Here is a 57671-nt window from a genome sequence, read left to right on the forward strand (position 1 = left end):
AGCGACGAAAGATAATTCCATCACTGCACAGCAACATACTTTCATCACGACGAAGGCAAGTGAGGCGGTCGCAGTGGTGGGCGGTATTGGGCGCGAATTTGGTGCTCGGTTTCGAGAAGGGTCATTACTGGATTGCGCTAAAGCCTTGGAGGAATATCTTCAAACGGGGCACATTACTCTCTCGCGAGGTACGAAAGGTGGCCAAGCGCGGGTCATTCCAGTAGAAAGGCAAGCACAGGTTGATGTGCTCGAAAGGGGGCAACGACTACAACGTAAGACGGGACATGATAATGCGGTGCCCAAACATGAAAGTTTTAAAGCGTTTCAAAGCCGAGCTTGGCGAGAGCACAAAACTATCGATCCGGCGTACCGATCTCATGGTGAACGTAAGTTTTTTGCTTGTCACTATTACGCTCAACAAATGGGAGTCAATCCACCGGTGGTTGCGGGGATAAACATGGTCGGGATCATCATGACTATATTGCGAAAACGTTGTCCATTCCGCTGAAAGAAGCAAAGGATTTAGACAAAGAAGTACGACTGAGACTGTCTAAATTACTCGGTCATCATCCCTGATTGCTGACTGATTGAATGCTGTTTAAAGATATAAGACCAATTACCATTCAGCGGTAATTGGTCTCATTGTTTCCTTTCTTCATCTGTCCTAGCCATTGGTGACTGATACTCATGGCACTATCGAGTGTTATTTCTCGCTGATTACTAATCCATTTATATATTAATAACTTGAACCTAAGGGAACGGATGTTGGTTATATTTTTGTTGGTTTAGCTGGGAAGTTTTTCTGGGGTTCTACTCTGGTGTTGAGTGGTATGTATATGCTCTGAATCATGCAGTACAGATGAGAGAACTTACTGATGGTCGATATCAGCCTGAGATAGGTTTACGGGTTCTGTGGTGATTAGGTGGAGTGTTTCAGTGGTGCTAATGGAATGGTGCTTACAGGAAGTAATCGAAGACCGGATATGGAAAGGACTAGAAAAGATAAAGGCCCATGAATTTCTTCATGAGCCTTATCGGAATTTGGTGGCCCCTCCCAGATTTGAACTGGGGACCGAACGATTATGAGTCGTGCGCTCTAACCACTGAGCTAAGGGGCCGTAGGGCATAGATTATAGGGGAAGCATTCAGTGGTGTCTAGACACTATAAGGGGCAATTCCGCTTACATCTTAGCCACTTAAATCACATAGGTAAAAAAAAGGTGAGCCAACGCTCACCTTTTCTTATTTATGCTTAAAAGCTAACCACACTAAAGCGCGTGATTACTCGTCTAGGAAGCTACGCAGAGTTTCTGAGCGGCTTGGGTGACGAAGTTTACGTAGTGCTTTTGCTTCGATCTGACGGATACGCTCACGAGTTACGTCGAACTGCTTACCAACCTCTTCAAGAGTGTGGTCAGTGTTCATGTCGATACCGAAACGCATACGCAGTACTTTAGCTTCACGAGGTGTTAGGCCAGCAAGAACGTCTTTAGTAGCACCGCGCAGGCTTGTTGCCGTTGCTGAGTCTAAAGGTAGCTCTAGCGTTGTATCCTCGATGAAATCACCTAGATGCGAATCTTCGTCGTCACCGATTGGTGTCTCCATTGAGATTGGCTCTTTAGCGATTTTCAGTACTTTACGGATCTTGTCTTCAGGCATTTGCATGCGCTCAGCCAGCTCTTCCGGAAGTGGCTCACGACCCATCTCTTGCAGCATTTGACGAGAGATACGGTTTAGTTTGTTGATCGTTTCGATCATGTGAACCGGAATACGGATAGTACGAGCTTGGTCGGCAATCGAACGAGTGATTGCTTGACGGATCCACCAAGTAGCGTAAGTAGAGAACTTGTAACCACGACGGTATTCAAACTTATCTACGGCTTTCATCAGGCCGATGTTACCTTCTTGGATTAGATCCAGGAATTGTAGACCGCGGTTTGTGTACTTCTTAGCAATCGAGATTACTAGACGTAAGTTCGCTTCAACCATCTCTTTCTTCGCACGACGAGCTTTCGCTTCACCGATAGACATGCGACGGCTGATATCTTTGATGCTTTGAACAGTAAGAGACGTTTCACGTTCGATCATATCCAGTTTTTGGATAGAGCGACGGATGTCGTGCTCGTTACGTTTGATCTTTTCTGCGTATGGCTTGTCTGAAGCAAGAACTTCATCCAACCATGCTTCGCTAGATTCGTTGCCAGTAAATAGAGCAATGAAAGATTTCTTCGGCATTTTGCCGTACTCAACCGTTTGACGCATGATTAGGCGTTCTTGAGTACGTACACGATCCATAGAGTTACGCAGTTCGTTTACTAGGTAATCAAACTGTTTTGGTGTTAGACGGAACTCTTTGAATACGTCTTGCATCATTGTCGTTGCAAGCGTTGCTTTCGGGCTTTCATGGCCGTACTCGTTGATCGCTAGCTGACGGTTCTGGTAGCTAGTACGAAGCGCTGTGAACTTCTCAAGAGCAAGCTCAGGATCGATACCTGTATCTTCTTCTTCCTCTTCCTCGTCGTCTTCAGCGTCTTCTTTGTCTTCGTCTTCCAGATCAGTTTCAGCAAGTTCTGAACCGATGTGAGTCGCCGTTGGCGCAGCTGTGCCATCGTCGTCAGGGTCAACAAAGCCATTGATTAGGTCTGTTAAGCGAATCTCTTCTGCTTGTACGCGGTCAAACTGTTCCAAGATGTATGGAATAGTGCCAGGGTACTCAGCAACCGATAGTTGAACAGTATTGATACCATCTTCAATACGTTTCGCAATGTCGATTTCGCCTTCACGAGTCAGTAGTTCAACCGTACCCATTTCACGCATGTACATGCGAACTGGGTCAGTTGTACGGCCAATCTCGCTTTCTACGCTTGAAAGCGCAGCAGCTGCAGCTTCGGCTGCATCTTCATCTATATTGGCATCGTCATCATTAAGTGCTAGATCATCAGCATCAGGTGCAGTTTCAACTACCTTGATACCCATGTCGTTGATCATTTGAATGATGTCTTCTACCTGTTCAGAATCCACGATTTCTGCAGGTAGGTGGTCGTTTACTTCGGCGTAGGTCAGATAGCCTTGTTCCTTGCCTTTAATAACAAGTAATTTAAGCTGTGACTGCGGATTTTGATCCATAGATGATATCCAACTTCAGGTCTGGTGAAGGACGTTGCATTCTCAAATGCAAACCAATTATGTTAACAAATTTATTAAATGCTGACTAATCAAACAGGGTTACGCTTTTAGATCTAGCATTAAAGCTAGTAGCTCCCTTTTTTCTTCGGCTGATAAACCGACGCTTCTTGCTTTGGCCTGCAGGTTTTCAATTTGTTTTTCAACGCACTGGGCAAGTATGTTGTCCAATGAGTCTAAAAATATGTCTTCTTGATTGTCTTCGTCGAGGGGGATTTCCCAGCTCGCGAGACGAGACAGAAGAGCCTCATGTTTATTGTGTCGCCAATGCTCTAATAATTGGCCTGTGTTGATATGGGGATGCGCGTGGCATTTATCAAGTACTTCGACGAATAAACTTAGTCCAGGCAGCTGTAAGCCTTTGACACTTGATAAATCCGGTACCATATCAGCATAGCTCGGATTTTGGATAAGCAAAGCGATAACTTCACGCATTGGAGTGCGCTTTAGCTCTTTATGCGGTTGAGGTGTCGGGTTCTGTGTGTGAACACGCGCTCGTCGCAATTGGTTATCAAATCCAGTCCGCTCATCGAGCAGTTTTTCGAGCAGTTCTTGGAAGTAACTATCAGGAATCTTGTTAATCAAGGCGCTAGCGTGTGCACGCAGTGCTGACTTCCCTTCGGTTGTTCCCAAGTTTAACTTGTGTATTTCAATCAGGTTATCGAACAAATAGGTCGAAAGTGGTGTCGCATTTTGAACAAGCTGTTCGAAAGCGGCCTTACCATGTTCTCTAATATAGCTGTCTGGGTCTTCACCGTCTGGCAAGAACAGAAACTTAAGCGTGTTGCCGGTTTTTAGGTACTCAAGCGCGTTTTCTAGTGCGCGCCATGCGGCTTCTTTACCTGCTCGGTCACCATCGTAGCAACAAACCACGGTGCTGGTTTGACGGAACAACATTTGAACGTGGTCGCCAGTTGTCGAGGTGCCCAGTGATGCTACTGAGTAGTCGACACCATATTGCGCTAGTGCCACGACATCCATGTAACCTTCAACCACGAGTATTTGCGGCGGTTCACGGTAGGCTTGTAACACTTCATAAAGGCCGTAAAGCTCTTTACCTTTATGAAAGATAGGCGTTTCCGGCGAGTTCAGATATTTTGGTGTGCCGTCTTCTAGTACACGACCACCAAAACCAATCACACGGCCACGACGATCGCGAATCGGGAACATGACACGTCCACGGAATCGGTCGTATCGGTTGCCTTTATCGTTCTCGATTAACATACCGCCAGTCACGAGCATGTCTTGGGCTTCTTTCTGTTGGCCAAAGTTCTTGCGAACTAAGTCCCACTCATCGGCCACATAACCAATGCCAAACTTCTGGACGATTTCACCAGAAAGACCGCGATTCTTCAGATAATCAATCGCAGGCTTGTTGGCTGATATTTTCAGTTGAGAACGGTAAAAATTACTGATGCCGCCCATCAAGTCGTAGAGGTTACGTTTTTGTTCGCTGTTGGCTCTTGGTGTTGTTGATATCTCGCCGCTGCGCTGTTCTCTAGGAACATCAAGCCCTAAGAAAGAGGCAAGCTCTTCAATGGCTTCGACAAAATCGAGACGTTCGAACTCCATAATGAAGTCGATAGCATTACCGTGTACGCCACAACCAAAGCAGTGATAAAACTGTTTTTCTTGGCTTACGCTAAAAGAAGGGGTCTTTTCGTTGTGGAATGGGCAACAAGCACCATAGTTTTTGCCTTTTTTCTTAAGTTTCACGCGTGCGTCCACAATGTCGACAATGTCGAGACGCGCTAGGAGATCATCGATGAAACTACGCGGGATGTGTCCTGCCATAAAACCTTAGAAAAATGCACTAACTGAAAGTGTGGATAATAATAGTTTGAATAGGTTACAGATACAAACAAGCCGTGCGTTCCGAAGGATTGCACGGCTTGTTGCAATTTGATTTGGGATTAAGCGAGTTTAGAACGAACTAAACCACTAACTTTACCCATATCTGCACGCCCTTGAATTTGTGGTTTCAAGATAGCCATTACTTTACCCATGTCTTGCATGCCCGCAGGTTGAGCTTCGGCGATTGCGCTATCAAGTAGTGCAATAACTTCTTCATCAGTTAGCGGTTGAGGCATAAAGCCTTCAAGTACCGTAATTTCTGCTTTTTCCACGTCAGCAAGATCTTGACGATTTGCCGATTCATATTGAGCAACAGAATCGCGACGTTGCTTAACCATTTTAACTAATACAGCAAGAATGTCGTCGTCGTTCAGAGTGATCCGTTCGTCAACTTCACGTTGCTTAATTGCTGAAAGAGCTAAGCGGATAGTGCCAAGGCGCGGTTTGTCCTTGGCTTTCATCGCTAATTTTTGCTCTTCTTTGAGTTGTTCAATAAGAGCCATAACTCAGTCCTTATGGATTAAGTTATTAGTACAGGCGAACGCGACGTGCGTTTTCGCGAGCTAGCTTCTTAGCGTGACGCTTTTGAGCTGCTGCTTTAGCGCGTTTGCGAACTGTAGTTGGCTTTTCGTAGTGCTCGCGACGGCGAACTTCAGAAAGGATACCTGCTTTTTCACAAGAGCGCTTGAAACGACGTAGTGCAACGTCGAACGGTTCGTTTTCACGTACTTTAACTATTGGCATATGCCTTTCACCTCAGGGGTTATTCATTATCGCTGACTACTCAGTACCAAATCAGAGAAGTTACCCATTGAGCTAACTCTCTATTTGCGTTTGGCCATTAACCAGCTTGATCAAAAATGGTGCGGAATTTTAATCCGATCACAGTGGCTTTGTAAAGCACTTTGTCGATTATAGTCTGTACAATATTTGTTTGAAGAGCTTAGGCAGGGTAATATTGCGCTAATTTCCCATTTTAGACGAAAGCGTGCCGAGAAAATTATGCGCATTATTGGTATTGAAACCTCTTGTGATGAAACAGGAATCGCGATTTATGATGATGAGCAAGGGCTGCTTTCTCATCAATTATATAGCCAAGTAAAGCTGCACGCCGATTACGGTGGTGTGGTGCCTGAGCTAGCTTCGCGTGACCACGTGAAAAAAACAATTCCTCTTATTAAAGCGGCATTAGCAGAAGCAAACCTAACGTCGAAAGATATTGATGGTGTGGCTTACACAGCTGGCCCTGGCTTGGTTGGCGCACTGCTTGTAGGTGCAACAATTGGCCGAAGCATTGCTTACGCGTGGGGCGTGCCTGCTGTGCCTGTTCACCATATGGAAGGTCACCTTCTTGCGCCAATGCTAGAAGATAACCCCCCACCATTCCCATTTGTGGCTCTGCTCGTTTCTGGTGGTCACACTATGATGGTAGAAGTGAAAGGCATCGGTGAATACCGAATCCTGGGTGAATCTATTGATGATGCGGCAGGTGAAGCGTTTGATAAAACCGCGAAACTGATGGGCTTAGATTACCCTGGTGGTCCACTGCTATCTCGCTTGGCGGAAAAAGGCACTCCGGGTCGTTTTAAGTTCCCGCGCCCTATGACTGATCGTCCGGGTCTGGATATGAGCTTTTCTGGCCTTAAGACGTTCGCAGCGAATACTATTCGTGATAACGAGAATGATGACCAGACTCGTGCTGATATCGCCTACGCGTTCCAAGAAGCTGTTTGTGCAACCTTAGTCATTAAGTGTAAGCGTGCTTTGGTAGAAACTGGCATGAAACGTATAGTGATTGCAGGCGGTGTAAGTGCCAACAAACAACTGCGCGTAGAGCTTGAGGCTCTTGCTAAGAAAATCGGTGGTGAGGTGTATTACCCACGCACTGAGTTCTGTACCGATAACGGTGCGATGATCGCTTATGCGGGCATGCAACGCCTGAAGAATGGCGAAACGGCTGATTTGTCTGTTCATGCCACACCACGTTGGCCAATTGACCAATTAGAGCCAATTGCGTAATACATCAAAATGTTTCGATAAACGGTCGCCGAGTGCGGCCGTTTTTATATCCTAGCTTACCGACTGTATGTCGATAAATAATTGCTGATAGATATTAGGGAAGAAAATGAACAAGTTCACAGTAGAAAGTCAATCGATGGCGTACCTAGATGAAGGTCAAGGCCCTGTTGTTGTACTAGGCCACAGCTACCTTTGGGATAGTGCAATGTGGAAGCCGCAGATCGAAGCTCTAAAAGCTCAATATCGCTGTATTGTTCCAGAGCTTTGGGCTCATGGTGAGTCTCAAGCTGCACCAACTTCAATGCGTAACCTGAAAGATTACGCTCAGCACGTTTTGGCTCTGCTTGATCATTTAGACATTGAAGAATTTTCAGTGGTTGGCTTATCGGTTGGCGGTATGTGGGGTACTGAGTTAGCGGAACTTGCACCTGCACGTATCAAGTCTTTGGTACTGATGGATACCTTCGTGGGCTTAGAGCCAGAAGTCGCGCACGCTAAATACTTCAATATGCTAGATACCATCACTCAAACTAAGATGGTTCCTCAACCGATTGTTGAAGCGGTTGTTCCACTGTTCTTTGCTAATGATGCTCAAACCAACACACCAGCTTTAGTGGAAGGTTTTACTCAGCAGTTATCAGCTCTTGAAGGCGAAAACGCGGAAGAAGTAGCACGAATTGGTCGAATGGTGTTTGGGCGTCGCGATATGATTGAATCGGTAGAGAACTTCGCACTGCCTGTTTTGATTGCTGTAGGTCAAGAAGACAAGCCGCGTCCGGTACTTGAGTCATACTTAATGCACGATTGTATTACGGGCAGTGAATTAGTGGTGATTCCTGGTGCAGGTCATATTAGCTCGCTAGAGCAACCAGAGTTTGTGAACACAATGTTGAAGACGTTTTTAGATAAACATCTGCTGTAAGCTTTAAAATACGGAATATTATGATTCGGCTTAGACGCGACAGTTTAAGCCGATTTTTTTTGTCCGAGTTTTGGTTCGCTGCCATCGAGTAGGCGTCGAATATTCTGATGGTGACGTAGCACAATCAAACAGCACAACATGGCCACAGGCAGTGTGTATTGAGGTTTGACTAACCAAGCGTAGAAAGGCGCAAGTAGCACGGTGACCAGTGCCGCCAAAGAAGAGTAACGAAACAAAAATGCGACCACTAACCATGTCGCCATAATCATGCCTGTTAGATCGAATCCGATTGGGGCGATAGCTCCGAGCGCGGTTGCGACGCCTTTACCTCCTTTAAAGTGGAAGAAAATCGGATACATATGACCAAGACACGCCGCAATTGCGACAACCCCTAATATTATGGGATCGATTTTGAGGTAATAGCCAAGCCAGACGGGGATGGTGCCTTTAAGCATGTCACACAGGAGGACGGCTGCTGCTGCGCCTTTACCACCAACGCGCAGTACATTGGTGGCTCCCGGGTTATTGGAGCCCACCGTTCTAGGATCAGGAAGTCTTAAGACTCGGCATATCAAGACCGCACTAGAGATTGAACCTAACAAATAGGCTGCAATGATCATGATTAGTGCCAATGGGGTCATGTCTTTCCTTAAACGGTTATAAGCCTAACGATGGGAAAATAATGCTCAATCCAAGAGTAATTGATATCATATCTCGAATTACGCAAATAATACGTTTTTTTCCCCAATATGGGTATCCGACCTCTAAAAGGACAAGTCATGGCACTGGATAAAGTTTTCATTGAACAGTTAGAAGTAATTACAACGATCGGTGTTTACGATTGGGAACAAGAGATCAAACAAAAACTTGTGCTTGATATTGAGATGGCTCATGACAACCGTCCAGCTGGTAAGAGTGATGATGTGGTTGATGCTTTGGATTACTCGACAGTGAGTACAGCCGTGCTTGACCACATTGCGAATGGCCGATTTTTGTTGGTGGAGCGTGTGGCTGAAGAAGTCGCTGAATTGATCATGACTCAATTCTCTGTGCCTTGGATTAAAATCCGCTTGGCTAAACCTGGCGCTGTGCCTCAAGCAAAAGCCGTTGGCGTGATCATCGAACGAGGTCAAGCATGACAGTAGCCTATGTTGGTGTTGGCACGAACATAGACCGCGACAAGCATGCAAGGGTGGCATGGACAGAGCTTCAATCGTTAGGAACTAACCTTAAATGCTCTAAAATCTATCACTGTGAGCCTGTGGGTTTTAATAGCCATCCGTTTTATAACTTTGTGATAGAGCTCGACACGTCACTCCCATTGACTGATTTTTCACAGCAGTTGCGTAAAATTGAGTTTAAATGGGGTCGCTCTCAAGATGCGCACAAACTACAAGATCGAAAGCTCGATCTTGATATTGTGCTGTTTGGAGAGATGGTTTCTGATAGCGATCCAGAACTACCACGCAGTGATATCTATAAATATCCTTTTGTAACACAACCGCTTTATGATCTTTGTCCTGCGAGAGTGATCCCGCAAGACGGAAGAACCGTTAGTGAAATATGGCAGAAGATGCAGCAATTAGATTCGCTCTCTGTCGTAGATATAAAACTATAATTTTTAAGGTAAGTAATGAGTTATTTTGAAGCGTTTATATTGGCGTTGGTGCAAGGCTTTACTGAGTTTTTACCTATTTCCAGTTCTGCACACCTAATCCTTCCTTCTGCTGTTTTAGGTTGGGAAGATCAAGGCTTGGCATTTGATGTTGCTGTTCACGTCGGTACGTTGGCTGCCGTGGTTATCTATTTCCGTAAAGAAGTGGTATCTCTATTGAGCGCATTCTTTGGTTCAGTGTTTAAAGGGGATCGCAGTAAAGAAGCGAAGTTAGCGTGGATGATTATTCTCGCGACGATTCCTGCGTGTATCTTTGGTTTGTTGATGAAGGATATTGTTGAGCTTTACCTACGTAGTGCGTGGGTGATTGCGACAACCACAATTATCTTTGGTCTGTTGCTATGGTGGGTGGATAAAAACTCAAGCCTACGTGATGATGAGTACCAAGCGGGTTGGAAAAAGGCACTATTTATTGGTCTTGCTCAAGCAATGGCGATCATCCCGGGTACGTCTCGTTCTGGCGCAACCATTACCGCAGCACTGTACCTTGGCTTTACTCGTGAAGCCGCAGCTCGATTCTCTTTCTTGATGTCTATCCCAATCATCACTCTGGCTGGTGGTTACTTGGGTCTGAAGTTAGTGACTAGCGGTGACCCAATCCATGTTGGTACTTTGCTAACGGGTATCGTGGTTTCTTTCATTAGTGCTTATATCTGTATCCACTTCTTCTTGAAGCTTATCTCTCGTATGGGTATGACACCATTCGTTATCTACCGCCTGATTTTAGGTTGTGGCCTGTTTGCCTTCTTAATGATGCAGTAGAAAGTGCTTATCTAGCACACGACAGGTTGAAACGAAAAACCCGCTTAGTCGCGGGTTTTTTTATGTGTTTTAGTTAGCGCGGTAACAATTAACTAGTCGCGAGTTCTGCTAAGGCGCTCTCAATTGCGGCAGCTCTGCGTTTTTCTTGCTCTTCTCGAATGTCTTTGCCTTTGAAGCCATCGGCAATGATTGCTTTCACTTCGACTTGAAGAGCTGCTTGGTAAGCGACTTCAAAACGCGCTTTTTGAGGATATGGCTGATCTTCTAATCCTTTGCGACCAGCGTGATCGGCTTGGCAGCAAAGTAGAATGTCGTTGAGCCTATCTGGTTTACGCCAAACATCGAATTTGTTGAGAACCTTAAGAAAGGTGGTTGGCTTTAGTTCACCTGCACGATGAATGTTTGAGTGCTGCTCACACACCAGTAGCGCCAAGTCGCGAAACTCATTAGGCACTCTTACTCGCTCACACAGTTTCTTAATGATCTTAACACCTGTGTGGCAATGCATTTTGTGGCTTGGCCACTCACTCTCTGGCGTGACACCTTTGCCTAAGTCATGCACTTGAGCGGCAAAACGCACCGGCAGTGATGAGCTTAATAGCGCAGCTTGCTGAGCAACCATTAGAGTATGAATGCCCGTGTCGATTTCTGGGTGCCATTTCTCGGGTTGAGGGACGCCAAATAGGGCGTTAATCTCGGGCAAAACAACGGTTAATGCACCGCACTCTTTTAATACAGAAAGGAAGATTTCAGGGTGCGGTGTACTAAGAGACTTGTGCCACTCTTGCCAAACTCGTTCGGCAGTAAGATGAGCAAGTTCTCCTGATTCAACGATTGTAGCCATCATGCTCATAGTTTCAGGTGCAACGCTAAAACCGAGGTGATGAAGTTTGGCGGCGAAGCGAGCCACACGCAGCACACGCAGTGGATCTTCAACAAAGGCATCAGAGACATGTCTAAGAATACGATCTGAGAGATCTTGTTGGCCGTGGTAAGGATCGTGAAGATTGCCTTCGTCATCTTGTGCGATGGCGTTGATCGTTAGATCGCGGCGCATCAGATCTTCTTCCAAACTCACGTCTGGAGCGAAGTAACATTCGAAGCCTGTATAGCCAGAGCCTGATTTTCTCTCGGTGCGAGCTAGTGCGTGCTCTTCCTTGGTTTTTGGATGCAAGAATACAGGGAAGTCTTTCCCCACCGCAGTGAAGCCAAGGCTTTCCATCTCTTGAGGGGTACTGCCGACCACGACCCAATCTCTATCATAGCTATCAATGTTGAGTAGCTTATCGCGCACTGCCCCACCGACTAGAAAGCGCTGTAGCCCATTCTCTTTTGGTAGGCTATCGTATATTTGCAACTTATCACCTCGAAATGTTTTATCACTGCTGGACTTTACAGCAAGCAATGGTACTTTCCATTAATCGTAATTATAGGGCAGCACATGTATAAGGAATATTTTGGCTTCGTTGAGATGCCATTTTCGATTGTACCAAATTCTCGCTACTTGTTTTTGAGTCAGCGCCACCAAGAAGCGATGCAGAACCTACAAGCCGGTTTAGGCGAGGGTGGGGGCTTTGCGATGCTTACTGGTGAGGTTGGTACGGGGAAAACAACGGTTGCTAAGGCGATGTTGTCTTCACTGGATAGCCATACTCAGGCTGGCCTTATACTTAACCCTACGTTTTCCAATACGGATTTACTCGAAGCTATCTGCGATGAGTTTGAGGTCGATTACCCTGAGCAAGCATCGCTCAAGCAGCTGAGCCAAGCTATTCATCATTTTCTGCTGGATAGCCATGCCGAAGGCATTCAAACCTTATTGGTGATCGATGAAGCCCAACATCTCGCAGCTGATGTATTGGAGCAGCTACGCCTTTTAACAAACTTGGAAACCGACAGTCGTAAGTTGTTAAAAGTACTGTTGGTTGGCCAACCTGAACTACAACAGCACTTGCAGACTACACAACTGCGTCAACTCGCTCAGCGCATCACTGGTCGCTATCACTTACTGCCTCTTAATACAGAAGAAACGGGCAAGTACATCGCATTTCGTTTGGAGACGGCGGGTGGAGAGCAGATGTTGTTTTCGAACCGTTCAATCAAGCTGATCGCTCAATATACTCATGGTATTCCAAGGCTCATTAACTTGGTGTGTGATAAAGCGCTGCAGTTAGCTTTTCATGATGGCGAGCAGTTACCGAGCAATGAAACGGTTAACCGAGCCTGCCAGCAGGTTATGTCCTTTCAGGCTGATGTGTATCACGTCGAGAAACCTCGAACTTCGCATGTCGCGTCCAAGATATTCCAGTACGCTGGGATTGCAACGTTAAGCGTCGGTCTTGCGGTTGCGACCTTTAACTTCGCTCCAACCTATATAAATTCGTGGTTGCCTGCGGATACTGCAAATGAAGTTAGAACTGAAGTGGCTGCGCGCACTCAGCGTTCATTGGTGGCTGATGCCCCTATGGTGGCTGTTGAGCCAAAGACGACTAAGTTTGAGTTGCCATACCACATCCAACAACACTTAATGCAGGGCACCAATCGCTCTCTTGCGATCAAGGATTTGTACACGCTCTGGGGATATCAATCTTCACTGCGTGATGGCTTGTGCTTAAGTGAGCCACAAAGTGTCTTTGTGTGCGAGCAGCAGCAGGCCAATTTGGATACATTGCTACAGCTAGGCGTGCCTGTGGTACTTAATCTCGACATAGAGAAAAAATCAGTGTTTGCTGTGCTGTATGGCGTATCTGAAGATTCTGTCGAATTGCTGGTTAATGAAAAGCTATTGGTGATGCCGAAACAGTCCTTAGAGCAAATCTGGCAAGGCGATTATGTCGCTATTTGGAAACAGCCGTTGCGAGAGACGCTGAAAGAGGGTTATCAAGGTGAAGCGGTTGCTCTACTTGATTTGTTACTGTCTGAGGTGTTGGGAGAGGGTGTGTCTGGCAGTGACGTATTTGATTATGAGTTAAAAATGAAAATCGAAGCGTTTCAAACCTGGCAGGGTATGTCTGTTGATGGCATCGCAGGTAAGCGCACCTTAGCAAGATTGCAGAGATTAGCTCAACTCGATTCGCCTAAGTTGATGTCACTAGAAGGGGGCGAAAGCTAATGTCACGTATTATGCATGATCTTAAACAGTCGTCTCACCATCAGTCTTCTATTAATCAGCACTCTCTTAGCAAACCAAGCTTCAAAGGCTATCAGAATCATCATGTTCCTAATTCTACAAAAGGGATGAACAACAAACGAGGTTCATCCCTAGCGATGGGGCTAATCTTAATCTTGGTTCCTTCTTTGTTAGTGGGGGGAGTTTTGACTTATCAATCGTATAGCCAACAACAAGAAGCCGCGAGCAAAACAACTAAGGTAACTCTGCCAGAGTCAACGACTCAATCAAACGTTGAGCCTGAAATTGCTGATGCTGATATAGCAAGCATGGATGCAGTGCCTGAGGAAGTAGATGCACTGTTTGCCGTTCGTCCAGCACCAGCAAGCCAGCCGTTGAAAGCACTGCCACGCCAAGAAATGTATGCACAGATTGATTCAGGCGCTAATAGTGCAAATACCGCTGGTGGTTCAGCAGTGATCGTAGCGAGTGCTGATAACAACACCCAAATGGCAGCAAGCTCTGAGTCGTCACCTGTTCAACCAACCGTTCAGTCAAGCGCGAGTGATGAAACGAGAGATCAACCATCAAATAGTGACTTACAATCGGACAGTGATCTGCTGCAAGGGCTAGACCTCAGTGAGTTGCCACCCGATTTGGCATTGAAGCTTGAATCTATCATGGGGGACCAACAAAGCACTCCTGAGCCGATGGACTCTAGACCGGCAGGGCAAAGAGGCTCACAGGTCATTGAGTTGGAAACGCATACCAACAGCTTATCTGGCGTATTGCCTAAGTTAGATCTACAAACTCATATGTATTCAAGCAGCGAAACTAAGCGTTGGGTAAAAGTGAACGGGCAAGAAGTGGCGCAAGGAGATTGGATTGGGCAAGACATTCAATTACTTGAGATTAAGCCGCAATCGGTAATTATAGAGTTCAATCAGCAGAAGATAGAAATCCCCGCTCTGTACGAGTGGAAAGGCTAGGGCGTGTTGACCTTTCGTGGTTAAATTTTGTTCGAGATAAAAGCGTTTTAATCGCGGCGAGGGGGAAGTAACCTAGTCATTCTAAGCAAATCTCCCTCAACAAAGAGTAAAACGCTTTTAGCCGAACCCTTCGGGCAGCGTTTGCTGGTCATTTCTACTACGTTATCGGCTTCTCATGTAGGCTAGCTACACATCAAAGCCTCTGCCTTGTATAAATACCCAGCAACTCGCTGCAAAAATCAGCTCGAAAGATCAACACGCCCTAATGAGTTCTACAGGCATCTAGATAACAGACAAATAAAAAGGAGCACCTAGGTGCTCCTTTTTGATATTCGATACTGAATTTACTGTACCTGATACAAGCGTTAAGTCTACGCCCAACCGTTTGGTGACTTTCTGCGACGAGGCATGATGTGTGGCAGAACAAGGCCAAGAAGTAGACCAATACCCGCAACACCACCACCGTACATGAAGTACTTTAATAGTAGGTCGTCTTTTTGAGTGTCTAGCTTAGCACGTAGTTCACGGTTCTCTGTTTGAGAGCTCGTCAGCTGCTGGCTAATTTCACTGTAGTTCTGTTCTAGTTCAGCAATCTGCTTGTTACGAGAATCTAGAGAGCTTGCTAGGCCAGCTTTTTCGCTGTCAGCACTCTGACGAGCGTTCGCTAGCTTGCCTTTAACTTCTGTCAGCTCTTTCTCTAGCTTAGGCATACGCAGTGCCATGCTTTCTTTTGTGCTTACAAACTTGCTTTCAACCCAACCCTTACGGCCACGGTTGTCTTGAATTTGGGTGTAACCTGTACTCTTGTTAGTTTGTAGGTATGTAATCTTTTCACCAGCATCAACACTACCTATGATACGGAAGGTGTTGTTTGGGCCAGAATGCATATAAGTAAATAGTTTGTCAGCAATATAACGGTCTTGTGCAAAGGCAGCTGGAGCCGCAAGCATTGCGAACAAAACTAAGCTAATCAGTTTTTTCACAGTAAATCCCTTAACGATTCAAATTGGGTAGGCGTATGAGTCAGCCTCAATCAGCAAATAATATTTAGTTTCTTTATGCGGTGCAACAAAGAAGGGAGGCAAAGCCTCCCTTTCTGTGCGTTTGAGTCAATAATGACATGGCATTTACATATCGTTACTGAAGCTCACACTATTCTGACGCTAGTATTCACTAACGCAGTCGCGATTACATAGTAAACGCAGCTTGAATTCCGTAGAAGAACACAACAGCAAGTAGAGCACCTGCAGGCAGTGTCACAATCCAAGAAGCCACGATATTACGTACAACGCCTAAGTTTAGTGCTGCGATACCACGAGCAAAACCAACACCTAATACTGCACCAACGAGCGTTTGTGTAGTAGAGATTGGAAGGCCAGTACCTGAAGCTAGTACAACAGTACATGCAGTTGCAAGTTGTGCAGCAAAGCCACGGCTAGGTGTTAATTCTGTAATACCAGTACCAACGGTTGCCATTACTTTATGACCCATTGTTGCAAGACCAACAACGATACCGAAACCACCTAGAGGAAGAATCCACCATGCGATAGTACTTTTACCTGTGATTTCACCCATGTGCTCAACGGTTGATACAACAGCAGACAGTGGACCAATCGCGTTTGCAACGTCGTTTGAACCGTGAGCAAATGCCATCGCACAAGCTGTAATAACCATTAGGACAGAGAAGATGCCTTCAACACCTGCAAAGCCGTGGTCTTCTTCGCGGTTAGCAAATTTCTTCTGGATGTATAGGTAACCGCCGATCATTACAAGCGCAGAAACGCCAGCAGCCCAAACCCATGCTTCAGTATTGCTTAAGTGAAGACCTACGTGCTTAAGACCTTTTTTGATGGTTACAAGTGCAATTACCATTGTTGTAATGAACATGTAAACCGGTACAAAACGCTTCGCGTTAAATAGCGGGTTCTCAGTATCAAAAATCAGTCGTTGAGCACTTACAAATATGACGTAAGCGAAGAAGCCGGAAATCACGGGTGTGATAATCCAACTACCCACAATACCTTGAACACTGTTCCAGTCTACGGCTTCAGTACCTACAGAAACACAAGCAAAACCGATGATTGCACCGATGATTGAGTGAGTCGTAGAAACAGGCCAGCCCATGTAAGAAGCTAGAAGTAGCCATGTACCTGCAGCCAAAAGAGCTGACATCATGCCGAACACAAGTACATCAGGCTGATGAGCAAATAGAGAAGTTTCGATAACACCTTTACGGATCGTGTCTGTTACTTCGCCGCCCGCAAGGTAAGCACCTGCGAATTCAAAGATCATTGCGATAATGATCGCTTGTTTAACGGTTAGAGCTTTAGAGCCTACTGAGGTGCCCATTGCGTTCGCAACGTCATTTGCACCAATACCAATAGCCATCAAGAAACCGAAAGCTGCTGCAACAATAATCAGGACAGTGCCGTAGTTAGCAAGGATATCCATCGTAATACCTAGTTGTTTGATAACAAGCGGAGCAAATTTAGACGCAAAAAACCGCTCAGCGAGAGAAATACTCAGCGCATAAGTGGTTTGTTCAAAAAATGCTCTTCGTTATATGGTTAACGTATGATTTAAGATCGAGAAAGCATTACTTCAAGACGAGCGCCTACACGCTGTGCTTGATCTGCAATACCACCAACCCATTCAAGAATTTTGTATAAGAACATGATATCAACTGGATTCAGATCGCCTTCAATTGCCATTAGTTGTTGGCGTAATTCGATCTGCATCGCATCCGTGTCATCTTCAATTACATCTAATTGATGAATCATTTCGGCAACGAGTGTTACTTCACGGCCTTTAAAGCCAGTCTCAAGTAATTCGTCTAATTCATTGATTACGTTTTGTGCTTGGTTCGCTGCATCTAGACAACGTTTAACGTAAGCGATGAAGTTTTCTTGCATAGGAGCAGGAATGACAAGTTGACGACCATATACACGGCCAGCAATGTCTTTCGCTAGGTTTGCGAGTTTGTCTTGTTGCGTTAATAGCTCCAACATATCGGTGCGATCAACTGGCATAAACAAACCACGAGGAAGTTTAAGGCGAATTTCACGTTTTAGTACGTCAGCTTCTTTCTCAAGGTGAGAAATTTGAGCTCGAATTTCTGATGCTTTTTCCCAGTCACCTTTTGAAGAAACTTCAAAGAAATTAACTAGGTGAGAACAACATTCGTTCACGCATACTACGTGACGCTGCAAAGGTTTAATTGGGGACTTTGCAAATAACCCCATAATTGTATTTACTGGCATGGTCATCCAACCTAATAAATAATAACCTTAAAACAACATACACCATATTCATGGTGAAATGTTAAGCGATGGCTACAAAGTCGCGCATGTTAACCTAATCAATCTCTCATTAAAACTGTTTTAGATCATCATAAGGGCGATATTTCTGACTTGCCGACTTTTCAAATTGGCAATATCCTGTCCCTATCTTCACAGAAAGGTATAACTATGGAAACCGAGATAGAACTGAAGTTTTTTGTTTCTCCTGAATTTTCAGAGACTTTACGCAATAAAATTGCTGAAACTAAAGTACTTCAGCACAGTTGTCGTGAGCTAGGTAACATCTACTTTGACACCGCTGACAACTGGCTACGTAAGCACGATACTGGCTTACGCATTCGACGCTTTGATGACGTATTTGTACAAACCGTAAAGACAGCGGGTCGTGTGGTTGCTGGCCTGCATCAAAGGCCTGAATACAATGCAGAACACGACAGCAACGAACCTAAGCTAACCCTGCACCCAGAGGATATCTGGCCAGTAGGTAAAGACATCGAAACGTTGCAAGCTGAACTGACTCCTCTGTTTTCGACTAACTTCACACGTGAGCAGTGGCTGATAGGCATGCCTGATGGTAGCCAAGTCGAGGTCGCATTTGATCAAGGCTTCGTTGAATCAGGCGACCTGCAAGAACCGATTTGCGAAGTTGAACTAGAACTTAAATCCGGTCAAACGGATGCGCTATTTACACTGTCTCGTCAATTCTGCGAGCAAGGTGGCATGCGTTTGGGTAACCTAAGTAAAGCTGCTAAGGGTTACCGCCTTGCTCAAGGTTATCAAGGAGATGAAGTTACTCCTTTGACTTTAGTTGATACTGACAAAAGTGATACCGTTGAATCGTGTTTCATTCAATCTTTAGAGCATGCTCTCGCTCATTGGCACTATCACGAGCAGATTTTCACCGAGCGCCAATCGATTGAAGCGTTGCATGAGATCAGTCACTCGCTCAGTTTTATTCGTCAAACCTTCACTATCTATGGTGGCATTGTTCCAAGACGCGCAAGTGCTATTTTACGTCAAGAGTTGAAGTGGCTTGAGCAAGAGCTCGATTGGCTGAAAAGCTATGATCACTTCGAAGACTTGCTAGAAGATAAAGGCCACGTGCTACGTAAATTGGATGCGCGTAAGTTCTTAGTCGCTGAGCTTAAAGAGATGCAAGAGCAACTGCCTGATCGTGAAGAGCTGCTTACCTTGTTGAGCTCTGCTCGTTACACCGGTTTATTGTTAGATCTGAGCCGTTGGATCTTGTCTCGTGGCTGGCAACCTTTCTTAGATGAGAAAGCGCGTGAGCAAATGGGTCGTGGTATCGAATGGTTTTCTGTGCAGCAACTCGATCGCACATGGGCAGACTTGATGGAAGCTTTCCCACCAGAGCGAGTGATGACCAGCCAAGCGTATATTGAACAACAATACCGTTTGATGCGTAATCTGTATTCTGGCGTTGGTTTTGCGAGTTTGTATGATGACGCGGAGCGAAACAGCTTCCGCTTGCCATGGGCCGATATGGTCCAAGGTATTGATGACTTGCTGGCACTTAAAACATTAGAGCCTTTGACTGAAAAGTTGGAAGGTGATGAAAAGCTTCAGCTAGAGCGTTGGTTGGCTCGTCAAGAAGTATCTATTCTGCATGCGATGGAGCAGACACGCCAAATTAGTGTTGAGGTTGAGCCATACTGGCAAGACTAAGCTCAATATCTGTATCAAGATAATTATGAATTTGAAAATAGGGCCTCGGCCCTATTTTTTTGTTTGTTGCTCAAGCTTTTCTAGTCGTTCGAGGATTTTTTGTTGTTGCTCGATGATCTTTTCAAGATGCTTCTCTTTAGTTTCTGCTCGTTGATTCTCATGGTGAGTCGGAGAGGTGATCAAAGAAGTAATCAAGCCAGAAATCATACCAAACACGCCCACGCCACAGATGATCACCAGAGAGGCAACTAACTTCCCTGAACTTGTTACTGGATAATGATCGCCATACCCCACCGTACTGATGGTAACGAAAGCCCACCACAAAGCATCTTGGCCAGTGGTAATGTTGGCATTGGGATCTTTGTGTTCTAGCAGCAGTATTGTCCCTGCACCTATGGTCAGGAGAATGACCAGCAGCAATATAATTGACGCGAGAGTGGTTTCTTTACGATTGCGAAATAGCTCTCTGAAAACACGCTTGCCCGAACGAAGAACAAGAATGACACGCAGGATCTGAAAAATGCGAGCGAAACGAAGAGGCTCGACCATTGGGATGCTTGCTAGGAAATCGATCCAGTGTACTTTGAGGTATTCTTTTTTGTTTTGTGATCTGAATAGATCAATTGTGAGCTGAAAAAGAAAAACACTACAGATTATAAAATCGAGGCCGATAAGGACTTGTTTCGATTCTTTATCAATCGGAACGAACAATAAGCCTGAGATCACAAATAACGCTAAGAAAGAGAGAATCAGTGACAATAAGCTCATCGGCTTGGTGGCGTCTTTGGTATTATTCAACATTCATACGAGGCTCAAAATAAATCGCGAACTTTGACTGACATAGCCACCTCGCGGATATAGAAGCCATCAATATATAAGAATTAATGGAGAACTGACAATGACTAAACTGTCATTCAAGCCGTGGGAAAGGATAATCTCTGACGTTCGTCTCGTTCCAAAAATGGTCATGTTGATGATATTCAGCACAATCTTGATCATTTCGAAGCAGCTATGGGACGCAAGTACGTTTTACGATTCATTGCTTGCTGTAACCAACAATGCGCAGGTTGCGCAGCAGCATTACGAGACTTACCTAGTTCAAGTGGCTTGGCAAACAGGCTTGATGATCATTGTGTTTGTGGTTCTTCTGTTAGCAGCGGCGCGCGTTATGCTGCGCCAGACCCAATACCTTAATGACGCCATTAAAACCATGGCCGACAAGAACTTATCAGTGCCTATTCAAATGGACTGTAAAGATGAATACGGCGATGTGGCACGTGAGCTTGAAAAAACTCGTGTTCAACTGAACGACATGATCAAAACTCAAGTCGCCTCTTCTGATGAGCTGTTTGCTTTGACGGAAGTGATGACCATCAGCATGTCTGAAACCAAAGAGTCAGCTCAAGAAGAGTTTAACGAGATCGATCAGCTGGCGACAGCAATGAGTGAGATGACCTCTACGGTGCAAACTGTAGCTGAGCATGCGCAAAGCGCTTCTTCATTGACTGAACAAGCATCAGGCCAAGCTCTTACTGGTCAGAAGTTCGTTCAAGGGTCAGTGTCTAAGATGAGTGAGCTATCTTCAGATATCGCAGCGTCTGCAGCAGCGGTAAACCAAGTAGAAGAGCGCGTTGACTCAATTGGCAGTGTGGTTGGCACTATCCAAGGCATTTCAGAGCAGACAAACCTATTGGCATTGAACGCTGCGATTGAAGCGGCGCGTGCAGGTGAAGCTGGTCGTGGTTTTGCGGTTGTTGCCGATGAGGTTCGTAACCTTGCGCAGCGTACTCAGCAAGCGACTGTCGAGATTCAAGACATGATCAGTCACTTACAAAGCAGTGCTAATTCTGCGGTAGAGCTGATGGAGAAGAGTGTTGTTGAAGCGGCTGAAGGTGTGGACCTTGTGACCAATGCAGGCTCTGAGCTTGATGGTATCGTAAGCCAAGTAAACCAAATTAATGATATGAACTTCCAGATCGCGACCGCTGCAGGTCAACAGAGCAGCGTTGCAGAAGAGATGAGTGTCAACCTGACCAATGTTCGTGAGCTTGTCGAAGCTTCAGTTGTGGTTGTTGGTGAGCTGTTGGAGACCTCTCAGCTTATGGAAAGCAACGCACAAGAACTCGACGGTAAGATTAAGCAATTTAAGGTTTAGTCATGTTCTCTAAATCCTTATTGCTAGAGGCTGTTTTCTAGAGAGAAAGGCCTAACTCGCTAAGTTAACCGATAAAACGCCCACATTGCTAATGTGGGCGTTTTTTATTGGCGTAACTTTGGTATAACTTATCTTTAGTTTTATGAAGACTCGAACCGATAACCTGAACGTTCGTCGCGCAGCTTATACAAGGAAGAAATATGCCATTGCCTTCTCAACTCGTCACTCACTCACAGTCTGCTTTTGAGCAATTATTAGAGCATCAAAGTGAAGCCATCAATACTTGGTCTGAGCCACTGACTGAAGATCTTAAACGTGTACTTGGTTTAAGCTGTTTTGTTGGTGATTGTTTGCAGCGTGATACGGTTTTATGTGGTGACTTGCCTGATATGTTGGCATGCGAAGAACGTGCTGAAGGGTACCGAGAACGACTGGCTGAATTACTTTCTGGCTGCACCGATGAAATGAGCGGTCAACGCGTGTTGCGTCAATTTCGCAATCGAGAAATGACCTACATTGCTTGGCGTGATTTCATGGGTTCATGGGAGCTAGAGCAGAGCCTAAACCATCTCTCAATGTTGGCAGAGGCGATGATCTTTGAGACCTATCAATGGCAGTACGATATTTGTTGTAAAGAGTGGGGCACACCTTGCAATGAACAAGGTGAAGCGCAGCCGATGTTGATCATTGGTATGGGCAAGCTCGGTGGTGGTGAGCTTAACTTCTCTTCTGATATCGACCTGATTTTTACCTATCCTGAAAATGGCGAAACCCAAGGTGCGAGACGCAGCATTGCCAATGCGCAGTTCTTTACTCGTCTAGGGCAACGTATTATCAAGGCGCTTGATCAGCAAACCTTTGATGGGTTCTGTTATCGAGTTGACATGCGCCTGCGCCCGTTTGGTGAGAGTGGACCACTTGTGATGAGCTATGCCGCACTTGAAGACTATTATCAAGAGCAGGGCCGCGATTGGGAACGCTACGCTATGGTTAAAGCGCGCGTGATGGGCAGCGAAATGTATCCGGAGTATCAAGAACTTCGCCAAATGCTGCGCCCTTTTGTGTTCCGCCGTTATATTGATTTTAGTGCGATTCAATCTCTGCGCCGAATGAAGTCGATGATCAGCAGCGAAGTACGTCGTCGTGGTCTTTCGAACAACATCAAGCTTGGTTCTGGTGGTATTCGCGAAGTGGAATTTATCGCTCAAGTTTTCCAATTGATTCGTGGTGGCCGCGAACCGAGCTTACGCGGCCGAGGGTTACTCGAAACCTTAAGTGCTATTGAATCGCTTCATCTGCTAGAGGCTGAAGAGGTGGGGCACCTACGTGAGGCTTACCTGTTTTTACGTCGCCTTGAGAACCTGTTACAAGCAATGGCTGATAAACAAACTCAGACTTTACCTGATGGTGAATTCGAACAGTTGCAACTCGCTGTCGCTATGCAATTTTCCGATTGGGATAGCTTGATTGCGGCAACTCGAGCTCATATGGAAAATGTACATACCGTGTTCGAAGATCTAATTGGCGTAGATGAAGATGATGCTAACCCGATAGCGAGTCACTTTAGTGAACTGTGGGATATGGCCCATAAACCGGACGTGATTGAACATGTACTGGAGCATGATATTGCTATCGCAAGCCCACCAGAAGCAGCCAAAACGATTATTCAGTTTAAAGCCGATTTAGCTAAAAAAACCCTTGGCCCACGCGGACGAGAAGTCCTCAATCGATTAATGCCTAAAGTGTTTCAAGCACTATACACCGCTAAGGATGCTGAGTTTGGTTTATCTCGAGTACTGCATCTACTGCATAAAATCGTTACGCGTACCACTTATCTTGAGCTGCTCGATGAACACCCTGCCGCGTTAACTCAGTTAGTTCGCTTATGTACTGCAAGCCCCATGATTTCGGAGCAGTTAGGTCGCTACCCAATTTTGTTAGATGAGCTTATTGATCCTCAGCAGCTCTATAACCCGGTGCCGCTTGAGTCTTACAAAACAGAATTACGTGATTACCTTGCTCGTATCCCTGAAGATGATATGGAGCAACAGATGGAAGGTCTGCGTCAGTTTAAGCAGACATGTATCCTGAGAATTGCAGCGGCTGATATAGCTGGCGCGTTACCTGTGATGAAGGTGAGTGATCACCTGACTTACTTGGCAGAGGCAATTGTTGAAGCCGGTGTTAACCAAGCTTGGTTGCAGGTGTCGGCTAAGTTTGGTGAGCCGACTCATGTCAAAGATCGCGAAGGCCGTGGTTTTGCGGTTGTCGGTTATGGCAAAGTCGGCGGTTGGGAGCTTGGCTATAACTCCGATCTCGATATTGTCTTCATGCACGACTGCCCGGTACACATCTATACTGATGGTAAAAAAGAGATCGACGGACGCCAGTTCTACTTAAGATTGGCACAGCGTATCATTCATATTTTCTCGACCAGAACTGCTTCTGGCATTCTGTACGAAGTCGATACGCGTTTACGCCCTTCTGGTGCCTCCGGTTTGTTGGTTAGTCCAACCGATGCCTTTGATGAGTATCAGCACAATGATGCGTGGACGTGGGAGCATCAAGCTTTGACTCGCGCTCGGATGATCTATGGCGATGACTTATTGGCTTCGGCATTTAACAAAACTCGCCATGAGGTTCTCTGCTTGGCGCGTGATGAGGCGACACTCAAAAAGTCAGTTGTGGATATGCGTGAAAAGATGCGCGGCCATTTAGGCGGCAAAAAAGCCGATCGATTCATGCTAAAACAAGATGCGGGTGGTATTACCGATATCGAATTTTTGGCGCAATATTTAGTACTTCGATACAGCAATGAGAAGCCAAAGCTTACTCGTTGGTGTGACAATGTGCGAATCTTTGAAAGCCTGTTGTCACAAGGGATTATGGACGAGCAGCAAGGCATGGCATTAACCCATGCTTATACAACCTTAAGGGATGAAATCCATCACCGTAATCTACTCAACCTTGATGCGGACGTGGCGATTGAGAAGTTTGAGTTAGAAAGAGAACATGTTGTCCAAGCATGGAAACAGTGGATGGAAGCATAACTTAGTCATAGTGTCGTGACTGATGCGTATATCTTGAGAGGCTTTTATTCATTTATCTATAGTTTAGCCTCTGTAATCAGTGTGCTAGACTCTAGCCAGATTCGATTTTTGGAGATCCATAATGAAACCAATTCTACCTGACTACAGCCAATCAGGCGTTCTTGTTGTCGGTGACGTCATGCTTGACCGTTACTGGTATGGTCCAACTGGCCGTATCTCACCAGAAGCACCTGTACCCGTTGTGAAAGTAGAAAATAACGAAGAGCGTCCTGGTGGTGCTGCCAACGTAGCAATGAATATTGCCTCTCTTGGTGGTCATGCGCATATCGTTGGTTTGACCGGTAAAGATGAGCCAGCTGAGGTGTTAAAAAATACCTTAGGCGCACTAAAGGTTAAATGTGATTTCGTTGAGTTAGAAGATTACCCAACTATTACTAAACTGCGTGTGATGAGCCGTGGTCAGCAGCTAATTCGCCTTGATTTTGAAGATAAATTTGAGAATACGGATCCTGAACTTGTATTGTCTCGTATGGAGCAAGCGCTGCCTAACGTGCGCTCGGTAATCCTATCTGATTACGCGAAAGGTGCTCTTGAGCACGTACAGAGCTTTATCCAAAAAGCACGTGCGGCAAAGGTTCCTGTGTTTATCGACCCGAAAGGCGCAGATTTTGAACGCTACCGTGGGGCAACGCTACTGACGCCTAATATGGCTGAGTTCGAGTTGGTTGCTGGTAAAGTAAAATCTGAAGAAGAAATGATCGAAAAAGGACTCGCGCTAATCGAAGAGTTCGATTTTGAAGCGTTACTCGTTACTCGTAGTGAGCACGGTATGACGTTACTTCGCAAAGGTTTAGAACCATTCCATTTGCCTACTCAAGCGAAAGAAGTGTATGACGTGACGGGTGCTGGCGATACGGTTATCTCGGTACTGGCAGCTTCTGTTGCTGCTGGTAAGCCGTTAGATGAGGCGTGTGCATTGGCGAATGCTGCAGCTGGCGTGGTGGTTGGTAAACTTGGAACATCGACACTGTCTACGATTGAGTTAGCCGAAGCGATTCATGGCAGCCAAGACACAGACTACGGCGTTATTTCTGAAGCGGCACTGGTTGAAGCGGTGAAGCGTGCTCGTGCGAAAGGCGAGAAAGTGGTTATGACCAATGGCTGCTTTGATATTCTGCATGCCGGTCATGTTTCTTACATGAACCATGCTGCTGAATTAGGCGATCGTTTGATCGTTGCAGTAAATACTGATGAATCCGTGAAGCGCTTGAAAGGCCCTGGTCGTCCGGTGAACCCAACTGATCGTCGTATGGCGGTCTTAGCGGGTTTAGGTGCGGTTGATTGGGTTGTACCATTCTCTGAAGACACACCGCAACGTTTGATCTCTGAGGTATTGCCAAGCATTCTTGTGAAAGGTGGTGATTATAAACCTGAAGATATTGCTGGTGGTGCGGAAGTGATTGCTGCTGGTGGTGAAGTGAAAGTACTTAACTTTGAAGATGGTTGCTCTACCACTGAAATCATTAAAGCGATCAAAGGTGGCCGAGGCTAAGTTTTAGCGGTCGAATAAGAATATTCGATAGATAATAAAAATGCCGCTCAATGAGCGGCATTTTTGTAGCTGTAGCTAACGTAATTCAGAGTTACTTGCTTGCAACTTTTAGACCTGCGTTTACATCAACAATGTCTTGTTCGCTTAGTGTGCCAACCGCTTGACGAAGCTGAAGTACACTTAGGATGTAGTTGTAACGAGCGTCTGAAAGGTTTTTGTTCGCATCGTATAAGCGACGAGTCGAATCTAGTACGTCAACGATAGTACGAGTACCCACATCAAAACCAGCTTCTGTTGCTTCTAGAGCAGACTGAGCTGAAACAACGGACTGTTCGTAAGCGCGAAGAGCACCGATCGAAGCACTGATGTTGTTGTTGAATGCACGTACGTCTTTTACAACGCTACGGTAAGTCGCTTCTAGATCTTCACTTGCCGCTACGTAGTTGTATTCAGCCTGTTTAGTCAATGAAGTCGTGTTACCACCCGTGTATAGAGGCACAACTAAGTTCAAACCAATGTTAAGGTTATCTGCATCGTAATCGTTTAGGCTGTTTGAGCTGTCAGTTTGCTCTGAAAGGCCATAGCTACCATCTAACGTTAAGCTTGGTAGGTGACCAGAGCTAGCTAGAGAGATGTTGTCTTTTGCTACGTCTTGAGAGATACGTGCAGCCAATAAACTAAGGTTCTTTTGTTCTGCTTGTTCAACCAGTGCAACTGCAGATTCAGAAGATTTGCTTGCTGAGAAACGATCAGTATCTAGGATGCTTAGGTTAGAGTGTTCCTGACCTGTAATCTCGCGTAGACCTTCGTAGCTGTTAGTTAGGTCGTTTTCTGCAAGAACCTCATCAGCCAAAACGCCATCGTACTGAGCTTGTGCATCATGTACATCGGTGATCGCTGAAAGACCCACCTCAAAACGTTGCTTAGTTTGCTCTAGTTGACGAGCAACCGCTGCTTTCTCTGCACGAACAAACTCTAGGTTATCTTGAGCACGAAGTACTTCGAAGTATGCTGTCGCAACACGAAGGATCAAAGCTTGTTGCTCTGCCGCGTAAGCTGAATCAGATTGACGAGCAGTCTTTTCTGCCGTATCTAATGTGATCCAAGAAGAACGCTGGTAAAGCTCTTGACTGAACCCAATGCCAACACCCCATTGGTTGTTGTCATTGCTCGTATCGCTTCGATCACCACGGTTAATATCGTAGTTAGCTGTTAGATTAATTTGCGGTAACAAAGAGCTACGGCTTGACGTTACTGCTTCAAAAGCGGCATCGCGCTGCGCTGCTGAACGAAGAAGCGTTGGGTCGTTCTGTTTTGCTTGGTCATAAACTTCAGCTAGCGTATCAGCAAAAGCTGACGAACTCAGGCTGCCAATTGCTGCACTGATAAATAGTGGAAGCAGTTTTTTCATTTTCCTATTCCTGCCTTTTATGGAATTTTCTTTAAAAGAGTTTAACCTAATTTGGTGGTAATTTACTCGAAACTTTGCACTTTTTTACATTTAACTGTCCACTTGTGCAATATTTATTTTTTCAAACTTAACTTTAATTATAAAATTTATATGAAAAGTTGAACCTTATCCTTGGTAGTTAACTCGGACAATGAGTAAACTATAAAGATCACTTAGTGAGGTACCAAATGCAACAGTATGACAATCAACGACATGAGTTTACTCCACAAGATGTGGAAATAGTCTCAAAAGAGACGCTGTTTCGTGGTTTTTTCAAAATGGTTAAGTACACATTTAAACATAGACTGTTTGAGGGCGGCTGGAGCCAACCCATAGAGCGTGAAATGTTTGAGCGTGGACATGCTGCCGCTTTGCTACCTTATGATCCTGTACGTGATGAAGTTGTGATCGTCGAACAGATCCGCGTCGGTGCTCTAGAACATGAGAACCCTTGGCAATACGAAATTGTTGCAGGGATCATTGATACCGATGAATCACCACAAGATGTCGCTCGTCGTGAAGCGATGGAAGAAGCCGGAGTCGAAGTCGGATCTGTATTGCCTATCACTTCGTATTACCCTTCATCAGGTGGTTGCTCAGAAAAGCTCGACGTCTTTGTGGGCTGTGTTGATGCGACGACCGCCAAAGGGGTACACGGATTGGACTACGAAGGTGAAGACATTCGTGTGCAAGTGATGAGTCGCGAAGCCGCTTATCAGTTGGTAAAAGACGGTGTGTTTGAAAATGGAGCCACGATCATTGCGCTACAGTGGCTACAATTGAACTACCAAGAATTACAGTCAGAGTGGGTAGATTAACGTCATGCCAAATATAGCGGTCAAAAAACCGTATCATGTTGATCTTGCTGAATTGATGCGAGTTTACGAGACTAACTATGCCAAACTGAACGCTTTGCTGCCGGTTGGGCATGAGGTTGGTGACGTCCGCTGTTACCAAGCCGTTAATATGGTGTATCAATTGACAGTGAATGAGGTCACAAAATACACCACATTAATAGATATATGTCAGAGTGACGCGATGCCAGTGTTTCCTTTGCCAAAAATGTCTGTCAGGCTATATCACGACGCTCGAGTTGCAGAAGTGTGCGCTAGTGGGGATTTTTCACGAGTCAAAGCGAAATATGACTATCCCAACACTAAGCTTCTGCAAAAGGACGAGAAATTTCAATTGAATAAATTTCTTGGGGAATGGTTAACGTTTTGTTTAAAAACTGGTATCAGCCGAGCCCCAATTGCCTTTTAATTGAGCCTATTCAACAACACTTTTAAAGTCTAAACAGTAACGTATCTGGATTTGTTATTTTGGAATTATCACACACTTCAAAATTTGATGAGAGCACTATTAAGCTTGTACAGCTAACGGACACGCATTTGTTTGCGCCGAGCAATGGCAGCTTATTAAGCATCAACACTCAAGATAGCTTTCGTGCTGTAGTCGATGGCATTGTTAGTCAGGGTTTTGACTATCAAGCGATTTTAGCTACTGGTGATATCTCTCAAGATCACAGTGCTGAGTCGTACCAGAAATTTGAGTCAGGTATTCAACCTCTGGAAAAGCCTTGCTATTGGCTGCCAGGGAATCATGACTTCAAACCTAATATGGGCAGTGTTTTGCCATCACCACAAATACAGTGTGTTGAACATGTTTTGCTAGGCGATAACTGGCAGATGGTGATGCTGGACTCGCAAGTGGTTGGTGTACCTCATGGTCGCCTCAGTGATCAACAACTTGATTTATTAGAACAAAAGCTGGCGGAATTCCCTGAACGTAATACCTTGGTTCTATTGCACCATCATCCGTTGTTGGTCGGCAGTGCATGGTTGGATCAACATAACCTAAAAGACGCTGACCAATTTTGGGATGTGGTTCAACAGCACAATAATGTAAAAGCAGTACTATGTGGTCACGTTCATCAAGACATGAACCGAGATCATCATGGTGTACAAGTCATGGCAACTCCGTCGACTTGTGTGCAATTCAAACCTAACTCAGATGACTTCGCGGTCGATACTTTATCTCCGGGCTGGAGAGAGATCGAATTACATCAAGATGGCACGGTCAGCACCCAAGTTCGTCGTTTGCCTGATGGGCAGTTCTTGCCTGATTTTGAAGCCGCTGGTTATTAATGAAGGTTGTTATTGATGTCTAGCTCTAATCAGCAAGCGACTAAACCCTCTCTGCTTCTCTATATTCACGGGTTTAACAGCTCATCTCGTTCTCATAAAGCGAATGTGATGGCAGATTACTGTGCGGAGCATCGCGCCGATATTAAAGTCGTTACTCCTCAACTGCCAAGTTTCCCTCAGCAAGCTGCTCTTCATTTACAGCAGTTAGTGGAGCAATATAAAGAGCAATATCAGATAGCGTTGGTTGGTAGCTCATTGGGTGGCTATCTTTCAACATGGCTGAATAGCCACTATGGTTTTAAAGCGGTGGTTGTAAACCCAGCAGTGAAGCCGTATGAGCTTCTTGCTGACTATTTAGGTGAACAAGTAAACCCATACACAGATGAACGATATGTACTGGAAGCAAAACATATTGATGAACTGAAGGCGTTAGAGGTTTCGGCTATCGCTAAGCCGAGCGACTTCTGGTTACTTCAGCAAACGGAAGATGAAGTTCTGGATTACCAACAAGCGGTAGAGAAGTACCAAGGTGCAACACAGACAGTAGAAGAGGGCGGGGATCATAGCTTTGTTGATTTTGAACGCTACCCACAACAAATCATCACCTTTCTAAATCTTTAATCTGTTTCACTAATCAAGTGATTTTCTCTTGTTTGTCTGTTATTTCATCTATCAATGGTGAAATATCATAGTTTGATGTCTTAGTTTTTGAACTAGCTTGACATCATTACTCAGCTTCCAGACTATATTCCCCAATACTTCGCTCGTTCGCTCTACTATGACGGTTCATAGTAATGATTCTGCTTTAGTGAAACTGGAGCCAGCGAACTGACGCAAACTTTTTGAGTAAACTCCGTATTATGACTGAACAATATAATGCAAAAGACCTCGAGGTACTTGAAGGTCTCGATCCTGTGCGACACCGCCCGGGGATGTATACCGAGACAGAAAGACCTAACCACCTTGCCCAAGAAGTCATTGATAACTCGGTCGATGAAGCACTAGCGGGACACGCTAAGAAGATCAAAGTGGTACTTCATGCAGACCAATCGTTAGAAGTTACCGATGACGGCCGTGGTATGCCTGTCGATATTCACCCTGAAAAAGGGATCTCAGGTGTTGAGCTGATCTTAACGAAGCTCCACTCTGGCGGTAAATTCTCGAACAACAACTATAAGTTCTCTGGTGGTCTGCACGGTGTAGGTATCTCGGTTGTAAACGCGCTGTCAAAACGTGTTGAAGTAACCGTGCGCCGAGAAGGTCAGGTTCACGAGATCGCACTTGAAGGCGGTCATGCAGTAACAGAACTGACTGTAACAGGTACTTGTGGTCATCGTAACAGTGGTACATCAGTACATTTTTGGCCTGATCCTAAGTACTTCGATAGCCCTAAATTCTCGACACTTCGTCTGATTAACAACCTACGTGCGAAAGCAGTGCTTTGCCCTGGTTTAGAAATTACCTTTATCGACAAAGTGGGCGGTGAAGAGCACAAATGGTTCTACGAAGATGGTCTAAAAGACTACCTTGCCGAAGGCGTGAAAGGTTACACCTTACTGCCTGAAGAACCGTATGTTGGCGAATTCGTTGCTGAAACAGAAATGGCAAACTGGGCGATCATCTGGCAGCCAGAAGGCGGTGATATGATCACCGAGAGTTACGTGAACTTAGTACCAACTAAACAAGGTGGTACACACGTAAACGGTCTTCGCCAAGGTCTGCTTGATGCAATGCGTGAGTTCTGTGAATTCCGTAATCTTCTGCCGCGTGGCGTGAAGCTAACGGGCGACGATATCTTCGATCGTTGTTCATACGTACTGTCGGTGAAGATGCAAGATCCGCAGTTTGCTGGTCAAACAAAAGAGCGCTTGTCTTCTCGTCAAACCGCCGCGTTTGTTTCTGGTGTAGTAAAAGATGCGTTTAGCTTGTGGTTGAACGAAAAACCACAACTGGCAGAACAGTTGGCAGAAGCTTGTATTGCGAATGCCCACCGCCGTATGCGCGCAAGCAAGAAGGTTGTGCGTAAGAAAATCGCTTCAGGCCCTGCATTGCCGGGTAAACTGACGGATTGTTCGGTTCAAGATTTAAGCCGTACCGAAATCTTCTTCGTGGAAGGGGACTCGGCGGGTGGTTCTGCTAAGCAAGCTCGTGATCGTGAGTTCCAAGCGGTGATGCCACTTCGAGGTAAGATTCTAAATACATGGGAAGTGTCAGCAGACCAAGTTTTGGCTTCGCAAGAAGTGCACGACATCTCGGTGGCTCTGGGTATTGACCCGGACAACGATGATTTATCAGGCTTGCGTTACGGTAAGATCTGTATCCTTGCCGATGCGGACTCGGATGGTCTTCATATCGCGACACTGTTATGTGCATTGTTTACTCGCCATTTCCATGCCTTGGTTGAAGCGGGTCATATCTATGTGGCAATGCCTCCTTTGTATCGTATCGATTGCGGCAAAGAAGTGTTCTACGCACTCGATGACGCAGAGAAAGACGGTGTGCTTGAGCGACTATCGCAGAAGAAAGCCAAGATCAACGTGCAACGATTCAAAGGTCTGGGTGAGATGAACCCACTTCAGTTGCGTGAAACGACTATGGATCCAAACACTCGTCGCCTTGTTCAGTTAACGATTGATGACAGCGAAGCGACCAATGAGATGATGGACATGCTGCTTGGTAAGAAACGTGCAGATGATCGCCGTACATGGCTACAGACTAACGGTGATATGGCCGAGGTATAATGGATGTCTAACGAAATTACATATGATGGCGTTGAACAGCTGCCAATGCGCAAGTTCACCGAAGATGCCTACTTAAATTACTCAATGTACGTGATCATGGATCGTGCATTGCCGTATATCGGTGATGGCTTGAAGCCAGTACAGCGTCGTATTATCTACGCAATGTCTGAACTGGGCTTATCGGCTGCATCGAAATACAAAAAATCAGCACGTACTGTTGGTGACGTATTAGGTAAGTATCACCCACACGGTGACTCTGCTTGTTACGAAGCGATGGTATTGATGGCGCAGCCTTTCTCTTACCGCTACCCATTGGTCGATGGTCAAGGTAACTGGGGTGCTCCGGATGACCCGAAATCGTTCGCTGCAATGCGTTATACCGAAGCGAAACTGTCTAAATTCGCGGAAGTTCTTCTCGGTGAATTAGGTCAAGGCACAGTTGATTGGCAACCAAACTTTGATGGCACGATGAAAGAGCCTCAAATGTTACCTGCTCGTCTGCCTCATATTCTACTTAACGGTATTACTGGTATCGCGGTAGGTATGGCAACCGATATTCCGCCACACAACGTGCGTGAAGTCGCTAAGGCAGCCATTCAGCTCATTGATGCGCCTAAGTCTGAGCTTTCAGACGTGATGGGTTTCATTCAAGGTCCCGATTACCCGACGGAAGCTGAAATTATCTCTCCGAAGTCGGATATCGAAAAGATCTACCGTACTGGACGTGGCAGCATCAAGATGCGCGCAGTTTGGCATAAAGAAGGCTCTGATATTGTTATCACGGCTCTGCCTCATCAGGTGTCAGGTGCGAAGTTACTTGAGCAAATTGCTAACCAGATGCGCGCTAAAAAACTGCCAATGGTTGACGACTTGCGTGATGAATCGGATCACGAGAACCCAACGCGTATCGTTGTTGTTCCTCGTTCAAATCGTATCGACTGTGACCAATTGATGAGTCACTTGTTCGCATCGACAGATCTTGAGAAAAACTTCCGTGTTAACTTGAACATGATTGGTTTAGATAACCGTCCTCAAGTTAAAGGCTTAGTTCAAATCCTGAAAGAGTGGATTGAGTTCCGCCGTACAACCGTTCGTCGTCGTTTGCAGTACCGCTTAGATAAAGTTCTGGCACGTTTGCACATCTTAGAAGGTTTGCTTGCTGCTTACCTTAATATCGATGAAGTGATTGAGATCATTCGTACAGAAGATGAACCAGCTCCTGTATTGATGAGCCGTTTCAACATTTCTGAAATTCAAGCCAATGCAATTCTTGATATTAAACTTCGTAACTTAGCTAAGCTAGAAGAGTTTAAAATCCGAGCTGAGCAAGAAGAGCTTGAAGCGGAACGTGAGAAGCTTGAAAAACTACTCGGTTCAGAGCGTCGCTTGAATACGTTGATCAAGAAAGAAATCCAAGCCGATGCTGATAAATATGGCGATGATCGTCGTTCACCTCTAATTGAACGTGCTGAAGCGAAAGCACTAACAGAACGTGACTTAGTACCTAGTGAACCAATCACAGTTGTATTGTCTGAGAAAGGCTGGATTCGTCATGCTAAAGGGCATGACGTTGATGCTGAAGGTTTGAACTACAAGTCTGGTGATAAGTTCTTAGCGAGCGCTAAGGGTAAGAGTAACCAACAAGCGGTGTTCCTTGGCAGTGATGGCCGAAGCTACTCGCTTGAGTCGCATTCACTACCTTCGGCGCGAAGCCAAGGTGAGCCAATTACAGGCCGCTTGAACGTCAGCCCGGGTACTTCTATTCGCCAAGTGGTGATGGGAGAGAATGAACAATTATGGTTAGTGGGTTCTGATGCGGGTTATGGCTTTGTTTGTAAGGGTAGCGATCTACTGTCTAAGAACAAGAGCGGTAAAGCGTTAGTTAACTTACCACAAGCTTCTGAAGTGATGATGCCAAGTCCGATTGCTGATTTAGATAGTAACCAGATTCTGGCGATTACTAACCAAGGGCGTATGTTGTTGTTCCCGATTAAAGACCTACCTCAGCTGAGCAAAGGTAAGGGTAACAAGATAATCAACATACCTTCTGCGAAAGCTAAAGAGCGTGAAGAGTTTGTCTCACATCTGATGGCTATCCCAGAGAATGCGACGCTGACTATCTACGCGGGTAAACGTAAGCTCGGCTTGAAACCTGCGGACCTTGAAAACTTCCGAGGTGAACGTGGTCGTCGTGGTGGTTTACTACCAAGAGGGTTACAACGAGTGACGCGCATCGATATCGAAGAGCCAAGTGAATCGTAAAGACATTTGATATCATTTTCGGATAAAAGAAAACCCAGCTTGTGAGCTGGGTTTTTTGTATCTGGCACTTTAACTGTGTGTGGCCGCTAACTTGATGCAAGCAACCCAAATACGTAGATAAGCTACAAGCGTGTGTCTTCGGCGATGGTCACCTTAAGGGTCTTGTTTTCACCTTGGCGTAAGATACCAACATCGATAACAGTACCCGGTCGTAGATCGGTAACGATATCCATTACACTCTGTCGTCCATTTACCTGGTTATTATTGATACTGACAATAATGTCTTGAGCTTCAAAACCGGCATCCGCAGCGGGGCCATTTGGATCGATACCTAACACAACAATACCTCCGATATTTTTAGTACCCAACATGCGTGAGGTGACAGAGTTGATGTCTTGTCCATCGATACCGATATAACCACGAATTACACGGCCATCGGCGATGATCTTCTCCATGATTTTATTAGCAAGCGGATAGGGGATAGCGAATGAGATCCCATAGGTTTCCATGTCGGTAGCTTGTTGGAAAGAGGCGGTATTGATACCGACTAGCTCACCCTGTGAGTTAACCAACGCGCCACCTGAGTTGCCCTCATTGATTGCTGCATCGGTTTGGATAAAGGCTTGGTGTCCATCGGCACTGATCGAAGAACGACCGGTTGCTGAGATGATACCAAAGGTTGTGGTTTGACCTAGGTTGTATGGGTTGCCGATAGCCAACACCACATCACCGACATTGGCTTTGTAATTAGGATTGAGTGGGATCACCGGTAGGTTATCACCGCTGACTCTAAGTATCGCGATATCGGTGCGTTTGTCTGAACCGACAAGTTGCGCTGCGGCTACTCGGCCATCTTGAAGTGCCACAACAATTTGGTCTGCTTGGGCGACAACGTGGAAGTTGGTAATGATGTAGCCTTTTTCGCTGACAATCACCCCTGAGCCCAAGCCTTGAGTCAGCAGCTTGTTGCGATCACTTTCTGCGTATTTACGGCTATAAATATTAACCACAGCAGGTGCCGCGCGGCGTACAGCTTGATTAAATGAAATCTGGAGAGAGCCAATATTATCGACTTTGGGATTAGTCACATCTGCGACAATCGCTGGCCTTAAGCTTGGAAAGGCGAGAAGAATAAGCGTCGCTGAAACGAGTCCAAGGGAAATAGAACGAAATAGAAAGGACAGCATGTTTCCCTCTTCGACAGGTAAGGTATTGAGCCTCCACGCATGGGTGACTAGTTTGAGTTACTTGTGAAGCATAGCATTTTGATTGATCTAAAGAAAAGGGAGACTGAGTAAGTTTAAAGCAAACTTACTGAGCCTCCCTGTAATTGCGTTGACGTAAGACTATCGGATCACAAGATAGATAGTTCTGTCGCCTCGCTGGATATTAAGCGCCAACACACCAGGTTGTTTTTCAAGAATCTCTCTAAACTCCGCAAGGTTCTTAACTGGCTGACGGTTTACCCCGATGATAATGTCACCTTCCAGGAGCTGATAGGCTTCTGCTGGCGAGCCTTGAGCAACACTCGATACTTTAACGCCCGTTGCAGAGTCACTCTCGGTTGTGTTGGTTAACTCTGCGCCGGCGAGTCCTTCGTGGAGCTTCTCAGCTTGTGTTTTGTTATTGGTGGATTCACCAAGTGTCACGTCAAAGGTCTTGTTGTTTCCGTCGCGAACCACGCCCAACTCTATTTGTTTTCCTGCGCCGAGTGTTGCGACTTTAGCTCTTAACTCGCTAAAGGTGTCAATGCGTTTACCATTAATAGAGACAATGATATCGCCCGCTTTCAGCCCTGCTTTATCTGCTGCGCTATCAGGGACAATTTGGCTAACAAACGCCCCCTTACTTGATTCGTAACCGAGAGCTTCTGCTAATTCAGAGGTTACTTCTCCGCCTTGAACGCCAAGCATGCCGCGTTTTACTTCACCGAAATCGAGAATTTGTTCTGTTAGGTTTGTCATCATATTGGATGGGATTGCAAAGCCGATACCGACATTACCTCCGTTAGGGCCAAGAATGGCAGTGTTGATACCAATCAGCTCACCGTTTAGGTTTACTAATGCACCGCCGGAGTTGCCGCTGTTGATTGCTGCATCGGTTTGAATGAAGTTTTCAAAGTTTTCTAGATTCAGACCGCTACGGCCGAGAGCTGAAACAATCCCGGATGTGACGGTTTGACCAAGCCCGAATGGGTTACCAATCGCGACACTAAAATCGCCGACTCTTAACTTGTCTGAATCTGCGACCTTTATTTGGGTAAGGTTCTTGGCTTCTTCCAATTTTAACAGTGCGATATCAGACATTTGGTCACCGCCGATAAGCTCGGCATCGTATTCTCGACCATCATGCAGTTTTACTTTGATATCGTCCGCACCATTGATGACATGGTAGTTAGTTACGATGTGGCCTTTCTTGGCGTCAATAATGACACCAGAGCCTAGCCCGCGGAATGGGCGCTCTCGTGTTTGTTCTGGACCAAAAAAGAATTGAAATTGTTCAGGGATTTGCTGACGTTGTACCTGTTTGCCTTCTACGGCAATACTAACCACAGCAGGGGTTACTTGTTCAAGCATAGGGGCAAGGCTTGGTAATTGTTCATTACCCACACTGAATGGCAGTGCGGCAGTCGCTTGAATGGGGGTGATGATTGAACTTAAGCTTAAAGTCAGTACTGATAAAGCAAGCAAAGGTTTTTTCATCATAAACTCCTCTCTAGTTAAGGTCTTAACCTTCTTATACGCATAATAAGTATGAGAAGTTTCAAATGACCTGAGTGAAAGTTATGACTCAAAAACCTTTGTAAAGTTCACAGAGTGTTAAATGTTTATGATGCTTTTGCTGTCACGACATCGGGCGCATCAATGATTTCTTTTTTCTGCTCGGTAAATAAACCCGTTGCGCCATTGGCGTAATCTTTTGGTTGTTCCTCAAGTGTCGCCTCTTTTGTTGAAGACTTCTCTTGTGGTTTGTCCGAATGGGCAGCGGCTGTTTTCACAAATGGGTTATCTTGCTCTGGCAGGTTAGGGATCAGCTCCGAGCTCGTTTTTTCCATGTGTTGGTACAGTTTTGTGTAGTCCTTACCTAGCGTGTCCAACATTTCTGCTGATTTCGCAAAGTGATCAGCCAGCTCTTGTCGCTGCTGTTCAAGGGCAAACTTTGCGCTATCTAATTCTTTCTGTACGTTCTTTTGTTTTTTATATTCAGGTGTCATGAGACGAGAAATAGCGACCCCTAAAATAACTCCGACTAGTAAACCGGCAACGGCATACATCCAAGGCATAACAGCTCCTTATTATTGTTTTTTAACATGTTTGTTACTGCTTAGTTACACGTGCTACGGCTCCATGTTACTATGAGAAAGCCGCAGTATAAAGAGAAATGCGTGTGCGCTAGTTAGCAGTTTGATGCTGCATTATTCACCACGTTACGTTATTTCTCGTACTATTTTGGCTTATTTTTATTTGCTGTCTGATATCGCTTTCATTGTGGAAATGTCGTCATGAATCCCATCCAAAAATACGAACAAGATATAAAAGAACATGGATTTCAAAGAGATCCAGCACAAGAGCAAGCCGTTAAATCTTTAGATGAACTCTTTCATCAATTCCAAGATTACATGAATACGCCCATTCCTCAACTGACTCGATTCCAGAAATTACTGGGCAAGAAGCCAGAACTGCCACAGCCACCCAAAGGTCTCTATTTTTGGGGCGGTGTTGGGCGAGGTAAAACGTACTTAATGGATACGTTCTATGATGCCTTGCCGACCACTAAAAAAATGCGCGTTCACTTTCACCGCTTTATGTATCGAGTGCATGATGAGTTGAAGGCACTAGGTAATGTTAGCGATCCATTGCCTTTAGTCGCAGATAAGTTGAAAGAAGAAGCGGACATTATCTGTTTCGATGAGTTCTTTGTTTCAGACATCACCGATGCGATGATCCTAGGAACTTTGTTTCAAGAGTTATTCGCTCGCAACGTTATCTTGGTCGCGACTTCTAATATTCCACCTGCGGACCTGTATCGCAACGGGTTGCAGCGAGCGCGTTTCTTACCAGCTATTAAGCTCATTCAAGACAACTGTCATATTCTTAATGTTGATAGTGGCATTGATTATCGTCTGCGCACCCTAGAACAGGCGGAAATTTATCATTACCCGCTAGATAACCAAGCGAATATCAATCTCGAAAAGTATTACGCTCAGCTCGTTGGCGAAGATAAAGAGAAACTTAAGCAGATTGAGGTTAATCACCGTCAATTAGATGTAGTCGAAGCGAGTGATGGGGTTCTGCATGGTACTTTTGCTCAGCTTTGTCAGTCGGCTCGTAGCCAGAACGACTATATTGAGTTGTCTCGGGTTTATCACACGGTTCTATTGGCTGATGTGCTGCAAATGGGGGCGACTTCCGATGACGCTGCAAGGCGCTTCATTGCGTTAGTTGATGAGTTCTATGAGCGTAATGTGAAACTGATTATTTCAGCGGAAGTGGAGTTAGAAAAGCTATACACCCATGGGCAGTTAGAGTTTGAATTTAAACGTTGTCAGTCGCGTTTAATTGAAATGCAGAGCCATGAGTATTTAGCAAAAGAACACTTAAGTTAGCTTTGATTATCTCGAATAAGAAATAGAATTAAAAAAATCGTGATTTTGTTCAAAAAGAGGTGATTTTTTCTTCGCTCTTCTCTATAATCCTGCGACCTACCGTTACTGCGGGCCTCTAGCGATGAGTAAAATCACGTTATGCCAAGAGTTTTCCAACACTCGAAGGGGTGATGAATGGTAACTCTTAGACAGTGGGAATACGCGAGTATTCCTTAAGTGTAAATTTTTTAAATAGGTAATTATTAGCATGAAAACTTTCGTTGCTAAACCAGAAACTGTAAAACGCGACTGGTATGTTGTAGACGCTGAAGGCAAAACTCTTGGCCGTCTAGCAAGTGAAATCGCTTCTCGCCTACGCGGCAAGCACAAAGCAGAATACACTCCTCACGTAGACACTGGTGATTACATCATCGTTGTTAACGCTGAGAAAGTTGCTGTAACTGGTAACAAAGCTAAGGGTAAGGTTTACTACCGTCACTCTGAGTTCCCAGGTGGTCTTAAAACTATCACTTTTGAAAAGCTAATTGCTAAGAAACCAGAAATGGTTCTAGAACTAGCAGTTAAAGGTATGCTTCCACGTGGTCCTCTAGGCCGCGCGATGTACCGTAAGCTTAAAGTGTACGCTGGTACTGAGCACAACCATGTTGCTCAACAGCCACAAGTACTAGACATCTAAGGGGATTATGAAAATGGCAGAGAATCAATACTACGGCACTGGTCGTCGCAAAAGCTCAGCAGCTCGTGTTTTCATCAAACCAGGCTCTGGTGAGATCGTAATCAACAAGCGTAGCCTTGATGTTTACTTCGGTCGTCCAACTTCTCGTATGGTTGTTAAGCAACCTCTTGAGCTAGTTGAACTAACTGAGAAACTTGACCTTTACATCACTGTTTCTGGTGGTGGTATTTCTGGTCAAGCTGGCGCAATCCGCCACGGTATCACTCGCGCTCTTATGGAGTACGATGAAACTCTACGTCCTGCTCTACGTGCAGCTGGTTACGTTACTCGTGACGCTCGTTGCGTTGAACGTAAGAAAGTTGGTCTACGTAAAGCACGTCGTAAACCTCAATTCTCTAAGCGTTAATTTTTCTTTACGAAAAAGTACACGCTCCCAGTTTTACGACTGGAATTGTGGTTCAAAGCTCGGCTATATGCCGGGCTTTTTGTTTTTATACCCCCTCTAAACGCTTTCCCTCCCTCGTTTTATTTCCAAATTCTTATATTTTGAAAGCTTTTGTAACCCAATGTGCGCTTTGCCTCATGATTGTTACAAAAAGGTAGCTTTATCTTGTCAAAAAGTAGGGTTTTATTTATCATTTGCCGTCAATAAATAGAACTAAATACATATTTTGTTAGCCATGCTCTTTAGTCGGAATTATTTCAATCCATAAGGAGCAAATGGGAGAATGTTTGGATGAGCAACGCGCCTTTAAATAACGGTCGCAGGCGTTTCTTAACCGCAACAACAGCCGTTGTTGGTGGTTTAGGAGCAGCTGCTGTAGCCGTGCCTTTTATTAAATCATGGAATCCGAGTGCCAAGGCGAAAGCTGCGGGCGCGCCGGTGGAAGTGGAAGTCAGCAAGTTAGAACCGGGACAAATGGTTCGTGTCGAGTGGCAAGGTAAACCTGTATGGGTTGTACGCCGTGCTGAGTCGGTACTAGAGAATCTAAAGTCTATCGGTGGTCAACTTCGTGACCCTCAATCTGAAGCTGAACAACAACCTGAATACGCACAGAACGAATTCCGTTCAATTAAGCCGGAATTCTTCGTTGCTGTTGGTTTCTGTACGCACTTAGGTTGTTCTCCAACTTACCTACCGGATTCTTTTGCAGAACAAGTTCAGGGTGTTAAGTCTGGTTTCTTCTGTCCTTGTCATGGTTCAAAGTTTGATATGGCAGGTCGAGTATTCCAAGGCGTACCAGCTCCATTGAACCTTGTTGTACCAAAGCATATGTATTTGAGTGACACTAAGATCATGATCGGTGTGGATGAGGGAGACGCGTAATGCAAGGATTGCTTGATTGGGTAGAGAAACGTCTACCCGCGATGAATGCTTACAAAAAGCATTTATCTGAATACCCAATGCCTAAGAACTTTAACTTTTGGTACCTCTTCGGTTCTTTGGCAATGTTGGTACTGGTTAACCAAATCCTTACGGGTATTTGGCTAACAATGAACTACGTACCGTCTGGTGAGGGTGCATTTGCTTCTGTTGAATATATCATGCGTGATGTGGAATACGGTTGGCTACTACGTTACATGCACTCAACAGGTGCTTCGGCATTCTTCGTTGTTATCTACCTGCATATGTTCCGTGGCTTAATTTACGGTTCTTACCAAAAACCTCGTGAGTTACTTTGGATCTTCGGTATGTTGATCTTCCTAGTGCTTATGGCTGAGGCTTTCATGGGTTACCTATTACCATGGGGTCAAATGTCTTACTGGGGTGCTCAGGTAATCATTTCTCTGTTTGGTGCGATCCCTGTTATTGGTGATGACCTAACGCTTTGGATCCGTGGTGACTACATCATCTCTGGTGCAACGCTGAACCGTTTCTTCGCACTGCATGTTATTGCTCTACCAATCGTACTTCTGCTGCTTATCGTTCTTCACGTACTAGCACTGCACGAAGTGGGTTCGAACAACCCAGATGGTATCGAGACGAAACTTCCTAAAGGTACAATGGGCGACGACTACAAAACTCAGTTCCCATTCCATAAGGATTACACTAAGAAATACGACATCATTGACTCTATTCCTTTCCACCCATACGGGACAGTGAAAGATATGGTTGGTGTTGCTGGTTTCCTATTCTTCTTCTGTTATGTGCTGTTCTTTAACCCTGAGATGGGTGGATTCTTCCTTGAGCCGCCAAACTTTGAAGCTGCTAACCCGCTGAAAACACCTGAGCACATCGCTCCGGTATGGTACTTCACGCCGTTTTACGCAATTCTACGTGCGGTTCCTGATAAGTTGCTAGGTGTTGTAGCAATGGGCGCATCGATTGTTGTGCTATTCCTACTGCCATGGTTCGACCGTTGTAAAGTGCGTTCTTACCGTTACCGTAGCAAACTGCATTTGATTAACATCATCCAATTCACAATAAGCTTTATTGCGCTTGGTGTACTTGGTGCGCTTCCAGCAACGCCAACATACACGCTACTGGCTCAAATCTTTAGCTTAGGTTATTTCATGTTCTTCGTTCTACTGTGGTTCTACAGTAAAAATGAAGCGACGAAACCATTACCAGAAAGGGTGACATTCAAATGAAAAAGTGGATTGTAATTTTATTTGCTATGTTGCCGTCACTGGCAATGGCAGCGGGTGCAAACGTACCATTAGACAAAGCGAACAATGATTTAACAGATAAAGCCTCATTGCAAAATGGCGCTAAGATGTTCATGAACTACTGTTTCGCTTGTCACTCAACGCAGTACCAGCGCTATGAACGTGTTGCGAATGATTTAGAGATTCCTGTTGATCTTATGAAGGAAAACCTGATTTTCGACCCTGAAGCGAAAATTGGTGATCTAATGGTTAATGCTATGCCTTCGGATCAAGCGGCAAGTTGGTTTGGTGCTCCGCCACCAGACCTAACACTGGTTGCTCGTGTTCGTGGCGCAGACTGGCTGTACACTTACCTTCGTACTTTCTATGAAGACCCGTCACGTCCATTTGGCGTGAACAACATTGTTTTCCCAAGCGTTGGTATGCCGCACGTTCTTGAAGAGCTGCAAGGTATCCCAACTCCAATCTACGATACGCATATGGTAGATGGTGAGGAAGTGACGGTTGTTGTTGGTACTGAGACTGATGGCTCTGGTGAATTAAGTGCTGGTGAATACGACGAAGCGGTTCGTGACCTAGTAAACTTCTTAGTATACTCGGGCGACCCTGTTCAACTTGAGCGTCACGCTATGGGTTGGTGGGTAATGGCCTTCTTAGTAATCTTCACTATCATTGTGATTTTGCTGAAGAAAGAGTATTGGCGTGATGTGCACTAATTGTGCTATAATACCGTGCTAATTCCCAAATTATGTTAATGTTCAATGGAGGCTTTAGGCCTCCATTGTTTTTATTTAAAGTGTACTGGAGGGCTCCATGGCTGTAGCTGCCAATAAACGTTCTGTAATGACTCTTTTCTCAAGTGCTTCTGATATGTATAGCCATCAGGTGCGCATCGTTCTTGCTGAAAAAGGCGTAAGTGTTGAAGTTGAGTTGGTTGATGAAAAAAATCTACCAGCAGAGCTTGTTGAACTGAACCCGTACAAATCAGTACCTACTCTTGTTGATCGTGAGCTTGCTCTATATGACTCAAAGATCATCATGGAATACCTAGATGAGCGTTTCCCTCATCCACCATTGATGCCTGTATACCCGGTTGCTCGTGGTAACAGTCGTCTAATGATGTACCGCATTGAGCGTAACTGGTATTCAGTTGCAGAGAAGATCGTTAAAGGCAATGCTGAAGAATCTGAAGCAGCTCGCGTTAAACTGCGCAACGACCTACTGACTCTTGCTCCTATCTTCGCTGAATATGAATACTTCATGAGCGAAGAGTTTAGCCTAATTGATTGTTACTTAGCTCCGCTACTATGGCGTTTACCTGAGCTTGGTATCGAACTAATTGGTCCTGGTTCTAAAGAGCTTAAGATTTACATGAACCGCGTATTCGAACGTGATTCATTCCTAGCTTCTCTAACTGAAGCTGAGCGTGAGATGCGACTCGTTCGCTAAGCGTTTATGGATATTTCTAATATGACTCCACGCCGACCATACATGCTTCGTGCATTTTATGAATGGCTGGTTGATAACGAACTAACTCCACACCTTGTTGTTGAAGCAACATTGCCGGGTGTGCGAGTTCCAGAAGAGTTTGTTCAAGATGGTCAGATCATTCTGAACATCGCGCCTCGTGCGGTTGGACAACTTGAACTGGGTAACGAAGCTGTGACGTTTAGTGCTCGCTTTAGTGGTCGTCCACACTCTGTGATCGTTCCGCTTTACGCAGTACAAGCGATTTATGCTCGTGAAAATGGTGCTGGTACCATGTTTGAACCTGAAGAGGCATACATGGAAACATTTGAAGAAGGGATTGAAGAAAGTCCTTTTGAAGAACCAGAAAAAGGCCCATCTTTGAGCGTAGCAACGGCAGATGTAGATGCTGAAGAGCCTGACTCAGATCCTGAACCACCTCGTCCAGCGAAAGGTCGCCCAAGCCTTCGTGTTATCAAATAACGTTAGTTAAATAACGAATCAAATAAAAAAGCAGCGATTCGTCGCTGCTTTTTCTTTTCTGCTAAATAGCATTTAATTGACTGGCTTGAGGCTAGTTAACGGCCGTCTCTTCTTCGCCATATTCAAACGCTCGAATGACCTGTTTTACGCCGGAGATGTTACGCGCAACTTCTGTTGCGATATCCGCGTGCTCTCGAGTGACCAGCCCAAGCAGGAATACTTCTGAGTCCTCAGTAATCACTTTTACTTTGATGCCGTTAAGCTCAGCATTAGCAAGCAGAGCTGACTTCACCTTAGTCGTAATCCAGCTGTCTTTGCTAATCGCGCTAACTGATAATGGCTCTTTCACTCGAATCTGGTTGTGTATGCTTTCGACACCGGCTACTTCTTTGGCTTGGCTCTCAAAAGCACGACGTTCAGCATCTGTTGTTGCTTGGCCCATTAACACCACAGAGCCGCGGTAAGAACTTGCAGTGACACGCACGCTACCTCGGTATGGCTGTTTATTAGTGATAGCTGCAACTTCAAATTCAATATTGTTGTCGTTCCAAATCTCTTTGGTGGTTCGCGTATCAGTGACCAGATTTGCAGTGGTTGCTGCACCAGCAATGAAAATGCCAGCACAACCAGACAGAGACAGTGTAAGTAGCGAAACACTAATCAGCTTAAACAGCCTTATAGAGGTTAATGATTTCATTGTGATGCTCCGTATATCACTCTTCGTGAGCAGGGAAGAGTACTTGATCGATTAGGTCACATAGGCAGTGTAGCGTCACCATGTGTACTTCATGAATGCGCGCTGTACGGTGTGAAGGAATACGAATTTCTACATCGTGTTCACCAAGCAGACCTGCCATCTCGCCACCATCTTTACCGGTAAAGGCGATGATTGTCATGTCGCGAGTTACCGCCGCTTCCATTGCCTTGATAATGTTCTTGCTGTTACCGCTAGTTGAGATAGCCAACAGAATATCGCCAGTCTGACCAAACGCACGTACCTGTTTAGAGAAAATCTCTTCGTAGTGGTAGTCGTTAGCCACAGCCGTTAGCGTGGTGTTGTCTGCTGTGAGAGCCATCGCTGGAAGGCTAGGGCGCTCTGTTTCAAATCGGTTGAGTAGGCACGATACAAATTGCTGAGCATTCGACGCCGAACCACCATTACCACAACAAAGAATTTTGTTTCCGTTAAGCAAGGTCGCAACCATAGCTTGAGCGGCATGCGTGATTGCGTCAGGCAGTGCTTCTGCAGCCGCAATTTGGATTTGAATACTTTCTGTGAAACTTTCTTTAATGCTGTCTAGCATGTTTATCCTTGGGTAATCGCGTTTTGAATCCAGTCGATAGTGTCATTCGGCCCTTCAATGGCAACAATATCAAACCTGAAATCTGTAGAGTGCACCGACAAGCCTTGCTGCATCAGCCAAATATTGGCTGTTTTGAGCAGCTTCTGTGACTTCTTGGCAGTCACCATTTCAGCGGCATGTCCGTAGCGGGTTTGCTTGCGGTATTTTACCTCGGCAAACACAAGTGTATTGTTATGGCGCATTATAAGATCAATCTCGCCACATTTTGCTATGAAGTTTTCTTCTATTAACGATAAACCGTGGTTAATCAGATAAGATTTTGCCACGGCCTCGTATTTATCACCCACTTGCTTGTGGGTGACGGTTGGTTTGGATAGGAACTTTCGGCTAAAAAGCCCCATGCTCTGCCCAGCTGATTTCACGTTGAACAACACAGTTGTTGTCGATGGTTAACACACCCGTTTCACCTAGAATGCTGTAACCTTGCACGGCTTTCATCTGTGGCAGTGCATCCATTAGGTAGTATGCATCCATTCCCAGTGCTTGCAGACGTTTTTGACCGTTTGAATGTGCAGGCCATAAGTCGTTTAGTTCTTTGTTAAGCTCGTTTTTGTTCTCAACCAATAATGGGATGTCGCTGTAGAACACACCAGTTAGGTCTTCATACTGCTTATCACCGCTGTTGCTGCGTGAGTTTGAGAAAAGAGCTGGTTGGCTAGCATCAGGGTTAATCGCCACTTCGATGAAGGGTTTGATTAGCGTTAGCTCTGAGTTTTTAGCCACAATGTAGACAGAATCGATATCGCGACGACTGCGTGGCTCTGTTTCCAGGTCTAGGTTCAGTAAACCATCCATTTGAGCGATACGCTGTTGGCTCTCTTGTAAGCCAAATACCTGATTTACATTACGTTGTAGTTGACGTTTGTCAGAGAACAAGCTGATAGCCACATCGTTGTTGCTGTACTTTTTCCACTCTTCTTTAAACGCTTGCTCAACACGCTCGCCTAAACGTCCTTTTGGCGCAAGGATAAGCGGGTACTTGTAGCCTTGAGCAAATAGGTATTTTGCAGCTTGAGCGACTTCTTGCTCTGGCGATAGAGCGAGATAGCAAATATTGGTATCAGGTTCTAGTTGCGTTGGAATGTTCAGAGCTAAAGCTGGAATCGAGTTCACGTGGTTTTTCTGTGCTTGTTGAAGCTTAGTGATGTTGCTCTTAATCAGCGGGCCAACGATGAAATCAACGTTGTTCTCTTCCAGTGTAGCTTTAATCTCAGCCGCACTTTGCACGTTGGTATCCATTACCGTCAGCGTTGCATCTTCTTCGCGTTCTTTGTCATTCATCATCGCAAAGATGAAACCGTCACGCACAAGTTGCGCCTGTTTGCCGTACTTGCCCGTTAGCGGTAGCAGCAGTGCTGTGCTGGTAGGCTTACTGATCTCTAGCGCTAAGATGTCGGTGATTGCTTGCGGTGTGTAAGTAGCAGCTGGGTGCTGAGGGTTCTCTGCGAGCCAATCAGACAGGGTTTCCTGTAGGTTTGGAAGGTTCGAGTTCAGCGTCTTCATGTAAATCGCCAGCTGTAACCAACCTGAAAGAACGTCTTCCGTAGGAGAAGTCTTAAGTTCTAAAATCTCATATTGTGAGTAGCTATTCAGGTTCTGCCAAATACGGTCAGCAGCTTGTTGCTGAAGCTCTTCGTCAGCATCTAGAAATTCTGAATAAAGAACTAACTCACGGCTTGCTTCAAAGTACTCGCTTTGCATTTCAGAAATGTTAGCGCGTAGCTCGTGATAATCTTTCCATTGCTCGTTAGGTAGTTTCCACCAAGGTTGAAAGTTTAGCTGGCTATAAGCTTGTTCTGGCTGTGAGTTATTCACCAGCAGTTGAGAACGAGCTAATTGCCACTCCGCTTGTTGAACTTCGCTCAGCTCTTGTTTTGCTAAGCGTTTGATAAGCAGGGTTGCTTGGTCGGTTTTTCCAGCTTGCACAGAAGCCTTAAGCGCCATGATTAACCAGTCGTTTTGTAGACTTCCTTTGCTACTATCGGCCTGCATCATGTAACTTTCAGTTGATTGCGCTGGATCTAGTGTAATATCAACGCTTGTTGGTGCTTGAGGACCTGAAGAACAAGCCGCCAATGTAATTGCTAATGCAATTGGAGTTAGTAAGCGTGGTACACTGAGTCTCTTATGGTTCATCGTTGCCATGAGTTCTTTAAATTCCGTATAAATTTGTATCTATATTAATCGTTGAAGTGATGGTAAACAAATGACAGATAACAAAACCTTGCTCACAGAGAGCCCAACTCTCTACATTGTGCCAACCCCAATCGGAAATTTGGGAGATATCACTCAAAGAGCAATTGAAGTTTTATCAAGTGTCGATGTTATTGCAGCTGAAGACACACGCCACACGGGTAAGCTGCTTGCTCACTTCAATATATCAACCAGAACGTTCGCCTTACATGATCATAATGAACAAACTAAAGCTCAAGTTCTAGTCGAAAAGTTATTAGAAGGCCAGTCTATCGCATTAGTCTCTGATGCGGGTACACCTTTAATCAGCGATCCAGGTTACCATCTTGTATCACAATGTCGTCAAGCGGGTGTGAGAGTTGTGCCACTTCCTGGTGCTTGTGCAGTGATTACGGCGTTAAGTGCGTCAGGTTTACCATCGGATCGTTTCAGCTTTGAAGGCTTCTTGCCACCGAAGAGTAAAGGCCGTAAAGATAAGTTCTTAGAAATCGCAAAAGCAGAGCGCACGTGCATTTTCTACGAATCACCACACCGTATTACGGACTCTCTGCAGGATATGCTAGAGATTCTTGGCCCTGACCGTGAGGTTGTGTTGGCGCGTGAGCTAACCAAAACCTTCGAAACTATCCAAGGTCTACCTCTTGGTGAGTTGATTGAGTGGATTGAAGAAGACGCTAACCGCAAGCGTGGTGAGATGGTGTTATTGATTCATGGTCACCGCGAAGAAGCGAGCACCGAACTGCCAGACGAAGCGACTCGCACGCTAGGTATTCTGACCAAAGAACTGCCTCTTAAAAAAGCGGCGGCGATGACGGCAGAAATCTACAATCTGAAAAAGAACGCTTTATACAAATGGGGCCTAGAGCATCTAGACAACTAGATACTTCTTTATAGAGTCGCTAACCAGTCTTGAAAAGCTTGTGAGGAGTGAGGGTAATACCGTCACTTCTCTTTTTTTGTCTTGAATTTGTGTGAAATTCGCACACTTGCTTAACGGTTTGCAGCATATTTGTGATCTCGCTAGACACTGCACACTAATCTCTATACAATCCGCCCTCGGAGTTGAACGGGTAATCGCTGCTTTGCTGATGTCCTTCGGGAGACTGACGTTGAGGTCCTTCGGGAAACTGACGTTGAAGTCCTTCGGGAGACTGGCAGAGGGGAGGAACGTCCGGGCTCCATAGAGCAGGGTGCCAGATAACGTCTGGGGGGCGCGAGCCCACGACAAGTGCAGCAGAGAGAAGACCGCCGATGGCCTCATTTCTTCGGAAGGGGCACAGGTAAGGCTGAAAGGGTGCGGTAAGAGCGCACCGTGCGACTGGCAACAGTTCGTAGCAAGGTAAACTCCACCCGGAGCAAGATCAAATAGGCCCTCACATTGCGTTGCTCGCGTATGGGGGCGGGTAGATTGCTTGAGCCTGTGAGCGATTGCAGGCCTAGACGAATGGTTACCGCCGCGCAAGCGGAACAGAACCCGGCGTATGTGTCAACTCCACCTATATAAAGAACCCATCATTACTTAACGGTAGTGATGGGTTTTTTGCTTTATATTGACGTAAATTATTTAGATTTCCTTAGAATCCTTCATCCTGATATGAGCTTGGGTCAAAAATTCCTAAAGCCTATACACAATATGGTGGAGATACAGCGTGAAATCAGTACACTAAAACGTTAATAGAACAAACTATTGCCGAACTAATGGCTCAATCCACTCACTGAGAAGACTATGACAGAAGCATTCAAACATATTTCAGTATTGCTTAACGAATCTATTGACGGACTTGCGATCAAACCTGACGGTACCTACATCGATGGTACTTTTGGCCGTGGTGGTCACAGCCGTACAATCCTGTCTAAACTGGGCGAGAATGGACGACTCTTTAGTATTGACCGCGATCCACAAGCGATTGCAGAAGCACAAAAGATTGATGACCCTCGTTTTACCATTATTCACGGCCCATTCTCAGGTATGGCTGAATATGCAGAGCGTTACGACTTAGTCGGTCAAGTGGATGGCGTATTACTGGATTTAGGTGTTTCTTCACCACAGTTGGATGACGCTGAGCGTGGCTTTAGCTTTATGAAAGACGGCCCGCTTGACATGCGTATGGATCCAACAACAGGTATTCCCGTATCTCAGTGGTTGCTTGAAGCCGATCTTGACGACATCACATGGGTTATCCGTGAGTTTGGTGAAGACAAACATGCTCGTCGTATCGCGAAAGGCATCATTGCTTATCAAGAGAATGAAGAGAACGAACCGCTAACGCGCACTGGCCAGTTGGCTAAGCTTATCTCAGATGTAGCGCCAAAAAGCTTCAAAGAGAAAAAGCACCCAGCAACACGTGCTTTCCAAGCATTCCGTATCTACATTAACAGTGAACTGGAAGAGATCGATACGGCACTAAAAGGCGCAGCAAGCATTCTTGCTCCAGAAGGTCGCTTGTCTGTTATCAGCTTCCATTCACTGGAAGATCGCATGGTGAAACGCTTTATCCGTAAAGAGAGCCAAGGCCCGCAAGTTCCACATGGCCTGCCACTAACAGAAGAGCAGATCAAAGCGCTAGGCAGTGCAGATCTTAAGCCAGTTGGCAAAGCGATCAAGCCATCGAAAGGCGAAGTGGATGAGAATACTCGTTCACGTAGCTCAGTATTACGAATCGCAGAAAAGCTATAGTCAATGAAGACCTCCAAACCAAACTTAGCCAAGATAATATTTTTTGATTTGATCTCGGTGGGCAAGGCCCCATTGATGCTTCTTATCTGTATCTTTGCGAGTGCGATGGGGGTCGTTCTTACGACACATATGTCACGTCAGGCGATCACGCAAAAAGACATGGCACTGGTGGAGCGAGAACAACTTGATGATGAGTGGCGAAATTTAATGCTTGAAGAGACGGCTCTGGCTGAACATAGCCGCGTTCAAGCATCGGCAAAAAGAGAGTTAGACATGAAACGTCCAGACTCTGACAAAGAAGTTGTGATCACACTGAAATGACCGGTAAAAAGGAAAAAGCACCCGCAAAACCCGTTAAGAAATCAACGAAAGAGCGTGTGAAGAGCGAAAAGGATTCGGATCCAATTCTTATTAAATGGCGTTTCAATGTCGTTATTGCTTTCGTGTTTCTTGCCTTTGCTGCACTGGTTGGTCGTGTGGCTTACATCCAAATCATTGAACCAGATAACTTAATTCGTCAGGGCGATCTTCGTTCCGTGCGTGTTAAGGCTATTCCTTCTGCTCGCGGCATTATCTCAGACCGCAATGGCGAGCCGCTTGCTGTGAGTGTGCCAGTTGAAGCGGTATGGGCCGATCCTAAGACGATTTTCGATAAAAATGGCATGGCTCAAATTGATCGTTGGTATGCGTTAGCCGATGTACTTGGCTTAGAACGACAATCGATGATCGATAAGATCTCTAGCAACAAATCTCGCCGATTTATTTACCTACAAAGACAAGTTAGCCCAGCGATGGCTAAGTATATTCGCGAGCTTAAGCTTGTGGGGGTTGGCCTTAAAGCAGAATCTCGACGTTACTACCCAGCAGGTGAAGTCAGTGCGCACCTTATCGGTGTGACCGGAATTGATGGACACGGCTTAGAAGGCGTTGAGCGCAGCTATGACAAATGGCTTACTGGCGAGGCCGGTAAGCGAACGATTCGTAAAGACCGTTATGGTCGTGTGGTTGAAAACATTGCTCTAGAAGAACGTGAAGAAGGCAAACCACTTGAGTTAACGATCGATCAACGACTACAAGCGATCGCCTACCGAGCGATAAAACAAGCCGTAGCCGATCATAAGGCGACTTCAGGCTCTGCAATCTTGTTGGACGTAAAAACTGGCGCTGTGTTGGCTATGGTTAATGCGCCTTCTTATAACCCGAACAATCGTGCTGACTTACAAAGCTTTAAGATGCGTAACCGCGTGCTTACCGATGCGATGGAGCCCGGCTCTACCGTGAAACCTTTCGTGGTTTTGGCGGCGCTAGAGAACGGTACCGCAGACCCTGACATCGTTATTGATACTGGCAACGGCATCATGCAGATCGGCGGTAGCCGTGTACGAGACTCTTCTAAAGTCGGTAAAGCTGATTTAGCGTTGATCCTCAAAAAGTCGAGTAACATCGGTGTGGCGAAACTGGCACTTAATATGCCTTTAGAAGCCCTGCTTGGGATGTACAGTTCCGTTGGTCTTGGCGAAATGTCAGGGCTGAACTTAATCGGTGAAACGAGCGGTATTTTCCCGAATCGCCGTCGCTGGTCTAAGTTTGAAATTGCAACATTATCATTCGGTTATGGTTTGTCTGTAACGCCGATGCAGTTGGCACATGCGTATGCGACGCTAGCCAATAAAGGCATGTATGAACCGATTCATATTATTAAGAGTAACGACCAAGACTTTTCTAAGCAGATCATCAAGCGCGAGAACGCGGAACTGGTGTTGAATATGCTAGAAGGGGTGACTCAAAAAGGCGGCACGGCAACAAGAGCTGCCGTTCCTGGTTACCGAGTTGCAGCAAAAACGGGTACGTCTCGTAAGGCTGAAGCTGGCGGGTACAGCGACGAATACATTGCGATTACCGCAGGTTTTGCCCCTGTTAGTGACCCAAGAGTCGCTCTGGTTGTTGTGGTCAATGAGCCTCAGGGTGACCTTTACTATGGTGGTTCAGTCGCTGCCCCAGTGTTTTCTGAAATCATGAAGGGCGCACTGCAAATTCTCAATGTCCCTGCTGATGAAAACAAATTTCAAGAATAGAGCCAATCAGGATTCAATATGAGTAATAGCCTCACGCTGTCATCTTTACTTTCTCCTTGGGGAGACTTCAGTTCACCTGAGCTAGATGCGATTGCTGTTGAGCAATTGGAGTTGGATAGCCGTGCGATCAAGGACGGTGATATCTTTGTTGCCATTGTTGGACATGCCGTTGATGGTCGTCGCTTTATCGACAAAGCAGTCGCTCAAGGTGCGAAAGCCGTCATTGCACAAGCGGGTGATGACAAAATTCATGGCTTAGTTGAGTGGCTAAATGCAGTGCCTGTTGTTTATGTCTCAGAGCTAAATTCAATTCTCTCTGAACTGGCTGGCCGAGTTTATTCTTCTCAAGCGACCAAACTGATTGGTGTTACTGGCACCAATGGCAAAACCACCATCACTCAATTGATTGCTCAATGGCTTGATCTTGTTGGTCAACGCTCTGCGGTAATGGGCACCACAGGTAATGGCTTCTTAGACAATCTAAAAACCGCGGCTAACACCACAGGCAACGCGATCGAAATACAGCGCACGCTGAGTGAGTTGGCTGAAGAAAACGCGGCTTACACCGCAATGGAAATCTCTTCTCATGGTTTGGTACAAGGTCGCGTTAAAGCCTTGAACTTCGAAGTGGGTGTATTCACTAATTTGAGCCGTGATCATCTTGATTACCATGGCACGATGGAAGAGTACGCGCTGGCTAAGAAGAGCCTGTTTACTGAGCACAAATGCAAGCACGCTGTCATAAACGTTGATGACGAAGTTGGCAAAGCGTGGATGACTGACTTATCGAATGCAATAGCTGTTTCATTGCTTCCACTGTCGGGCTACCAACAGTCGGTATGGGCATCTGATGTTGCTTATGCAGAAACCGGTATTCAGATGTCTTTTGATGGTAGCTGGGGGCAAGGTCAGCTTTCGGTGCCTTTAATTGGTCAGTTCAACGCATCAAATGTGTTGGTTGCCTTCGCTACTCTGCTTTCATTGGGCATTGATAAGCAAATCTTGGTCGACACAGCATCTCAACTTCAACCTGTTATTGGTCGTATGGAACTGTTCCAAGTTCCGAGCAAAGCAAAAATCGTCGTCGATTACGCGCACACGCCAGATGCTCTAGAAAAAGCACTAGCAGCGCTGCGTGTTCATTGCTCTGGAAAACTGTGGGCTATCTTTGGTTGCGGCGGTGACCGCGACACAGGTAAGCGGCCTATGATGGCAGCGACCGCAGAGCAGTTTGCCGATAAAATTATTATTTCAGATGACAACCCTCGCAGCGAAGATCCTGCCTTGATTGTCAAAGACATGCTAGCAGGCTTAAGCAACCCTGAGTCTGCATTTGTGGAACATGATCGCTACCAAGCGGTTAAGTTCGCGCTTGAACAGGCAGACAGCAATGACATTATTCTTTTGGCTGGTAAAGGTCATGAGGATTACCAAGTATTAAAAGACGAAACGATCCATTACTCAGATCGAGAATCTGCGCTTCAACTTTTAGGTATTTCATAATGATTGATGTATCACTCGAACAGATTTGTTCAGCGGTCAGCGGTGAGTTGATTGAAGCTGGCGACTCAAACACTAACGTAATTAATGCTGTTTCTACCGACACTCGCACGGTTGAAGAAGGCGCATTGTTTGTCGCTATCGTCGGAGAACGCTTTGATGCGCATGACTTTTGTCATCAAGCAGTTGAGGCTAATGCGAGCGCGTTGTTAGTCGAACGAAAACTTGACCTAAATATTACTCAAGTTGTTGTTGAAGACACTAAACTTGCTTTAGGTCAGCTAAGTGCTTGGATCCACAAACAATGTGACATACCAACCATGGCGATTACCGGAAGTTGTGGCAAAACGACCGTCAAAGAGATGGTGGCGAGCATTCTACAACAACGTGGCAAGGTGCTGTTTACGGCGGGTAACTTCAATAATGATATTGGTGTCCCATTAACTTTGTTGCGCAGTGAACCAAATGACGACTATGCCGTGATCGAACTGGGCGCGAACCACATTGGTGAAATTGCTTATACTACTCAGCTTGTGAAACCACAGGTTGCGTTGGTGAACAATGTCGCGGCGGCGCACCTCGAAGGTTTTGGTTCTATCGATGGCGTGAAGCAAGCGAAAGGCGAAATTTTTCAGGGGCTTGCTGCTGGTGATACTGCTATTGTTAACCTAGAGAGCAATGGTGGTGACTTCTGGAAAGGTGTGCTTGCAGATAAAAGCGTTCTGACCTTTTCTGAAAGTGATGACGCGGCAGATTACTTTGCGACAAATATTCGTATGAACGAGCAGGGTGAAGCTTGCTTTTGTATGCAGACCCCACTAGGTGCTATTGATGTCGAACTTGGCATTATTGGTCAGCACAATGTGGCAAATGCATTAGCAGCTGCAGCGTTGAGTATTCAATTTGGTGCCACGCTTGAAGAAGTAAAAAATGGTTTAGCGAACCTTATCTCTGTTAAAGGGCGAGTAGAGGTTCAGCAATTAAGTCAGAATATCAAGTTGATAGATGACAGTTACAACGCCAGCGTACCTGCTATGAAGGCGGCAGCCAAACTTCTGTCGAGCTTCAAAGGTCAACGTTGGTTGATTTTAGGCAACATGGCTGAATTAGGCGATGAAAGCCTTGCACTTCACCGTCAAGTCGGTGAATATGCTGCCCCATTCGCTTTTGAGCATGTACTCACTTACGGTGATGATACCAAGGTGATTAGTGAGGTCTGTAACGGTACCCACTTTGCAACGCATCAAGCGATGATCGCGCACATAGAGCAGCACTTATGCTTGCCAGAAAACGCGTCACATACCTTGTTGGTAAAGGGCGCGAATAGTGCAGGAATGAGTAAAATAGCCGCTGCTTTAAAGGAGAACTTTTCATGATAATTTGGCTTGCAGAGCTACTACAGCCACACTTTTCTTTTTTCCGTTTGTTCGAATACCTATCGTTTCGTGCAATCGCGAGTATTTTGACGGCTTTATGTCTGTCGCTGTGGATGGGACCTCGTTTAATTGAGCGTCTGCAAATGCTACAAATTGGCCAAGTTGTTCGTAACGATGGCCCTGAATCTCACTTTAGCAAACGTGGTACTCCAACCATGGGCGGCGTGATGATCTTAGCTGCCATCATTATTACAGTATTAATGTGGGCCGATCTTTCTAACCCTTACGTTTGGGCAGTATTGGTTGTCCTTGGTGGTTACGGTGCTGTTGGCTTTGTTGATGACTACCGTAAAGTAGTTCGTAAAAACACCGATGGCTTGATTGCGCGTTGGAAATATTTCTGGCAATCGGCGATTGCTTTAGTTGTGGCGTTTGCTCTGTATGCGCACGGACACGATACTGCGGCAACCCAGTTAGTTGTTCCTTTCTTTAAAGATGTGATGCCACAATTAGGTTTATTGTACATCGTACTGACATATTTTGTTATTGTGGGTACCAGTAACGCGGTAAACCTAACAGATGGCTTAGATGGTTTGGCTATTATGCCAACGGTTATGGTTGCTGCTGGTTTTGCTGTTATCGCTTGGGCGACAGGTAACGTTAACTTCGCGGCATACCTACACATTCCATACATCCCATACACCTCTGAACTGGTTGTGGTATGTACTGCTATCGTGGGTGCCGGCCTAGGTTTCCTATGGTTTAACACCTACCCAGCACAAGTATTCATGGGCGATGTTGGCTCTTTAGCACTAGGTGGTGCTCTGGGCGTGATTGCTGTGTTAGTTCGCCAAGAGTTGGTACTGGTTATCATGGGCGGTGTGTTTGTAATGGAAACCTTGTCAGTGATTTTACAGGTCGGTTCTTACAAACTGCGTGGTCAGCGTATTTTCCGCATGGCACCGATTCACCACCACTACGAATTGAAGGGCTGGCCGGAGCCGCGCGTAATCGTGCGTTTTTGGATCATCTCAATGGTATTAGTACTGGTTGGTCTAGCGACACTGAAAGTTCGTTAACCCTATGCGAGCCTCTGTCATAGAGGCTCTTTAAAACTATTAAGAGCATCTTGTTTAAATGGAACGTTGGCAAAATATTCAAAATGTAGTGGTTGCGGGGCTCGGTATTACCGGGCTCTCTGTCGTTAAACATCTCGTAAAATATCAGCCTCATACTCGTGTGAAGGTGATTGATACTCGAGAGCTGCCACCAGGAAAGGAATCTTTACCTGAATCGGTAGAGCTGCATTCAGGAAGTTGGAATAGCCAATGGTTGGCTGAGGCTGACTTAGTGGTTGCTAATCCAGGTATCGCCTTAGCGACACCGGAAATTCAAGATGTGCTTCAAGCTGGAACGCCTGTCGTTGGTGACATCGAACTGTTTGGATGGGCGGTAGATAAGCCTGTCGTAGCGATTACTGGTTCAAACGGTAAGAGTACCGTGACGGATCTCACTGGTGTGCTCGCTAAAGCCGCAGGCCTTAACGTTGGTGTCGGTGGCAACATTGGCATTCCTGCTTTAGACCTCTTAGAACTTGATGCCGATTTATATGTTCTTGAACTTTCAAGCTTTCAGTTAGAGACCACATCGAATCTGAACCTTGCAGCGGCAGCCTTTTTGAACCTGTCAGAAGATCATATGGATCGTTATGAAGGCATGGCCGATTACCGCGAGGCTAAGCTAAGAATCTTTAACAATGCTCAATATGCGATAGTAAACCGCGACGACA

Annotated in this window: 52 protein-coding genes, 1 tRNA gene and 1 other RNA gene (2 of these 54 running past the window's edge); 35 read left to right on the top strand and 19 right to left on the bottom strand. The window is 45.6% G+C overall.

Going from position 1 to position 57671, the window contains the following annotated elements:
- Positions 1–508 carry the 3' portion of a phage integrase SAM-like domain-containing protein gene (locus BCT34_RS10015; protein WP_241902806.1) on the top strand. Its footprint begins 410 nt before the window's first position, so only the last 508 of its 918 coding nucleotides appear in the window; its start codon lies off the left edge, out of view; the stop codon is at positions 506–508.
- A gap of 534 nt (positions 509–1042) precedes the next feature.
- On the opposite strand, the gene BCT34_RS10020 is transcribed toward BCT34_RS10015, so the two are convergent.
- From BCT34_RS10020 to rpsU, 5 genes are all read right to left on the bottom strand, one after another.
- Positions 1043–1118, bottom strand: a tRNA-Ile gene (locus BCT34_RS10020).
- Positions 1119–1281: 163 nt separating this feature from the next.
- Positions 1282–3126, bottom strand: coding sequence for an RNA polymerase sigma factor RpoD (gene rpoD / locus BCT34_RS10025; RefSeq protein ID WP_017061407.1), 1845 nt, complete (start codon positions 3124–3126; stop codon positions 1282–1284).
- 99 nt (positions 3127–3225) lie between these two features.
- Positions 3226–4977 (bottom strand): DNA primase, encoded by a 1752-nt coding sequence (dnaG, locus tag BCT34_RS10030; RefSeq protein WP_076654483.1) that lies wholly within the window; start codon positions 4975–4977, stop codon positions 3226–3228.
- 119 nt (positions 4978–5096) lie between these two features.
- Positions 5097–5540 carry a GatB/YqeY domain-containing protein gene (locus BCT34_RS10035; RefSeq protein ID WP_017069475.1) on the bottom strand — a complete coding sequence of 148 codons (444 nt, stop codon included), beginning with the start codon at positions 5538–5540 and terminating at the stop codon, positions 5097–5099.
- A gap of 25 nt (positions 5541–5565) precedes the next feature.
- A complete protein-coding gene (rpsU, locus tag BCT34_RS10040; protein WP_004396009.1) occupies positions 5566–5781 on the bottom strand; it encodes a 30S ribosomal protein S21 in 216 nt (71 codons plus the stop codon).
- A gap of 258 nt (positions 5782–6039) precedes the next feature.
- Here rpsU and tsaD point away from each other — a divergent pair, with 258 nt between their 5' ends.
- Together tsaD and BCT34_RS10050 are read left to right on the top strand one after the other, a co-directional pair.
- Positions 6040–7056 carry a tRNA (adenosine(37)-N6)-threonylcarbamoyltransferase complex transferase subunit TsaD gene (gene tsaD / locus BCT34_RS10045; protein ID WP_076654482.1) on the top strand — a complete coding sequence of 339 codons (1017 nt, stop codon included), beginning with the start codon at positions 6040–6042 and terminating at the stop codon, positions 7054–7056.
- 106 nt (positions 7057–7162) lie between these two features.
- Positions 7163–7978 (top strand): alpha/beta hydrolase, encoded by an 816-nt coding sequence (locus tag BCT34_RS10050; protein WP_076654481.1) that lies wholly within the window; start codon positions 7163–7165, stop codon positions 7976–7978.
- 44 nt (positions 7979–8022) lie between these two features.
- Here the strand turns inward: BCT34_RS10050 and plsY are convergent, their stop codons facing one another.
- Positions 8023–8619, bottom strand: coding sequence for a glycerol-3-phosphate 1-O-acyltransferase PlsY (gene plsY / locus BCT34_RS10055; RefSeq protein WP_009847793.1), 597 nt, complete (start codon positions 8617–8619; stop codon positions 8023–8025).
- A 138-nt stretch (positions 8620–8757) separates the two neighbouring features.
- On the opposite strand from plsY, the gene folB reads away from it, so the two are divergent.
- Genes folB through BCT34_RS10070 form a run of 3 tightly spaced genes read left to right on the top strand, consistent with a single transcriptional unit; the run spans position 8758 to position 10415 of the window.
- Positions 8758–9117 (top strand): dihydroneopterin aldolase, encoded by a 360-nt coding sequence (folB, locus tag BCT34_RS10060; RefSeq protein WP_004735969.1) that lies wholly within the window; start codon positions 8758–8760, stop codon positions 9115–9117.
- Positions 9114–9596 carry a 2-amino-4-hydroxy-6-hydroxymethyldihydropteridine diphosphokinase gene (gene folK, locus BCT34_RS10065; protein ID WP_076654480.1) on the top strand — a complete coding sequence of 161 codons (483 nt, stop codon included), beginning with the start codon at positions 9114–9116 and terminating at the stop codon, positions 9594–9596. The genes folB and folK overlap by 4 nt, the downstream gene beginning before the upstream one ends.
- A 15-nt stretch (positions 9597–9611) precedes the next feature.
- Positions 9612–10415, top strand: coding sequence for an undecaprenyl-diphosphate phosphatase (locus BCT34_RS10070; RefSeq protein ID WP_076654479.1), 804 nt, complete (start codon positions 9612–9614; stop codon positions 10413–10415).
- 88 nt (positions 10416–10503) lie between these two features.
- Here BCT34_RS10070 and BCT34_RS10075 read toward each other — a convergent pair whose 3' ends face one another.
- Positions 10504–11820 carry a multifunctional CCA addition/repair protein gene (locus BCT34_RS10075; RefSeq protein WP_076654478.1) on the bottom strand — a complete coding sequence of 439 codons (1317 nt, stop codon included), beginning with the start codon at positions 11818–11820 and terminating at the stop codon, positions 10504–10506.
- Between the two features lie 36 nt (positions 11821–11856).
- Between BCT34_RS10075 and BCT34_RS10080 the strand changes: the two genes are divergently transcribed.
- Together BCT34_RS10080 and BCT34_RS10085 are read left to right on the top strand one after the other, a co-directional pair.
- Positions 11857–13527, top strand: coding sequence for an ExeA family protein (locus BCT34_RS10080; RefSeq protein ID WP_174571150.1), 1671 nt, complete (start codon positions 11857–11859; stop codon positions 13525–13527).
- Positions 13527–14513 (top strand): general secretion pathway protein GspB, encoded by a 987-nt coding sequence (locus BCT34_RS10085; RefSeq protein ID WP_076654476.1) that lies wholly within the window; start codon positions 13527–13529, stop codon positions 14511–14513. The genes BCT34_RS10080 and BCT34_RS10085 overlap by 1 nt, the downstream gene beginning before the upstream one ends.
- 371 nt (positions 14514–14884) lie before the next feature.
- Here BCT34_RS10085 and BCT34_RS10095 read toward each other — a convergent pair whose 3' ends face one another.
- The 3 genes from BCT34_RS10095 to BCT34_RS10105 all read right to left on the bottom strand — a co-directional run bounded on the left by BCT34_RS10095 (position 14885) and on the right by BCT34_RS10105 (position 17773).
- Positions 14885–15496, bottom strand: a complete 612-nt coding sequence (locus BCT34_RS10095; protein ID WP_019826861.1) for a TIGR04211 family SH3 domain-containing protein — start codon at positions 15494–15496, stop codon at positions 14885–14887.
- A gap of 205 nt (positions 15497–15701) precedes the next feature.
- Complete coding sequence (locus BCT34_RS10100; RefSeq protein ID WP_076651465.1) at positions 15702–16964, bottom strand: inorganic phosphate transporter; 1263 nt, start codon at positions 16962–16964, stop codon at positions 15702–15704.
- Positions 16965–17092: 128 nt separating this feature from the next.
- On the bottom strand, positions 17093–17773 hold the full coding sequence (locus BCT34_RS10105) for a TIGR00153 family protein (protein WP_010434644.1): 681 nt from the start codon (positions 17771–17773) through the stop codon (positions 17093–17095).
- A 207-nt stretch (positions 17774–17980) separates the two neighbouring features.
- On the opposite strand from BCT34_RS10105, the gene BCT34_RS10110 reads away from it, so the two are divergent.
- Positions 17981–19498 (top strand): inorganic triphosphatase, encoded by a 1518-nt coding sequence (locus BCT34_RS10110; RefSeq protein ID WP_076651464.1) that lies wholly within the window; start codon positions 17981–17983, stop codon positions 19496–19498.
- Positions 19499–19549: 51 nt separating this feature from the next.
- Here BCT34_RS10110 and BCT34_RS10115 read toward each other — a convergent pair whose 3' ends face one another.
- Positions 19550–20299, bottom strand: coding sequence for a potassium channel family protein (locus BCT34_RS10115; RefSeq protein WP_076651463.1), 750 nt, complete (start codon positions 20297–20299; stop codon positions 19550–19552).
- 97 nt (positions 20300–20396) lie between these two features.
- Here BCT34_RS10115 and BCT34_RS10120 point away from each other — a divergent pair, with 97 nt between their 5' ends.
- From BCT34_RS10120 to hldE, 3 genes are all read left to right on the top strand, one after another.
- Complete coding sequence (locus tag BCT34_RS10120) at positions 20397–21653, top strand: methyl-accepting chemotaxis protein (RefSeq protein WP_076651462.1); 1257 nt, start codon at positions 20397–20399, stop codon at positions 21651–21653.
- 200 nt (positions 21654–21853) lie between these two features.
- Positions 21854–24703, top strand: coding sequence for a bifunctional [glutamate--ammonia ligase]-adenylyl-L-tyrosine phosphorylase/[glutamate--ammonia-ligase] adenylyltransferase (gene glnE / locus BCT34_RS10125; RefSeq protein ID WP_076651461.1), 2850 nt, complete (start codon positions 21854–21856; stop codon positions 24701–24703).
- 121 nt (positions 24704–24824) lie between these two features.
- A complete protein-coding gene (gene hldE, locus BCT34_RS10130) occupies positions 24825–26255 on the top strand; it encodes a bifunctional D-glycero-beta-D-manno-heptose-7-phosphate kinase/D-glycero-beta-D-manno-heptose 1-phosphate adenylyltransferase HldE (RefSeq protein WP_050649505.1) in 1431 nt (476 codons plus the stop codon).
- Between the two features lie 91 nt (positions 26256–26346).
- Here hldE and tolC read toward each other — a convergent pair whose 3' ends face one another.
- On the bottom strand, positions 26347–27666 hold the full coding sequence (gene tolC, locus BCT34_RS10135; RefSeq protein WP_076651460.1) for an outer membrane channel protein TolC: 1320 nt from the start codon (positions 27664–27666) through the stop codon (positions 26347–26349).
- 227 nt (positions 27667–27893) lie between these two features.
- Between tolC and nudF the strand changes: the two genes are divergently transcribed.
- From nudF to parC, 6 genes are all read left to right on the top strand, one after another.
- On the top strand, positions 27894–28523 hold the full coding sequence (gene nudF / locus BCT34_RS10140) for an ADP-ribose diphosphatase (protein ID WP_076651459.1): 630 nt from the start codon (positions 27894–27896) through the stop codon (positions 28521–28523).
- Positions 28524–28527: 4 nt separating this feature from the next.
- The gene (locus BCT34_RS10145; protein WP_076651458.1) at positions 28528–28968 is read left to right on the top strand and encodes a DUF1249 family protein; all 441 of its coding nucleotides are present in this window, start codon (positions 28528–28530) and stop codon (positions 28966–28968) included.
- A 59-nt stretch (positions 28969–29027) separates the two neighbouring features.
- A complete protein-coding gene (gene cpdA / locus BCT34_RS10150) occupies positions 29028–29852 on the top strand; it encodes a 3',5'-cyclic-AMP phosphodiesterase (RefSeq protein ID WP_076651457.1) in 825 nt (274 codons plus the stop codon).
- A 15-nt stretch (positions 29853–29867) separates the two neighbouring features.
- Complete coding sequence (gene yqiA, locus BCT34_RS10155; RefSeq protein WP_076651456.1) at positions 29868–30473, top strand: esterase YqiA; 606 nt, start codon at positions 29868–29870, stop codon at positions 30471–30473.
- A gap of 239 nt (positions 30474–30712) precedes the next feature.
- Positions 30713–32593, top strand: coding sequence for a DNA topoisomerase IV subunit B (gene parE / locus BCT34_RS10160; protein WP_017061428.1), 1881 nt, complete (start codon positions 30713–30715; stop codon positions 32591–32593).
- A 3-nt stretch (positions 32594–32596) separates the two neighbouring features.
- Positions 32597–34855, top strand: a complete 2259-nt coding sequence (gene parC, locus BCT34_RS10165) for a DNA topoisomerase IV subunit A (protein WP_076651455.1) — start codon at positions 32597–32599, stop codon at positions 34853–34855.
- Between the two features lie 122 nt (positions 34856–34977).
- On the opposite strand, the gene degS is transcribed toward parC, so the two are convergent.
- The 3 genes from degS to zapG form a co-directional block, all read right to left on the bottom strand.
- Complete coding sequence (degS, locus tag BCT34_RS10170; protein WP_076651454.1) at positions 34978–36042, bottom strand: outer membrane-stress sensor serine endopeptidase DegS; 1065 nt, start codon at positions 36040–36042, stop codon at positions 34978–34980.
- A 159-nt stretch (positions 36043–36201) separates the two neighbouring features.
- A complete protein-coding gene (locus BCT34_RS10175) occupies positions 36202–37557 on the bottom strand; it encodes a DegQ family serine endoprotease (RefSeq protein ID WP_076651453.1) in 1356 nt (451 codons plus the stop codon).
- A 125-nt stretch (positions 37558–37682) separates the two neighbouring features.
- Positions 37683–38138: a Z-ring associated protein ZapG gene (gene zapG / locus BCT34_RS10180; RefSeq protein WP_076651452.1), complete on the bottom strand. Its 456-nt coding sequence runs from the start codon at positions 38136–38138 to the stop codon at positions 37683–37685.
- A 219-nt stretch (positions 38139–38357) separates the two neighbouring features.
- On the opposite strand from zapG, the gene zapE reads away from it, so the two are divergent.
- The 8 genes from zapE (at position 38358) to sspB (ending at position 44697) form a co-directional block, all read left to right on the top strand.
- Positions 38358–39461 carry a cell division protein ZapE gene (gene zapE, locus BCT34_RS10185; RefSeq protein ID WP_076651451.1) on the top strand — a complete coding sequence of 368 codons (1104 nt, stop codon included), beginning with the start codon at positions 38358–38360 and terminating at the stop codon, positions 39459–39461.
- Positions 39462–39708: 247 nt separating this feature from the next.
- Positions 39709–40137, top strand: a complete 429-nt coding sequence (gene rplM, locus BCT34_RS10190; protein ID WP_010434689.1) for a 50S ribosomal protein L13 — start codon at positions 39709–39711, stop codon at positions 40135–40137.
- Positions 40138–40150: 13 nt separating this feature from the next.
- The gene (gene rpsI, locus BCT34_RS10195) at positions 40151–40543 is read left to right on the top strand and encodes a 30S ribosomal protein S9 (protein WP_004740758.1); all 393 of its coding nucleotides are present in this window, start codon (positions 40151–40153) and stop codon (positions 40541–40543) included.
- A 330-nt stretch (positions 40544–40873) separates the two neighbouring features.
- Positions 40874–41464: a ubiquinol-cytochrome c reductase iron-sulfur subunit gene (petA, locus tag BCT34_RS10200; RefSeq protein ID WP_017061434.1), complete on the top strand. Its 591-nt coding sequence runs from the start codon at positions 40874–40876 to the stop codon at positions 41462–41464.
- Positions 41464–42729 carry a cytochrome bc complex cytochrome b subunit gene (locus tag BCT34_RS10205; RefSeq protein WP_017061435.1) on the top strand — a complete coding sequence of 422 codons (1266 nt, stop codon included), beginning with the start codon at positions 41464–41466 and terminating at the stop codon, positions 42727–42729. The genes petA and BCT34_RS10205 overlap by 1 nt, the downstream gene beginning before the upstream one ends.
- The gene (locus BCT34_RS10210; protein ID WP_048614931.1) at positions 42726–43463 is read left to right on the top strand and encodes a cytochrome c1; all 738 of its coding nucleotides are present in this window, start codon (positions 42726–42728) and stop codon (positions 43461–43463) included. Before BCT34_RS10205 ends, BCT34_RS10210 begins: the two co-directional genes overlap by 4 nt.
- A 97-nt stretch (positions 43464–43560) precedes the next feature.
- Positions 43561–44196, top strand: coding sequence for a stringent starvation protein SspA (gene sspA, locus BCT34_RS10215; RefSeq protein ID WP_009848943.1), 636 nt, complete (start codon positions 43561–43563; stop codon positions 44194–44196).
- Between the two features lie 6 nt (positions 44197–44202).
- Positions 44203–44697, top strand: coding sequence for a ClpXP protease specificity-enhancing factor (gene sspB, locus BCT34_RS10220; RefSeq protein WP_076651450.1), 495 nt, complete (start codon positions 44203–44205; stop codon positions 44695–44697).
- A gap of 91 nt (positions 44698–44788) precedes the next feature.
- On the opposite strand, the gene BCT34_RS10225 is transcribed toward sspB, so the two are convergent.
- Genes BCT34_RS10225 through BCT34_RS10240 form a run of 4 tightly spaced genes read right to left on the bottom strand, consistent with a single transcriptional unit; the run spans position 44789 to position 48206 of the window.
- Positions 44789–45394: a BON domain-containing protein gene (locus tag BCT34_RS10225; protein ID WP_076651449.1), complete on the bottom strand. Its 606-nt coding sequence runs from the start codon at positions 45392–45394 to the stop codon at positions 44789–44791.
- A 16-nt stretch (positions 45395–45410) separates the two neighbouring features.
- Positions 45411–46001, bottom strand: coding sequence for a phosphoheptose isomerase (locus BCT34_RS10230; RefSeq protein ID WP_004729817.1), 591 nt, complete (start codon positions 45999–46001; stop codon positions 45411–45413).
- Positions 46002–46003: 2 nt separating this feature from the next.
- Positions 46004–46402, bottom strand: a complete 399-nt coding sequence (locus BCT34_RS10235) for a YraN family protein (RefSeq protein WP_076651448.1) — start codon at positions 46400–46402, stop codon at positions 46004–46006.
- Positions 46389–48206, bottom strand: a complete 1818-nt coding sequence (locus tag BCT34_RS10240; protein WP_076651447.1) for a penicillin-binding protein activator — start codon at positions 48204–48206, stop codon at positions 46389–46391. Before BCT34_RS10240 ends, BCT34_RS10235 begins: the two co-directional genes overlap by 14 nt.
- 61 nt (positions 48207–48267) lie before the next feature.
- Here BCT34_RS10240 and rsmI point away from each other — a divergent pair, with 61 nt between their 5' ends.
- From rsmI to murD, 9 genes are all read left to right on the top strand, one after another.
- Positions 48268–49134, top strand: a complete 867-nt coding sequence (rsmI, locus tag BCT34_RS10245) for a 16S rRNA (cytidine(1402)-2'-O)-methyltransferase (RefSeq protein WP_076651446.1) — start codon at positions 48268–48270, stop codon at positions 49132–49134.
- A 178-nt stretch (positions 49135–49312) separates the two neighbouring features.
- Positions 49313–49752, top strand: an RNA gene (rnpB, locus tag BCT34_RS10250) — RNase P RNA component class A.
- Between the two features lie 228 nt (positions 49753–49980).
- Positions 49981–50931, top strand: coding sequence for a 16S rRNA (cytosine(1402)-N(4))-methyltransferase RsmH (gene rsmH / locus BCT34_RS10255; protein ID WP_076651094.1), 951 nt, complete (start codon positions 49981–49983; stop codon positions 50929–50931).
- Between the two features lie 3 nt (positions 50932–50934).
- A complete protein-coding gene (ftsL, locus tag BCT34_RS10260; protein WP_076651095.1) occupies positions 50935–51252 on the top strand; it encodes a cell division protein FtsL in 318 nt (105 codons plus the stop codon).
- Entirely contained in the window at positions 51249–53006 is a 1758-nt protein-coding gene (locus tag BCT34_RS10265) for a penicillin-binding transpeptidase domain-containing protein (protein WP_048658027.1), read from the top strand. The genes ftsL and BCT34_RS10265 overlap by 4 nt, the downstream gene beginning before the upstream one ends.
- A gap of 18 nt (positions 53007–53024) precedes the next feature.
- Positions 53025–54509 (top strand): UDP-N-acetylmuramoyl-L-alanyl-D-glutamate--2,6-diaminopimelate ligase, encoded by a 1485-nt coding sequence (murE, locus tag BCT34_RS10270; RefSeq protein WP_076651096.1) that lies wholly within the window; start codon positions 53025–53027, stop codon positions 54507–54509.
- On the top strand, positions 54509–55882 hold the full coding sequence (gene murF, locus BCT34_RS10275; protein WP_076651097.1) for a UDP-N-acetylmuramoyl-tripeptide--D-alanyl-D-alanine ligase: 1374 nt from the start codon (positions 54509–54511) through the stop codon (positions 55880–55882). Before murE ends, murF begins: the two co-directional genes overlap by 1 nt.
- Positions 55879–56961: a phospho-N-acetylmuramoyl-pentapeptide-transferase gene (gene mraY, locus BCT34_RS10280; protein ID WP_048658030.1), complete on the top strand. Its 1083-nt coding sequence runs from the start codon at positions 55879–55881 to the stop codon at positions 56959–56961. The genes murF and mraY overlap by 4 nt, the downstream gene beginning before the upstream one ends.
- A gap of 58 nt (positions 56962–57019) precedes the next feature.
- Positions 57020–57671, top strand: the start of a protein-coding gene (murD, locus tag BCT34_RS10285) for a UDP-N-acetylmuramoyl-L-alanine--D-glutamate ligase (protein ID WP_076651098.1). Its footprint extends 665 nt past the window's final position; 652 of the gene's 1317 nt are visible here — the first part of the coding sequence; it begins with the start codon at positions 57020–57022; the stop codon falls past the right edge of the window.

The sequence above is a fragment of the Vibrio sp. 10N.261.45.E2 genome (genome assembly GCF_002875705.1).
In the GTDB taxonomy this organism is placed as follows: Bacteria; Pseudomonadota; Gammaproteobacteria; order Enterobacterales; family Vibrionaceae; genus Vibrio.

Bases quoted from the DNA above. Each gene is read 5' to 3' on its own strand.
- rpoD (WP_017061407.1), bottom strand. From the start codon at position 3,126: ATGGATCAAAATCCGCAGTCACAGCTTAAATTACTTGTTATTAAAGGC.
- dnaG (WP_076654483.1), bottom strand. From the start codon at position 4,977: ATGGCAGGACACATCCCGCGTAGTTTCATCGATGATCTCCTAGCGCGT.
- BCT34_RS10035 (WP_017069475.1), bottom strand. From the start codon at position 5,540: ATGGCTCTTATTGAACAACTCAAAGAAGAGCAAAAATTAGCGATGAAA.
- rpsU (WP_004396009.1), bottom strand. From the start codon at position 5,781: ATGCCAATAGTTAAAGTACGTGAAAACGAACCGTTCGACGTTGCACTA.
- tsaD (WP_076654482.1), top strand. From the start codon at position 6,040: ATGCGCATTATTGGTATTGAAACCTCTTGTGATGAAACAGGAATCGCG.
- BCT34_RS10050 (WP_076654481.1), top strand. From the start codon at position 7,163: ATGAACAAGTTCACAGTAGAAAGTCAATCGATGGCGTACCTAGATGAA.
- plsY (WP_009847793.1), bottom strand. From the start codon at position 8,619: ATGACCCCATTGGCACTAATCATGATCATTGCAGCCTATTTGTTAGGT.
- folB (WP_004735969.1), top strand. From the start codon at position 8,758: ATGGCACTGGATAAAGTTTTCATTGAACAGTTAGAAGTAATTACAACG.
- folK (WP_076654480.1), top strand. From the start codon at position 9,114: ATGACAGTAGCCTATGTTGGTGTTGGCACGAACATAGACCGCGACAAG.
- BCT34_RS10070 (WP_076654479.1), top strand. From the start codon at position 9,612: ATGAGTTATTTTGAAGCGTTTATATTGGCGTTGGTGCAAGGCTTTACT.
- BCT34_RS10080 (WP_174571150.1), top strand. From the start codon at position 11,857: ATGTATAAGGAATATTTTGGCTTCGTTGAGATGCCATTTTCGATTGTA.
- BCT34_RS10085 (WP_076654476.1), top strand. From the start codon at position 13,527: ATGTCACGTATTATGCATGATCTTAAACAGTCGTCTCACCATCAGTCT.
- BCT34_RS10100 (WP_076651465.1), bottom strand. From the start codon at position 16,964: ATGGATATCCTTGCTAACTACGGCACTGTCCTGATTATTGTTGCAGCA.
- BCT34_RS10105 (WP_010434644.1), bottom strand. From the start codon at position 17,773: ATGCCAGTAAATACAATTATGGGGTTATTTGCAAAGTCCCCAATTAAA.
- BCT34_RS10110 (WP_076651464.1), top strand. From the start codon at position 17,981: ATGGAAACCGAGATAGAACTGAAGTTTTTTGTTTCTCCTGAATTTTCA.
- BCT34_RS10115 (WP_076651463.1), bottom strand. From the start codon at position 20,299: ATGTTGAATAATACCAAAGACGCCACCAAGCCGATGAGCTTATTGTCA.
- BCT34_RS10120 (WP_076651462.1), top strand. From the start codon at position 20,397: ATGACTAAACTGTCATTCAAGCCGTGGGAAAGGATAATCTCTGACGTT.
- glnE (WP_076651461.1), top strand. From the start codon at position 21,854: ATGCCATTGCCTTCTCAACTCGTCACTCACTCACAGTCTGCTTTTGAG.
- hldE (WP_050649505.1), top strand. From the start codon at position 24,825: ATGAAACCAATTCTACCTGACTACAGCCAATCAGGCGTTCTTGTTGTC.
- tolC (WP_076651460.1), bottom strand. From the start codon at position 27,666: ATGAAAAAACTGCTTCCACTATTTATCAGTGCAGCAATTGGCAGCCTG.
- nudF (WP_076651459.1), top strand. From the start codon at position 27,894: ATGCAACAGTATGACAATCAACGACATGAGTTTACTCCACAAGATGTG.
- BCT34_RS10145 (WP_076651458.1), top strand. From the start codon at position 28,528: ATGCCAAATATAGCGGTCAAAAAACCGTATCATGTTGATCTTGCTGAA.
- yqiA (WP_076651456.1), top strand. From the start codon at position 29,868: ATGTCTAGCTCTAATCAGCAAGCGACTAAACCCTCTCTGCTTCTCTAT.
- parE (WP_017061428.1), top strand. From the start codon at position 30,713: ATGACTGAACAATATAATGCAAAAGACCTCGAGGTACTTGAAGGTCTC.
- parC (WP_076651455.1), top strand. From the start codon at position 32,597: ATGTCTAACGAAATTACATATGATGGCGTTGAACAGCTGCCAATGCGC.
- degS (WP_076651454.1), bottom strand. From the start codon at position 36,042: ATGCTGTCCTTTCTATTTCGTTCTATTTCCCTTGGACTCGTTTCAGCG.
- BCT34_RS10175 (WP_076651453.1), bottom strand. From the start codon at position 37,557: ATGAAAAAACCTTTGCTTGCTTTATCAGTACTGACTTTAAGCTTAAGT.
- zapG (WP_076651452.1), bottom strand. From the start codon at position 38,138: ATGCCTTGGATGTATGCCGTTGCCGGTTTACTAGTCGGAGTTATTTTA.
- zapE (WP_076651451.1), top strand. From the start codon at position 38,358: ATGAATCCCATCCAAAAATACGAACAAGATATAAAAGAACATGGATTT.
- rplM (WP_010434689.1), top strand. From the start codon at position 39,709: ATGAAAACTTTCGTTGCTAAACCAGAAACTGTAAAACGCGACTGGTAT.
- rpsI (WP_004740758.1), top strand. From the start codon at position 40,151: ATGGCAGAGAATCAATACTACGGCACTGGTCGTCGCAAAAGCTCAGCA.
- petA (WP_017061434.1), top strand. From the start codon at position 40,874: ATGAGCAACGCGCCTTTAAATAACGGTCGCAGGCGTTTCTTAACCGCA.
- BCT34_RS10205 (WP_017061435.1), top strand. From the start codon at position 41,464: ATGCAAGGATTGCTTGATTGGGTAGAGAAACGTCTACCCGCGATGAAT.
- BCT34_RS10210 (WP_048614931.1), top strand. From the start codon at position 42,726: ATGAAAAAGTGGATTGTAATTTTATTTGCTATGTTGCCGTCACTGGCA.
- sspA (WP_009848943.1), top strand. From the start codon at position 43,561: ATGGCTGTAGCTGCCAATAAACGTTCTGTAATGACTCTTTTCTCAAGT.
- sspB (WP_076651450.1), top strand. From the start codon at position 44,203: ATGGATATTTCTAATATGACTCCACGCCGACCATACATGCTTCGTGCA.
- BCT34_RS10225 (WP_076651449.1), bottom strand. From the start codon at position 45,394: ATGAAATCATTAACCTCTATAAGGCTGTTTAAGCTGATTAGTGTTTCG.
- BCT34_RS10230 (WP_004729817.1), bottom strand. From the start codon at position 46,001: ATGCTAGACAGCATTAAAGAAAGTTTCACAGAAAGTATTCAAATCCAA.
- BCT34_RS10235 (WP_076651448.1), bottom strand. From the start codon at position 46,402: ATGGGGCTTTTTAGCCGAAAGTTCCTATCCAAACCAACCGTCACCCAC.
- BCT34_RS10240 (WP_076651447.1), bottom strand. From the start codon at position 48,206: ATGGCAACGATGAACCATAAGAGACTCAGTGTACCACGCTTACTAACT.
- rsmI (WP_076651446.1), top strand. From the start codon at position 48,268: ATGACAGATAACAAAACCTTGCTCACAGAGAGCCCAACTCTCTACATT.
- rsmH (WP_076651094.1), top strand. From the start codon at position 49,981: ATGACAGAAGCATTCAAACATATTTCAGTATTGCTTAACGAATCTATT.
- ftsL (WP_076651095.1), top strand. From the start codon at position 50,935: ATGAAGACCTCCAAACCAAACTTAGCCAAGATAATATTTTTTGATTTG.
- BCT34_RS10265 (WP_048658027.1), top strand. From the start codon at position 51,249: ATGACCGGTAAAAAGGAAAAAGCACCCGCAAAACCCGTTAAGAAATCA.
- murE (WP_076651096.1), top strand. From the start codon at position 53,025: ATGAGTAATAGCCTCACGCTGTCATCTTTACTTTCTCCTTGGGGAGAC.
- murF (WP_076651097.1), top strand. From the start codon at position 54,509: ATGATTGATGTATCACTCGAACAGATTTGTTCAGCGGTCAGCGGTGAG.
- mraY (WP_048658030.1), top strand. From the start codon at position 55,879: ATGATAATTTGGCTTGCAGAGCTACTACAGCCACACTTTTCTTTTTTC.